46 protein-coding genes and 1 tRNA gene (1 of these 47 running past the window's edge) are annotated in these 57,671 nt (G+C 47.0%); 16 read left to right on the top strand and 31 right to left on the bottom strand.

What is annotated here, in order from left to right:
- The 5 genes from QW087_05030 to gyrB all read right to left on the bottom strand — a co-directional run.
- Positions 1 to 3,352: the 5' portion of a CARDB domain-containing protein gene (locus QW087_05030; GenBank protein ID MEM2944084.1), read on the bottom strand. The gene continues 2,780 nt to the left of window position 1, outside the view; the window shows 3,352 of its 6,132 coding nt (coding positions 1-3,352); it begins with the start codon at positions 3,350 to 3,352; the stop codon falls past the left edge of the window.
- A gap of 521 nt (positions 3,353 to 3,873) precedes the next feature.
- Positions 3,874 to 5,127: a hypothetical protein gene (locus QW087_05025; protein ID MEM2944083.1), complete on the bottom strand. Its 1,254-nt coding sequence runs from the start codon at positions 5,125 to 5,127 to the stop codon at positions 3,874 to 3,876.
- Positions 5,128 to 5,185: 58 nt separating this feature from the next.
- Positions 5,186 to 5,902, bottom strand: a complete 717-nt coding sequence (locus QW087_05020) for an ATPase domain-containing protein (protein ID MEM2944082.1) — start codon at positions 5,900 to 5,902, stop codon at positions 5,186 to 5,188.
- A gap of 254 nt (positions 5,903 to 6,156) precedes the next feature.
- Positions 6,157 to 9,894: a DNA gyrase subunit A gene (gene gyrA / locus QW087_05015; GenBank protein ID MEM2944081.1), complete on the bottom strand. Its 3,738-nt coding sequence runs from the start codon at positions 9,892 to 9,894 to the stop codon at positions 6,157 to 6,159.
- 9 nt (positions 9,895 to 9,903) lie between these two features.
- Positions 9,904 to 11,799 carry a DNA topoisomerase (ATP-hydrolyzing) subunit B gene (gyrB, locus tag QW087_05010; protein ID MEM2944080.1) on the bottom strand — a complete coding sequence of 632 codons (1,896 nt, stop codon included), beginning with the start codon at positions 11,797 to 11,799 and terminating at the stop codon, positions 9,904 to 9,906.
- Positions 11,800 to 12,214: 415 nt separating this feature from the next.
- Between gyrB and thiC the strand changes: the two genes are divergently transcribed.
- Positions 12,215 to 13,495, top strand: a complete 1,281-nt coding sequence (thiC, locus tag QW087_05005) for a phosphomethylpyrimidine synthase ThiC (GenBank protein ID MEM2944079.1) — start codon at positions 12,215 to 12,217, stop codon at positions 13,493 to 13,495.
- A 108-nt stretch (positions 13,496 to 13,603) separates the two neighbouring features.
- On the opposite strand, the gene QW087_05000 is transcribed toward thiC, so the two are convergent.
- Positions 13,604 to 13,694: transfer RNA gene (locus QW087_05000), tRNA-Thr, on the bottom strand.
- Positions 13,695 to 14,155: 461 nt separating this feature from the next.
- Between QW087_05000 and QW087_04995 the strand changes: the two genes are divergently transcribed.
- The gene (locus tag QW087_04995; GenBank protein MEM2944078.1) at positions 14,156 to 16,291 is read left to right on the top strand and encodes a DnaA/Hda family protein; all 2,136 of its coding nucleotides are present in this window, start codon (positions 14,156 to 14,158) and stop codon (positions 16,289 to 16,291) included.
- Between the two features lie 32 nt (positions 16,292 to 16,323).
- On the opposite strand, the gene QW087_04990 is transcribed toward QW087_04995, so the two are convergent.
- Positions 16,324 to 17,364 (bottom strand): zinc ribbon domain-containing protein, encoded by a 1,041-nt coding sequence (locus tag QW087_04990; GenBank protein MEM2944077.1) that lies wholly within the window; start codon positions 17,362 to 17,364, stop codon positions 16,324 to 16,326.
- 211 nt (positions 17,365 to 17,575) lie between these two features.
- Positions 17,576 to 18,385 carry a TIM barrel protein gene (locus QW087_04985; GenBank protein MEM2944076.1) on the bottom strand — a complete coding sequence of 270 codons (810 nt, stop codon included), beginning with the start codon at positions 18,383 to 18,385 and terminating at the stop codon, positions 17,576 to 17,578.
- A 154-nt stretch (positions 18,386 to 18,539) separates the two neighbouring features.
- Here QW087_04985 and QW087_04980 point away from each other — a divergent pair, with 154 nt between their 5' ends.
- The 3 genes from QW087_04980 to QW087_04970 are packed head-to-tail and all read left to right on the top strand — an operon-like array spanning position 18,540 to position 20,636.
- On the top strand, positions 18,540 to 19,022 hold the full coding sequence (locus QW087_04980; GenBank protein ID MEM2944075.1) for an adenosine-specific kinase: 483 nt from the start codon (positions 18,540 to 18,542) through the stop codon (positions 19,020 to 19,022).
- A complete protein-coding gene (locus tag QW087_04975; protein MEM2944074.1) occupies positions 18,967 to 19,794 on the top strand; it encodes a class I SAM-dependent methyltransferase in 828 nt (275 codons plus the stop codon). The genes QW087_04980 and QW087_04975 overlap by 56 nt, the downstream gene beginning before the upstream one ends.
- On the top strand, positions 19,794 to 20,636 hold the full coding sequence (locus QW087_04970; protein MEM2944073.1) for a DNA glycosylase: 843 nt from the start codon (positions 19,794 to 19,796) through the stop codon (positions 20,634 to 20,636). The genes QW087_04975 and QW087_04970 overlap by 1 nt, the downstream gene beginning before the upstream one ends.
- Here QW087_04970 and QW087_04965 read toward each other — a convergent pair.
- Positions 20,599 to 20,973, bottom strand: a complete 375-nt coding sequence (locus QW087_04965) for a helix-turn-helix domain-containing protein (GenBank protein MEM2944072.1) — start codon at positions 20,971 to 20,973, stop codon at positions 20,599 to 20,601. The genes QW087_04970 and QW087_04965 overlap by 38 nt on opposite strands.
- A 492-nt stretch (positions 20,974 to 21,465) precedes the next feature.
- On the opposite strand from QW087_04965, the gene QW087_04960 reads away from it, so the two are divergent.
- Positions 21,466 to 22,263 carry a sulfide-dependent adenosine diphosphate thiazole synthase gene (locus QW087_04960; protein ID MEM2944071.1) on the top strand — a complete coding sequence of 266 codons (798 nt, stop codon included), beginning with the start codon at positions 21,466 to 21,468 and terminating at the stop codon, positions 22,261 to 22,263.
- 2 nt (positions 22,264 to 22,265) lie between these two features.
- Here QW087_04960 and QW087_04955 read toward each other — a convergent pair whose 3' ends face one another.
- Positions 22,266 to 27,641, bottom strand: coding sequence for an ATP-dependent helicase (locus QW087_04955; GenBank protein ID MEM2944070.1), 5,376 nt, complete (start codon positions 27,639 to 27,641; stop codon positions 22,266 to 22,268).
- Positions 27,642 to 27,832: 191 nt separating this feature from the next.
- On the opposite strand from QW087_04955, the gene QW087_04950 reads away from it, so the two are divergent.
- Positions 27,833 to 28,891: a carboxypeptidase-like regulatory domain-containing protein gene (locus QW087_04950; protein MEM2944069.1), complete on the top strand. Its 1,059-nt coding sequence runs from the start codon at positions 27,833 to 27,835 to the stop codon at positions 28,889 to 28,891.
- 71 nt (positions 28,892 to 28,962) lie between these two features.
- On the opposite strand, the gene QW087_04945 is transcribed toward QW087_04950, so the two are convergent.
- Both QW087_04945 and QW087_04940 read right to left on the bottom strand, forming a co-directional pair.
- Positions 28,963 to 29,568 carry a FumA C-terminus/TtdB family hydratase beta subunit gene (locus QW087_04945; GenBank protein MEM2944068.1) on the bottom strand — a complete coding sequence of 202 codons (606 nt, stop codon included), beginning with the start codon at positions 29,566 to 29,568 and terminating at the stop codon, positions 28,963 to 28,965.
- Positions 29,565 to 30,434: a fumarate hydratase gene (locus QW087_04940; protein ID MEM2944067.1), complete on the bottom strand. Its 870-nt coding sequence runs from the start codon at positions 30,432 to 30,434 to the stop codon at positions 29,565 to 29,567. The genes QW087_04945 and QW087_04940 overlap by 4 nt, the downstream gene beginning before the upstream one ends.
- 103 nt (positions 30,435 to 30,537) lie before the next feature.
- Here QW087_04940 and QW087_04935 point away from each other — a divergent pair, with 103 nt between their 5' ends.
- The 3 genes from QW087_04935 to QW087_04925 are packed head-to-tail and all read left to right on the top strand — an operon-like array spanning position 30,538 to position 33,082.
- Positions 30,538 to 31,473 (top strand): ABC transporter ATP-binding protein, encoded by a 936-nt coding sequence (locus QW087_04935; GenBank protein ID MEM2944066.1) that lies wholly within the window; start codon positions 30,538 to 30,540, stop codon positions 31,471 to 31,473.
- A 5-nt stretch (positions 31,474 to 31,478) separates the two neighbouring features.
- Entirely contained in the window at positions 31,479 to 32,309 is an 831-nt protein-coding gene (locus tag QW087_04930; protein ID MEM2944065.1) for an ABC transporter permease, read from the top strand.
- Positions 32,310 to 32,326: 17 nt separating this feature from the next.
- Positions 32,327 to 33,082 (top strand): molybdopterin-binding protein, encoded by a 756-nt coding sequence (locus QW087_04925; GenBank protein ID MEM2944064.1) that lies wholly within the window; start codon positions 32,327 to 32,329, stop codon positions 33,080 to 33,082.
- Positions 33,083 to 33,084: 2 nt separating this feature from the next.
- On the opposite strand, the gene QW087_04920 is transcribed toward QW087_04925, so the two are convergent.
- From QW087_04920 to QW087_04890, 7 genes are all read right to left on the bottom strand, one after another.
- Positions 33,085 to 34,158: an NMD3-related protein gene (locus QW087_04920; protein ID MEM2944063.1), complete on the bottom strand. Its 1,074-nt coding sequence runs from the start codon at positions 34,156 to 34,158 to the stop codon at positions 33,085 to 33,087.
- A 1-nt stretch (position 34,159) separates the two neighbouring features.
- Positions 34,160 to 34,453 (bottom strand): DUF424 family protein, encoded by a 294-nt coding sequence (locus QW087_04915; GenBank protein MEM2944062.1) that lies wholly within the window; start codon positions 34,451 to 34,453, stop codon positions 34,160 to 34,162.
- Complete coding sequence (locus tag QW087_04910) at positions 34,454 to 37,087, bottom strand: ATP-binding protein (GenBank protein ID MEM2944061.1); 2,634 nt, start codon at positions 37,085 to 37,087, stop codon at positions 34,454 to 34,456. It abuts the gene before it with no gap.
- A gap of 154 nt (positions 37,088 to 37,241) precedes the next feature.
- Positions 37,242 to 37,847, bottom strand: a complete 606-nt coding sequence (locus QW087_04905; GenBank protein MEM2944060.1) for a DUF367 family protein — start codon at positions 37,845 to 37,847, stop codon at positions 37,242 to 37,244.
- Between the two features lie 295 nt (positions 37,848 to 38,142).
- Complete coding sequence (locus QW087_04900; protein MEM2944059.1) at positions 38,143 to 39,084, bottom strand: permease; 942 nt, start codon at positions 39,082 to 39,084, stop codon at positions 38,143 to 38,145.
- A 185-nt stretch (positions 39,085 to 39,269) separates the two neighbouring features.
- On the bottom strand, positions 39,270 to 39,644 hold the full coding sequence (locus QW087_04895) for a PadR family transcriptional regulator (protein MEM2944058.1): 375 nt from the start codon (positions 39,642 to 39,644) through the stop codon (positions 39,270 to 39,272).
- A gap of 136 nt (positions 39,645 to 39,780) precedes the next feature.
- Positions 39,781 to 40,983, bottom strand: coding sequence for an MFS transporter (locus QW087_04890; protein MEM2944057.1), 1,203 nt, complete (start codon positions 40,981 to 40,983; stop codon positions 39,781 to 39,783).
- Positions 40,984 to 41,413: 430 nt separating this feature from the next.
- Here QW087_04890 and QW087_04885 point away from each other — a divergent pair, with 430 nt between their 5' ends.
- Positions 41,414 to 41,914 (top strand): RDD family protein, encoded by a 501-nt coding sequence (locus QW087_04885; protein MEM2944056.1) that lies wholly within the window; start codon positions 41,414 to 41,416, stop codon positions 41,912 to 41,914.
- Positions 41,915 to 43,119: 1,205 nt separating this feature from the next.
- Here the strand turns inward: QW087_04885 and QW087_04880 are convergent.
- The 9 genes from QW087_04880 to QW087_04840 form a co-directional block, all read right to left on the bottom strand.
- Complete coding sequence (locus QW087_04880) at positions 43,120 to 43,599, bottom strand: type IV pilin N-terminal domain-containing protein (protein MEM2944055.1); 480 nt, start codon at positions 43,597 to 43,599, stop codon at positions 43,120 to 43,122.
- Between the two features lie 355 nt (positions 43,600 to 43,954).
- Positions 43,955 to 44,545 carry a hypothetical protein gene (locus tag QW087_04875; GenBank protein MEM2944054.1) on the bottom strand — a complete coding sequence of 197 codons (591 nt, stop codon included), beginning with the start codon at positions 44,543 to 44,545 and terminating at the stop codon, positions 43,955 to 43,957.
- Positions 44,542 to 45,363, bottom strand: a complete 822-nt coding sequence (locus QW087_04870) for an ATPase domain-containing protein (protein MEM2944053.1) — start codon at positions 45,361 to 45,363, stop codon at positions 44,542 to 44,544. The genes QW087_04875 and QW087_04870 overlap by 4 nt, the downstream gene beginning before the upstream one ends.
- 142 nt (positions 45,364 to 45,505) lie before the next feature.
- Complete coding sequence (locus QW087_04865; protein ID MEM2944052.1) at positions 45,506 to 46,279, bottom strand: ABC transporter ATP-binding protein; 774 nt, start codon at positions 46,277 to 46,279, stop codon at positions 45,506 to 45,508.
- An 8-nt stretch (positions 46,280 to 46,287) separates the two neighbouring features.
- Positions 46,288 to 47,340 carry an iron chelate uptake ABC transporter family permease subunit gene (locus tag QW087_04860; protein MEM2944051.1) on the bottom strand — a complete coding sequence of 351 codons (1,053 nt, stop codon included), beginning with the start codon at positions 47,338 to 47,340 and terminating at the stop codon, positions 46,288 to 46,290.
- Positions 47,341 to 48,048, bottom strand: coding sequence for a radical SAM protein (locus QW087_04855; protein ID MEM2944050.1), 708 nt, complete (start codon positions 48,046 to 48,048; stop codon positions 47,341 to 47,343). It abuts the gene before it with no gap.
- A gap of 13 nt (positions 48,049 to 48,061) precedes the next feature.
- Positions 48,062 to 49,000, bottom strand: a complete 939-nt coding sequence (locus tag QW087_04850; protein ID MEM2944049.1) for a helical backbone metal receptor — start codon at positions 48,998 to 49,000, stop codon at positions 48,062 to 48,064.
- Positions 49,001 to 49,059: 59 nt separating this feature from the next.
- On the bottom strand, positions 49,060 to 49,284 hold the full coding sequence (locus QW087_04845; protein MEM2944048.1) for a hypothetical protein: 225 nt from the start codon (positions 49,282 to 49,284) through the stop codon (positions 49,060 to 49,062).
- Positions 49,285 to 49,408: 124 nt separating this feature from the next.
- The gene (locus QW087_04840; GenBank protein ID MEM2944047.1) at positions 49,409 to 49,663 is read right to left on the bottom strand and encodes a hypothetical protein; all 255 of its coding nucleotides are present in this window, start codon (positions 49,661 to 49,663) and stop codon (positions 49,409 to 49,411) included.
- 279 nt (positions 49,664 to 49,942) lie between these two features.
- Here QW087_04840 and hxlA point away from each other — a divergent pair, with 279 nt between their 5' ends.
- Both hxlA and QW087_04830 read left to right on the top strand, forming a co-directional pair.
- A complete protein-coding gene (gene hxlA / locus QW087_04835; GenBank protein MEM2944046.1) occupies positions 49,943 to 51,238 on the top strand; it encodes a 3-hexulose-6-phosphate synthase in 1,296 nt (431 codons plus the stop codon).
- Positions 51,220 to 51,912, top strand: coding sequence for a PHP domain-containing protein (locus QW087_04830; protein MEM2944045.1), 693 nt, complete (start codon positions 51,220 to 51,222; stop codon positions 51,910 to 51,912). The genes hxlA and QW087_04830 overlap by 19 nt, the downstream gene beginning before the upstream one ends.
- Before the next feature lie 199 nt (positions 51,913 to 52,111).
- On the opposite strand, the gene QW087_04825 is transcribed toward QW087_04830, so the two are convergent.
- The 3 genes from QW087_04825 to QW087_04815 form a co-directional block, all read right to left on the bottom strand.
- Entirely contained in the window at positions 52,112 to 53,017 is a 906-nt protein-coding gene (locus QW087_04825) for a zinc metalloprotease HtpX (GenBank protein ID MEM2944044.1), read from the bottom strand.
- Between the two features lie 153 nt (positions 53,018 to 53,170).
- Positions 53,171 to 53,782, bottom strand: a complete 612-nt coding sequence (locus QW087_04820) for a hypothetical protein (protein ID MEM2944043.1) — start codon at positions 53,780 to 53,782, stop codon at positions 53,171 to 53,173.
- A gap of 131 nt (positions 53,783 to 53,913) precedes the next feature.
- Positions 53,914 to 54,039 (bottom strand): hypothetical protein, encoded by a 126-nt coding sequence (locus QW087_04815; GenBank protein MEM2944042.1) that lies wholly within the window; start codon positions 54,037 to 54,039, stop codon positions 53,914 to 53,916.
- 73 nt (positions 54,040 to 54,112) lie between these two features.
- Here QW087_04815 and priS point away from each other — a divergent pair, with 73 nt between their 5' ends.
- From priS to rpl18a, 3 genes are all read left to right on the top strand, one after another.
- On the top strand, positions 54,113 to 55,330 hold the full coding sequence (gene priS, locus QW087_04810) for a DNA primase catalytic subunit PriS (GenBank protein ID MEM2944041.1): 1,218 nt from the start codon (positions 54,113 to 54,115) through the stop codon (positions 55,328 to 55,330).
- A gap of 183 nt (positions 55,331 to 55,513) precedes the next feature.
- On the top strand, positions 55,514 to 56,344 hold the full coding sequence (locus tag QW087_04805; protein ID MEM2944040.1) for a hypothetical protein: 831 nt from the start codon (positions 55,514 to 55,516) through the stop codon (positions 56,342 to 56,344).
- A 918-nt stretch (positions 56,345 to 57,262) separates the two neighbouring features.
- Positions 57,263 to 57,496, top strand: a complete 234-nt coding sequence (gene rpl18a / locus QW087_04800) for a 50S ribosomal protein L18Ae (protein ID MEM2944039.1) — start codon at positions 57,263 to 57,265, stop codon at positions 57,494 to 57,496.
- Positions 57,497 to 57,671 lie beyond the last annotated feature (175 nt).

Genomic DNA, 57,671 nt, shown 5'->3' with positions numbered 1-57,671 from the left:
ACGCCTTTGAATTTCCGCCCAGTGACGCCAATGGCTTGGTGAAGGTTGAGTTCACTGCGGTAATCACTGCATTGGAAGATGATGGGGCAATAATTTCGCAATGGGCCGTTGATGCTATGATTTGTATCTCCGCGTTATCATCAGCCATAACGGAAAGCGTAGGTCCTATTATAGAAGCATTAAGTTTTAGAGTTGCGTGATCGAACAAGTATGTCTTGATGTTCTGATTAGAGTTAAGGGTAGATGAATCTACTAATAGCGATCCGTTGTCCTGAATAACTATCAGGAATTCGTCCACCATCCTTTGATATATCGTAAATGTAGCTGAATCAACAATGAGTGTTCCATTATCTTTGATGATGATATTTCCAGAGAAGTAGTAAGTACCAGGCAAGATCATGAAAACGTCGTCATCGTCGACAACAAGATCGTTCGGGCCGGCTGACAGCTCGACTTGAACATTCTTACTTGCGATGTTATTATTGTAGGAGTATTCGAGTATTCTCTGGGCTTTATTAACGTAGACGTAAACTGGATAATTGCCAATTTGAGTGGGGATAAAGGTGAAGTGTGTTACGTTTGATCCTCCAGAAGGCACATCTATATATGTGGTACCCAGCAACCTTCCGCCCGTCAGCGGGTTTCCAGCATAGAAATCAACGGAAACGTTTGAGGCGTCTTTCTTTCCTGCGGTGTTGTGTATTGTCGCATTGATGAATGCCAACTGTCCAGTATAAAGCTCAGCAGGCTCAATACTTATATCCCCATCACTGATGCTAAGTTCCGGCAGTAGTGCCAAAACAAATAGCGTCTTGGACATATGATTATTGACTTTACTCAATTCTGGTACCTTTCCAGCTTTGTCAACTTCAACAGTAATTGTGTGGGTACCCGATCTTGTGTCACGCCAAACAATTTCCACATCTTGATAAGCTCCCGGCGACAAAGTCGATATTGTAGCGTTTCCAATCGATGTTGTGACCCCCGCGTAGAAATCATAGAAATCAACCAGGATGTTAGATACGGCGGTTGCCCCGAAATTCGATATCTTTGCCGTGATCGTCACTACATCGTACTCGTAGATCGTCAAAGGGTTATATGTTAAGGATTCAACAAGCAGATCTGGTTTGTCGACGGAAAGATCTTCCATTCGTATTATTTTATTAACTACCTGATCCTCTTCAGCAATAGCTGGATATGCGGAAAAATTAAACCCACACGACGCATAATATACGAAACCTGTTACGTTCCTATATACGAGTTTTGCAGAGTAGCCACCAACGAGTTGATGCGCGTTTGGAAGGGTGCTCTCATTAACAACTTCCCATAAAAGCGGAATAAGAACTTCACCAAACTGCCCGGTCTTGTTAAGTGTTGTTTCATTTCTCCCGAGATATGTGAGCAATTGGTTCGGCGGAATTGATTGTATTCCATCAGGTGTAATGTAATACGCTGAGATATTCGTACCAGAGATTGTTACAGTAACATTTGCATTAGCAACTGGTAGCGACTGAGAATCTAAGACTGTGAGATTGAGCCATCTATAGATATATATGGATGGCCTCATTACGATCTCTATCCAGATGGTCTCGATATATGCTAAATCACCACCATCATTTACAAATCTGATTTGTAGATCTGACATTTCTTCGCATGTTTTTATCCCTGCGCCAAGGAGATCGAAGGAATCTTCAGTTTCAATAGTAGTGCGAATCGGTCTTATACTGGTATTGAAATAATTCACACCGTCCAATGAATATTGAACGTAATTGCTAGGGCTAAATCCTGATGTTGTCATATATTTTACATGCAACACCACATCAGAAAGATCACCCGAAAGTGCGCTCGCATTAAATCCAGATATGTGCATTGTAGCTCCGTTTACAACTGAATAATAGTTATTATCATCAGCCATTAGATTTGCCAGCGGTTGGCCAGTATCGTCATCCCCTCCTCTGGCATATGGAAGTACGGTCAGCGTATTGTCTTCTGTTAGATATGCTGATGCTCCCACCGTTCCTTGCTCCATATCCGCGTAAACTCCGTAAAGATAAGCAACCGAAGAATCCCGGACAATCAGCTGATTATGCTCCGATGGATCGTCTGAAAAATCGACTGATAAATAAGTGTTGATTGCCGTCAACTTTGTCGAGCCCACAAGGGTGATGTTTCTATAGCTAGGCAGTGGGATCTCAATTCCGACCCAGATACGGTTGAAGTAAACATTCCTATCGAGGCTATCGTCGTTTTCAAAAGTAATGTTTATCTTGCTTAAATCCGTAGAAGACATGTCTGGAAGTGTAGCATATGCTGTGACTTCTTCGTTTATTGAAGGATTATATGGTTCAGCTGTATCTGATGGCTGAATTCCCGATGATGATGATGCACCATTCCTGAAAGACCATTCAATTACATTACTTCCATCGTAACCAGGGTCCGTCTTATATTTCACATAAAGAGTTACTGTAACACCATCTCCCTTGTCAAATGCCAAGCCACCTAGATTAATACCATCTGTTGCCAGGATTTCACCTGGGGCTACAGCAAATAGATTGCTATCGTCAAACAACAAATCAGATAGTTCTCCGATTGCCGTATTGCTAGTCCCAATCGCGTTGACATTTCTCGTCAGATTGTAAACAACTGTAACTTTGGATCCGTCGTCCCATGCAAATTGATATTGATGATCATACGATGTTGGGATTGCTACCCCTTCCAGGAGATCCTCAATCTCACAATCGTAAAAGTATACTTCAGAAGAAATAAGAGCGATTGTCGCAAAATCATCATAAAATTGAACAGGGAATTGCGTCTGATCACAGTAAGCAATAATATCCGATGCTGAGTGCCCAGAGGTCCTCGAATTTCTCATTATAAGTGTCGAGTTATCGATGAGAATGTGGCCAGGGAATTTTAGCGTGGAATCAATCACTTCCAAAATTCCGTTGTTCCTCACCACGACTCCTAGACTGGGGAAAGCGTTGATTTGATAGAGATTTGTGGTAAGAATCGAATTGTTCAATATGAGTTTTCCACCGTCTTCAATAACCAAAGTATAAACATGATCATCGGAGGTTCCCGCAACGCCGTCAGGACCAGTGTCTTGGTTGAAAACTATGCCACCGTTTACAACATTAACTATCCCGCCTGACCGAATGATGAGGTTTCCTCTCATGTTACATATTGTGCCATTTATCTCCCAGTAGGCATTAGGATAATCTTCGCCGATTATGACATCCCCACTTGGTGATGATGCTCGAACTCCTTCCGGCAAAGCGAAAAGAAATAGCCCAGCCAGAGAGGAAAAAACAAAGCTCCAGACGATCAGCATGCTTATGGATTTAACTACCAAATTTGACCGTAACATTGTCCCACCAAATATATTTCCGCCAGATGATGTTAGATATTAGTGATTATAAATACATATCTTTTCAGGTAATATAAAATGATAAGAAGCAATGATCAATAAGCATTATTGGAGATTGATGAATCATTGATTTTGGAGGAGTATGGGAACTTACATTCGAATTGTATAAAATATACTCATTTCTCTGAGTTACTGGGCTATATTCATAAAACACATGGCATCGTAGAAATTTTTTTTCATGATAGCAAATTGCTGCATCAATCCAGCATTAGACCGAAAAAATTGAACGCCGTGAACAACGAAATTGTTTTACTAAATACCAGATCAAACCAATAAAACAGAAACATCTTTTTCTTATTTCTGTCACTTTCACAATTCTTAAATGAAATACTTTCCCTCATGTATAGCCAACAATAAAAATGAAAAATAGGATAAGTGCAATCTATTCACGGTGGCCTGCAATAAATTACTTCAATGCAATAAGGCAACTTCCTGCATCAGAGAGATCATTTCTTTCTTATAATTTTTTTGATTGATATAGGACGTTTAACTACCGTTTCTTTCTCTGCCTCGCCTTCCGGCTTCTCCTCAGTCTTTTCGGAAGCTGCTGATACTGGCGTCTCCGCCATGGGCTTTTCTCCAGGCACCTTTTCAGTTTCTTCTGCCTGTACGGACACTTCCCCCGCCCTCTCCTTTTGCTTCAATAAATATCCACATGCATAGCACTTTTCCGCATCAACATCAACTATTGTACGACAATTTGGGCAGAATGTCTCCCGGTATTCTGGACGAGACAGAGGTTGCTCCTCCTTGATCGGCACTTCTTCTGCCACCACGCTGCCTTTCTCTCCCAAAACAGCCCTTTCCTCAGAAACATACTCTGACTTGATTTCCCCGCTAGAAGCGGGCTTCTCTTCACCTGATACAGAAGCTGTGGGCGCCATAGTTCCAGTCTCTTTCACGGTCGCCGTTTCTGAAACTGGGACGTCAGAAATCGATACACCATGAGACGGTTCAACTGCGGACTCCGGTGCAAGTTCCTCGCCTGTTGGTAGCCCAGAAAGCAATTCCTCCCTCCTCACGAGAACTCTCTCGCGCGCACTGAGGGCTTCTTCACGGTCGTTCAATATCTTTTCCCATTCAACAAGTCTCTTTTGTTCATTGATGAGAATCGACTTGCTCTCTTCGAGCAACTCCTGCTGTTCCTGGAATGTCTTGATCTTCGCAAGCAATTCCTCGCGCCTTCCAGAAATCTCTTCAAGAACCCTCTTCAATTCCTGTTCACCAGCAAGGACTTTTTCTTCAATAGCGAGCACCTTTTCCGCTGCATTCTTGATACGCTCTTCATATCCCTTTGCCTCTTCTCTCAACTTCAAAATCTGGGTTTCCTGTTCAGTAATTTCCTTCTGGCGTTTCTCAATTATGAGTCGGGCGTTATGCAGCTCCTCTTCTCTTATTCTTAGTTCCTTTTCAAGCGCCTCCATTTCCTTCTCAGCTTTTCTCGCCGCCTGCTCCCTAGGGATCAACTTGGATTCCCAGTCTCTTAGTTCATGTTCTTTCTTGCTCAGAGCTTCAGCGTACTCGTCGAGCTGCTTTTTGCGCTCTTTTAGCTCAGATTCCCTTGCATCGAGCTCTTCCTTACGTTTCTTCATTTCCGCATCTTGAGTTTTTATCTTTTCTTTGAATTCTTCAATAACCTGCCATATTGGAATACTGTCCTGCGACGACACAACAACTCCTCCTGTCAAATCACCTTCCATTCACCTATAGCTATCGCGATATTATGATATTAACCACAATTACTTCGCCAAACATCACCTACACCAGCGTGGGGCCCAATACCATCAGCCCATTTGTTCCTATTTCAATCGTATGTTTTTCCATGCTGTGCTCACATGCTCTCATCTTTTCCACTCTGACATACCTCGCTAATTTTCCACGTGTGCGATCAATTCCAAGCTCGATGATACCATCGGCCAAAAATAGCTCGTTACCAACAAACTCAACGGATTCCCCCTGAGTCTTCTCCATTATAATGAATGAAATGAGATTGAGATCACGGAGCGTTTTGAAGAAATAGAACATTTTCTTCCGCATACCTTTCGTTTCGTCCATAAGAGAATACAGTGCGCCAAGTGAGTCCAGTGCAAAGATAGTAAATTTCTCCTGGTGCTTCTTTCTATAATACGAAATGACTTGCTCAACAAAATGCAGGTAGTCCGTCGGCGCCTCCGACTCGATCACCTCATCTAGATCTCTGAGATCGGTAAAATCGGAAATCTCGAGTTTTGGAGCGATCTCTATTCCTAGGCTTCTCATATTCTTGAGGTGACTGTCCGCAGTCTCTTCCAATGTAACATATAGACCGCATTCATCTGTTTTCTCAAGATAAGCAGATATGAGAGAATAAGTAAAACTCGTCTTGAGAGATCCAGGCGGCCCAGTTACCAGCACTACCTTCGGCGCGTCAATATCGGTCCTGAATATTTTCTCAAGCCCCTGAATTGAATTTCTGAACATAATGCGCACCAGCACCTGGGGAATCCATTGATATGACCATTAATAAAACTTTTTCACATCGTTTCTCAACATTTAGCAGGTAAGACTGAAGAAGAGGACGAAATCGCGCAAAATTATCAAATGACTCATTCTGAGAGACTAAAATCAAGAAATATTGGCTATTGAAATTAATGTTTGGGTTTAATGTTTTGTTTATCTCTCGTTTATTTTAACTAATAGATTTCTCGTCATAAGTCTGCAATCGCATCGAGTTGAATATGTATCTATTACTATTCTCCTGGCTCATCCTCTTCCTCGAAAAGATCTTCTGGTGATTCTTTTGGAATCATATCTTTATCTTCCGTTATCTGGGCCATCTCGACCATTTTTTCTTCCTTCTCACCTATGAGTCGAGCCACCGCAGTAACCCTATCGCCTTCCCGAAGCTTCATGATCTTGACGCCCATCGTGGCCCTTCCCATTACTCTAATATCAGAGACCGGAATTCTAATGACCATCCCCTGTGTACTCGTGATGATGAGCTCGTCATTTTCCGCAACATCGAGCACTGAGACGACCTTGCCATTTCTCTCGCCAGTTTTGATCGTAATTACGCCCTTCCCGCCCCTCCTCGTCTTCCTGTACTCTGGAACGGGGGAGAGTTTTCCGTATCCATTCTCAGTAACGGATAAGAGCATCGAGTTTGCTGATACTGCGGCCATGCTGACGACTTCATCACCTGGATTAAGCCTAATTCCAATGACTCCTCTTGCCGCCCTTCCCATCGGTCTCACCTCTGTCTCGCTAAACCGCACCGCTTGCCCGCCTTTTGTAGCAATGATTATCTCTTTCGTGCCGTCGGTGAGCCTCGTATCGACGAGCTCATCACCTTCCGTAAGGCCCAATGCGATTATTCCTGACGACCTCACATGGGAATATGCCGTAAGTGGTGTCTTCTTGATGAAGCCTTTCTTCGTTGAAAAAACGAGGAAATGGTTTTCATCAAATTCTTTAACAGCAATGGTATCCAGTATTTTTTCACCCTCAGCCATTGCAGGGAGCAAATTGACGATAGGTTTTCCTTTGGATTGACGGCTTCCCACCGGCACCTGATATGCCTTGAGCCAGTAGACTTTTCCTAAATTCGTAAAGAACATCAGATAATTGTGCGTTGATGTAACAAAGAGGTTAGTCACGTAATCCTCCTCTTTTGTTTCCATTCCTATGAGACCGACGCCGCCCCTTCTTTGCTGCTTGTAAGTATCTAAAGGCACCCTCTTTATATAGCCATCATGCGTAACAATGATGACCATTTCTTCATCGGGAATAAGATCCTCTAGGTCTATTTCCTGCACATCGTGAACGATCTCAGTTTTTCGCTCGTCCCCGTGTTTTTCTCTGATCTCGAGCATTTCATTCTTGATGATTTCCAAGATCTTTTTCTCATCCGCGAGAATGCCCTCCAATTCCCTCACTCTATTTTCGATTTCAAAGAATTCCTTCTTAAGATTTTCAATTTCAAGACCTGTCAAGCGCTGGAGTTTGATATCAAGAATAGCCTTTGCCTGCTCTTCAGTAATCAATAATCGATTGATAAGCCCGACCCTTGCCTCCTCGGGAGTCTTCGAAGCTCGAATCAGCATAATGGTATCATCCAGCGCGTCAACCGCCTTCATCAAACCCTGCAAAATGTGTTCTCGCTTCTTTGCCTCCTCCAACTCGAACTTCGTTCTCCTCGTGACAACATTTTTTCTGTAATCAATAAAATGCTGCAAAGTTTCCTTAAGTGTCAGTATCTTTGGTTCGTTGTTGACGAGGGCGAGGTTTATGACTCCGAACGTAACCTCCATCTGAGTATGAGAGAACAGCTGATTAAGTACGATATTCTCCATCACATCCTTTCGAAGTTCGATAACAACCCTCATGCCTTCGCGGTCTGATTCGTCTCTAAGATCAACAATGCCATCGATTTTCTTGTCCCTAACGAGCTCTGCGATCGCTTCGATCAAGTTAGACTTATTGACCTGGTAGGGGATTTCTGTAACAACTATTCTCTTCCTGTTCTCAAATTCCTCAATCTGAGTTCTTGCTCTCACCCTCAACTTGCCTTTTCCGGTGGAATAAGCCTCCAAAATCCCACTTATACCATAAATGATGCCGCCGGTTGGAAAATCTGGCCCTTTGATGAATTCCATCAACTCAGATGTTTCCATGCTCGGATTGTCTATTAAATTGACGATAGCATCGACCACCTCCCTCAAATTGTGAGGTGGGATGTTTGTGGCCATGCCTACAGCTATTCCAGATGATCCATTGACAATGAGATTAGGAAATTTCCCGGGTAGAACTGCTGGTTCCTTCAAACTTCCATCAAAGTTATCGACAAAATCGACGGTGTCCTTTTCTATATCAACCAGGAGCTCCTCGGCAATGGGAGATAGACGGCATTCAGTATATCTCATCGCGGCAGCTGAGTCTCCATCTACGCTGCCGAAGTTTCCCTGGCCATCGACCAGAGGATATCGCATTGAAAAGTCTTGGGCCATTCTCACGAGAGCATCATAAACAGCCATATCTCCATGAGGATGATACTTACCAAGGCAGTTATGGGAAACTACGCCATTAGCTAAAAACTCGTGCGATCCCTCAACCTCAATATCATACGTCATTTCGGCCGGAGCGGTCTCGATGCAGAGTACCCGGATGAAGGTGATATCGTCTGGCAAAGGCTCATCAGAATTCCAGAAGGCCGTGGCTTCTGCAACAACGTCTGAATCCTTGCAATACATTATAGGCAGACCTTGCACCTGATTGATATATTCGTCGACATAGCACTCCTTCGGGCAGCTAAAATTCTGAGCTGGATGGGGGACCCTTGAGTGATCGTCATAAGGTGGCTCAGGCTCCAAGAGCCGTTTCATTAGATCTGCGTGCGTGCCACTAATCTCAATGGTACAGGATGATTCTGATTCAACCGTGGTAGCTCTGAAGTACCCCATTTGATCAAGACGGTCGCCTTCATTTTCACCAGCTGGTGACATAATTATTTTAGAAATCACTCCCAAATGATGCAGGATTAGCTGGATGTCAGCGGCCTGCCTCTTTGACTTGAAAGGAATTCTAATCTTTCCATCGGAAAATGATGCAGAAGAATTGATTACCCCCAATACGAGAGATTCCAAGACGGATCTAGGTGACCTGAAAAATTCCTCGGCAAGGCTTGAGCGGGAATTCACTACTTTTGAGATTCTTAAAAGCAGTTCCTCAAACATCTCAATATGCCCCAGTGATTTGACTGCAGGTGAGCTGCAAAGTGCGGAAATTTTTTTCCTGATAATGAGGGGCGCGGCAGTGTATATCCTTCCTGATCGAGAGGCTAGAGATTCCACGATCTCACGCACAGAGGCAACATAAGATTCGGAGTACTGACCTACCACCAGCAAACAGCCGTACAAATAGGCAAATAACTCGTCGATGGTGACTAAATTTCCATTGGATATTTCCATCTGGGGATATTCGAGACCGCAAGGATACACACATCGAGATACAAGCATGTCCCCAACCCGCAATTCTTCTGCAGCTTTCCAAAAGATCCCACTCGATGGCTCATAGACTTTCAAGAGCTGTTTTGGCGTGCATAAGAGTTCCATACCATTTTCAAATCTGATTCTTACGAGCGGTCTCGGGGGCATCTCATACAATTCCAGAACACGCCCAAATCCAGACTGTGTAAAGACGATATCCCCTCTTTCTACTTCTTCGATCGGAACAAGCCCCCGAAATGTCAGTACCTTTGTCCCCGCGGCAAAACATTCGCCAACCACACGAGCGCTTTTCTTATGAGGTTTATTTGAGTACAGACCCATGTCATACATCGCATAGAGGATTCTCCTCTGGACCGGTTTTAGACCGTCTCTGACATCCGGTAGAGCTCTCCCAACGATAACACTCATTGCATAGTCGATGTAGGACTTTTTCATCTCCGTTTCAATAGGTCGCTGAATTATTCGTACGGTCTTTTCTTCCATCAAAACACCCTACACGTCAAGGTTTTCGACTTCTTTCGCATGTGCACTGATAAATTCCCTTCTGGGCAAAACAGCATCGCCCATCAAGATGTTAAAAAGAATGTCAGCCCTCCTTGCATCCTCGATTGTCACTTTCTTCATGACCCTTGTATCGGGATTCATCGTCGTCTCCCAGAGCTGTTTCGGATTCATTTCACCAAGACCCTTGTATCTCTGAATGGAGACTCCTTTTCCCAGGCGTTCAACAGCGCTTATCCTTTCTTTCTCAGTATAAGCGTAAATCTCCGTGTTACCCTTTGCAATCCTATAAAGCGGCGGCTGCGCGATATACACATAGCCGTTTTCTATGAGCGGTCTCATGTATCTAAAGAAAAGCGTGAGCAAAAGGGTGCGTATGTGCGCACCGTCAACATCAGCATCGGTCATTATAATGATCTTGTGGTAACGGGTTTTGCTGATGTCAAAATCCTCTTTGATGCCAGTACCAAGAGCTGTGATCAGATTTCTTACTTCGGCATTTTTTAGTATTTTATCCATACGCGCCTTTTCAACATTGAGAATCTTCCCTCTCAATGGAAGAACAGCTTGGAATTCCCTATTTCTTCCCTGCTTGGCACTTCCACCAGCGGAGTCCCCTTCAACTATGAACAGCTCCGATTTTGCAGGATCCTTTTCAGTGCAATCTGCTAGCTTACCAGGAAGGCTTGCAGATTCAAGAAATCCCTTTCTACGCGTCAGTTCCCTTGCCTTTCTCGCCGCTTCCCTCGCCTGCGCTGCAAGTATTGCCCTTCTTATGCAGGCTTCAGCGACTTTGGGATTTTCTTCCAGATACTGGTAAAGTCTTTCATATACAAATGAATCAACAATTCCGCGGATCTCACTGTTTCCCAATTTTGTCTTTGTTTGGCCTTCAAACTGCGGCTCCGGCATTTTGACACTCAGTATAGCTGTAAGGCCTTCCCTCACATCATCTCCGCTCAAGCTCTCATCGCTTTCCTTAAGAAATCCGTACTTCCTCGCGTAATCATTCATCGTCCTCGTTAGTGCTGATCTAAATCCAATGAGGTGAGTTCCGCCTTCAATCGTGTTGATATTGTTGACAAAGGTGTGTATATTCTCCGAGTAAGCATCAGTATATTGAAGGGCCACTTCGATCAAAATATCACTGCGTTCGCCTGCGATGTAAATTGGCTTTTCGTGAAGTACGTTCTTCGTTCTGTTTATATGCTGAACAAATTCTATGATCCCTCCCTCGTAATGGTACTTCTCCTCTCTTCCAGTCCTTTCATCTTTGAATAAAATGATGACGTTTTTGTTCAAAAAAGCGAGATCCATTAATCTGCTAGCCAAAATATCCGCATCGAAATTGACATCTTCAAAGATCTCAGGATCTGGCTTAAAAGTGATTATCGTGCCCGTACTGCTCGCCTCGCCGATGATGCGTAACTTATCTACCACGACGCCTCTCTCAAATCGAGCAAAATGCTCTTTTCCTTCCCTCTTTACCCTGACTTCTAACCACTCAGAAAGACTGTTGACAACAGATAGTCCCACACCGTGTAGACCACCTGAGACTTTGTAGCTTTTCCTGTCAAATTTCCCGCCTGCGTGGAGTGTTGTCATCACAATCTCGACAGCCGGTCGTTCGTACTTTGGAAGAATGCCCGTCGGAATGCCACGGCCATCATCCTCTACAGTGACGCTACCATCCCCGTTGATAGTCACAGCAATTTTCGTGCAAAAACCAGCCATCGCTTCATCGATGCTATTGTCAACGACCTCGAAAACGAGATGATGGAGTCCTCTGCTGTCAGTGCTTCCGATATACATCCCAGGCCTTTTTCTCACCGCCTGCAGTCCTTCAAGGACTTGTATTTTGTCTTCGTTATAGCTCGAGTCTTCCATCGATCTCGACCCCTCTGATTTTTTGGTTTCTCTTTTAGCATTTCAAATAAATGAGTGTGCAGTGCAAAGGGATGATCTACACCCCCATCCCTTCTCTAACATTATTTCCTAATGTGTTCATACTATTAATATTCTTCTAGATATCTGGCTATTTAAATTGAAGAGCAGAGTTTCACGCACTAGAGATGCAATTTCATAATGATGATTGCGACTGTTGCAGTTAGACTTTGCAAGGCCTTTCGCCATGATTTTCGGCTTAGCTTATTGCAGCGCCTTTCCGGTGATCATAAAGGTATTTCCGACGATACACTCTTCTCGAAGTGCTACAAGATTACGCAAGAATAATATTGTAGCATCGGAAATTAGAAGAATCGAGACACAAACGCTAAAAGCGAATAATTGGTTGGAGCCGGCAATGGTAACAATTAAGGATGCAAAAAAGGGGCTCACGGATGAAATCATCGCAGTGGCTAAGCAAGAGGGCGTTGATCCAGAGTTCATAAGAAGGGGTATTATTAGAGGGCGCATCGTCATTCCATCAAATCCAATACACTCTCCAAAACCGTGTGGGATCGGAGAGGGGCTTGCAGTAAAGGTCAATGTCAACGTAGGCACATCAAGAGACATGCCTTCGATCGAAAACGAACTGGAAAAAGTAAGAATTGCAATCAACTACGGTACCGATACTATCATGGACTTGAGCACCGGCGGAGATATCGATCTGGTAAGAAGGAAAATTCTAAAAGAAGTGAGAATACCCGTCGGAACTGTTCCGATTTACCAGACTGGCCTGAAAGCCGCCCGGGAAAGCGCAGTCGTGGACATGGATGAGGATGACATATTCAACGGCATTATCAGACATGCAAAAGATGGCGTTGATTTCATGACCATACACTGCGGCGTGACCAAGGAAAGCGTCGAGCATCTGCGACGTTCCAGGAGAATCACAGATGTTGTCTCGAGAGGCGGATCGTTCCTAGTCGCATGGATTCTCCATAATGAAAAGGAGAATCCTCTATACGAGAACTTTGACTATCTACTTGAACTGGCATCCGAATACGAATTTACAATCAGTCTCGGAGATGGACTTAGACCAGGATGCATCCATGACGCAACGGATGTTCCACAATTACAGGAGCTCATCATACTTGGAGATCTCGTGAGGAGAGCAAAAGAGAAAGAGGTCCAAGTGATTGTTGAAGGGCCAGGCCATGTCCCATTAAATCAAATCGAAGCCAACGTACGCGTGGAAAAGACTGTGTGTGATGGAGCCCCCTTTTATGTGCTCGGTCCGCTGGTTACAGATATCGCGCCAGGCTATGATCATATATCTGGTGCAATTGGCGGAGCGTTGGCAGCATATCACGGCGCTGATTTTCTCTGTTATGTCACGCCAGCTGAGCACCTTTCGCTTCCAAGCAAAGAAGATGTAAAAGAGGGATTGATTGCCGCGAAGCTTGCGGCCCACGCTGCAGACGTGGCAAGAGGAAAAGGATTGGAATGGGACCTAAGGATGTCAAAAGCAAGGAAGGCGCTCGACTGGGATGCGATGTTCAAAGAAGCGATCGATCCTGAAAAGGCGAGGCTATACAGGGCGAGGGGGATAACGGAGGCTAGCGAGGGGTGCTCTATGTGTGGCGATGTATGCGCCATCAAGATTCTGAGGGAATACTTGAAGAAGGACGGGGTTTGCTGAGATCCTGATGAAATGCATGATTGCCTTCTATTCATTCACGAGATTTGCTTGGCGAGTCTTTGTAGTAGGCAGCAGGTATTTTTGAACGCCCTTCGATTCCAAGGCAGATGGAGCCACCGGAGGGATTTGAACCCCCGACCTACGGTTTACGAAACCGTCGCTCTTTAGCGATCAAAGATTTCCGCTAAGCTACGGTGGCATCACTCGGCCACACAAATCTTCACGCTGATTTAAAATTTTCTTACAAATCAAAAGCGTGAAGAAAGGCTGATGTCATGGACTCCAGATATTTGATGCTGAAAATCTGAATTCTTCCCTCGCCGAAGGGGTCGGATAGCAGGATCAAACTAGTTTGTTGTCGATTCCTCAAGGCCATAAAGCCACATACTAGAGAGTTGGGATTGCTCCCGCCTGAAAAGTCTTTTCAAGGTTTCGCATGCATGTGTGGGCATGCGAATTTATATCAACATAGAAATAGCGAAAGAATGCATAGAAGAAGTTGTTGGGGGAGGAGGGCACGATCGCCCGCTCCTATATTGCCATAATCGATAGCGGTCAATTTATGTGAAGTTCTCCACGAAAGATTAAATATTGGCTACAGAAAGGATTTAACGGAAAATCATGATAATGTAATCGGTATAATTGATAAAAAGAGATGGGATGCCTGAAGGACACATCATCGAAGAAAGAAAGGGTGGATATGGCGTCTTAGCAGATATTATAGAAATCTGTAAAGCGAGATGCGTATCTGGATACATTGAAGTTTTATATGAAGATGACCGTATTGCTTCTCATGGTACAATACTCACAAACAAAGGTCTTCCAATCGGCGCCTTCTACAGATTCATCATCGAGAAGGATCGAATTATCACCACGGAGAGTTATTCCGGAGCGAGGGCTTTCGATTTCATTTTGGAAGACTCAGAATCCCCAACTGCCACGCTAATTATACATGCAGACGTTGACCCAGCATTGGTTGAGCAGAAGGCTTCAGGAGCTCGAATTGCGTACGAGAGTCTCATAATGAAGTGGAAATCCCGATCACCGTTGATGAGCATCGACCTTGGTGTTCTGGCAAATGACGATAGCATAGCGGCAAGAAAAATTAAAACGTGGGCACAAGAAGGCTACGATGTCTCTCGCGTTCTTGACATTTATCTGAGCGACCCTGAGAAAGCGACGCTAGTTATCGATCATTACGAAAAGAATATCGATAGGGCAAGAGCGTTACTTGAGCGTTTGAGGGTTGTAAAGGGTGAAGGAATAGAGAGGGAATTACGATCGATTTCTAAGAAAGCGAAAGATCCTGATAGGGTCGCTGATGCAGAAATGGAGTTTGAATTCCTCGTTAAACGCTTGGAAACTTCTGAAAAGGAGAAATTAGCCGAGAGACAAATTCGTCTTGACGTTGAGAGGAAAAAACAAAATGAGAGGATCGATAGAGTATACGATCTCATCATTCAATATCACAAAATGAAGTCATCAGGTGCAGCTAGCACAGCAAGATGCCCAAGATGCGGAGAACCTCTCGATCGCGATGGGCTCTGTTTGAAATGCGGCGAGACTGTCATTCAAAAGCCCCGATATGGACGCCCGATAAACCCTCAGCTCACCTTCTCTCGCTTTGTAGTTGGTCATTCTAACAGGTTTGCTGAAGCTGCAGCGAGGGGGGTAGCTAATAGCCCCGGCACCATGTACAACCCGCTGTTCATTTATGGAAGGTCAGGAATGGGTAAGACCCATTTGCTTCATGCGATTGCAAATGAGATTCTTTCGAAGTCAAACAAGTTTATTGTTCTTTATACATCGATGGAAAAATTCGAGGGGGAGCTCATTGAGGCTCTTGCAACGAGTGCAATTGATGACTTCAGAAGGCACTATGCGGGCGCGGACGTACTGCTGATCGATGATGTCCAATTCCTTGCCGGTAGGGAGAGAATGCAAGAAGAGCTCTTTCACGTACTCAGCGAGCTCATCGAGAATAGGAAGCAGGTAGTTCTTGCATGCGACAGGCCTCCGAAGGATATCCCCTCGATTTCAGATAGACTGATTACTCGATTCGAATCGGGGCTCATCGCAGATATACAGCAGCCTGAATATGAGACAAGGGTTGCGATTCTTGAAAGGAAGATCAGAGAGGAGGGCTTATCGGTTCCGAAAGAAGTGCTTGAATTCATCGCTGACGTTTGTAGGAACAACATCAGGCAGCTCCATGGAGGCCTCAACAGAGTTGTCGCGTTCTCATCGCTTATGAATGTCAACATCGATTTTAACTTGGCAAGGGAAGTTCTAAGCAGCGAGGCTGCTGGGCTGCGCATCAGCCAAACGAGATTTGATTTAAAAGGGGGCCACAGCTATCTCCTTGAAGAATCCAGGCCAGAGGGTGCTTACAGAGCATTCGTGTCAAAACTCCAGGAGGGCTACAGTGGGATGGCGATAACGCGGGGACATCCTAGAAACCTCATGGAGAGGATGGGAGAACTCAGGGCAACTCTCTACTGGCTTACCGATCGGGAGTCAACAACAGCCCAAACTCTCCCGCCTTCGCTGGAGAGAATCATGCTTGTAATTGAAGAATTCATTCATTCGAACGAAAAAAGCATCATCCTCCTCGATGATATCCAATACCTGATAAGCTACACAACATTTGAAGGCGTCATCAGGTTTATCAGGAGCGTTGTTGACGAGATTTCAGAGACCCAGTCAATATTCCTCGTTTCGGTGAGCGAAGAGAGCCTCAGGATTCAGGACCGATCTATTCTCGAGCGAGAAATGGAAGTGATAAAGCTTTCATGAGGTTTCATTTCAACCCCTAACTTCATTCTAGATCAGGAGATTCTCTTCAGCTCCGCCTTAAATTCGATGAGCCTTTCAAGGGCTTCCTCCAGATTCCTTTTCTTAAAAGCAACAGCTGCTTCCTTCAGAATCTTTATGAGAGAAGTTACCTCCTTCCCTTCTGCCTTCGCTTCTAAAAGCACTTCCTTGCACTTCTTCAATTCATCTTTGAGCGTGTCGGGCAGAAGTTTCAGTATGGTTTCTCTTCCCTTCTTTGCGAGAACGCCCATCATTGTCCAGTCACCGTGCTTTCCAGCGTCCTTTGCTTCATTGAGAAGCCTCCTCGCTTCTCTGACATCGATGTAAAGGTGTTCTGAGTCCCTAATCAACTTCTCAAGACTTTCGCATAACTCACTAGCTTCGACGTAACGTCCTGTGATCCTGCGAGCCGTATCCATGCCGATTCTGATCTCCATAAGAGCTCCCCTTAGATCATCCTGAGCTTTTTTCACCCTGATGCTCTCCAGCGACTGGAAAATTTCTTTGGGATCAGAGCCCGTTTTCTGTGTAATTTCTGCGAGTCTCTCAAGCCGCTCTATATCAGTTAGAATTCTTTCCTCAATGGCCTCTCTTGCCTTTTCGAGGCTCTCCCGCACGAATGCCACTGCAGATTCTATGTTCCTCTGCTTTCCAGCCCTCACAGCCTTGTCAATAAAGATCTTTGCAACGCTCGCATCTATGTTAAATTCGCTTGCTATTGAAAGAAGCGACTTGACCTCCTCAACGAGCGCAGGAAATTGCCTACGCAGCTCGTTCTCACGTTCTTTCGCAGCCATCAAGGGCGCTTCGGCACCTTCACCCTCCAAAACACTAGCCTCTTCCGTAGATTGAAGTCTCGCATTGCACTTTGGGCATGTTTCCAGATCTGCCGAAACGACCGCCCCACAATTGGGACATTCAACCTCCAAAACTTCCTCGATCACGAATTCGACACCACATTTCGGGCACTTTGTCACCTCACCAACAATATGCGTGCCACATTCAGGACAATCGAATTCTATCTGTTCTTCCCCTTCGGAGCGGTCTGGCTTCACTCAATCACCAGCTATCGGTTGATAATCTTCTTCAAAATATTTAGCTATAATTATGTTTTGAAGCATGAATTAGCAAAATCTCAGAGATTATCTCCAGAGTCCATCTCTTTAATTTGCAGAGCGCTGGTTCTCGTGTCTTCCCATGACCATAGAGTCATTGGCACGTAAAGATTGTGCTGATTTGTTCGATTCGCCAATCGAAATTCTCTTGCTATCCCGATTTAAGCAGAATATTCTTCATTTTGACAGCGTCCTGATCGAGCAATGGGGTTTCGCTTATGATCGTGATATCATAAGACCTTTTTTTAAGACTGTCTGCAAGCAGCTCAAAATTCGGGGATTTTGCTTCCAAAGGTAAATGCCTTCTCTCTCCAGCATCAGTGAATTCGACGGAGCTAAAATGTATGTGAAGGTGTCTTGGATAAATTCTTTCTGAAAATTCGATGATTTTTTCAAAATCCTCTTGTGACTTAAGCCCACCGTTGCTCCTCGCATGGAGGTGTGCGAAATCGAGCACGGGGCAAGTACCGGGGACCTTTTTCACAACATCTGAAATCTCATCGAGCGTGCCCCAGTATCCTTTTCTTCCCATCGTCTCCAGTCCCAGAACTACCCCCTCTCCACTTCTGCCGAGCTCTTTCCGGCACTTCATGATCCCTCTTATCACCGCGTTGGTCGCCTCCTCGGGTGTTTTCGAGGCGTAAGTACCCGCGTGGATGACGACTATCCATGCACCCATTGCCACCGCTGCCCTTGCTGATTTTAAAACCCATTCTACGCTCTTTTTAACGGTTTCTTCATTTGCAGAGTTGAAATTCACATAGTAGGGAGCGTGCACGCTTAACAGAATTCCCAACTCCTTAGCTTTCTCGCCGATCAACTTCGCCTTTTCCTCAGATATCATAACCTGCCTTACGAATTGGACTTCAAGGGCATTCAAGCCAAGATCGTGTATTTTTCCTAGGGCGTCGATTGGCCCTTTGCTTCCCTCAGGATAACCGGCGGGCCCAAAATAATACACATTTGGAGAAAATGCCGACGGAAATAATTAACACTTCCATTAACGCTTCCTCGAGGCGGCAAGATATGACAAATAGACAACTCCACTGCTAGACCAGCACCAAAACCTGAAAACATATTTATCCGAGTAGATGTTTTTTTCATACTGGGGTATTATGCGAATCGAGACCGTTCTTATCGAAAAACCTCACGATGCAAATGTCATCGTCGGGCAGTCGCATTTCATAAAGACAACCGAAGATTTGTACGAGGCGCTCGTGACTTCATGCCCGCAGATCAAATTCGGAGTTGCATTTTGCGAGGCTTCACAGGATCGGCTGGTGCGGGTGGATGGAAACGATGAGGAACTAAGGAAATGCGCCAGTGAAAACGCCATGAAGATAGGCGCGGGCCACTCATTCATTATCGTGATGCGCAATGCCTATCCGATCAATGTGATGAAGAGCATTAAAGACGTCCAGGAGGTGTGCTCGATTTTTTGCGCAACCGCCAACGATGTTGAGGTTGTCGTAGCAGAATCTGATAGAGGCCGGGGGATACTCGGGGTGATCGATGGAAAGCCTCCCGTAGGAGTCGAGGACGATGAAAAAGAAAAAGAGAGGAGAGATTTCCTCAGGAAAATCGGTTACAAACGATAACACCAGATTTGGATTGGCAGATGAATACGAGCCCATAGCGAAATACTACGATATCTGGGCTGAAGATCTGAAGGAAGATATCGATTTTTACATCCAATTGGCAGAAACAGCAGGCTCCCCGATACTGGTATGCATGTGTGGAACAGGCCGAATCCTCATTCCGCTTGCGGAAAAAGGCTATGAAGTCACTGGCATCGATAAGAGTTCTGCTATGCTTGACCGTTGCAGCGCAAAAATCGAGCTCCTTCGTGAAGAGGTTCAGGGTAGAATCGACATTTTGCAAGCCGACATTTGCGATTTCAATGTCCCCGAACGATTCAATTTTGCCATTATACCGCACAACTCGTTCATGCATATTCTCGAAACTGAAGACCAGGAAAAAGCTCTGAAAAATATCTGGAAACATCTAACGGCAGATGGACTTTTAGCGATTTCTCTCGCGAATCCTAAATTTGAAAGAAATAACGGTATTGTACATCATACCGGAACAAAGACGATCCCTGGTGGCGAAATAATTTCTCGATTTGAATCAAGAGAATACGATGCTTCTAGTCAGAGGCTCACGATTCATCTGTTCTATGACATTTCGAGGCAAGACAGAAACCTGAGACGTGTAACATCAGCATATACAATGCGATGCATGTCCTACAGAGAAACTATGGAGCTCCTGAGACGATGCATGTTTGATGTTGTTGAGGTGTACGGAGACTACGCGTTCTCACCGTTTAAGAAGGATTGCGAAATTATGGTATTTCTCGCAAGGAAGATCTAATGACTGTTCGACCAATCAATTTAGATTATACTTTAGGCTGCGGGCAAGTTTTTCGATGGAAGAAATTGGGTAGGAGTTGGATCGGCGTTATCGGCTCTGAGATCGTGAGACTAGAGCAAGTAGGTGATACATACACAGCAAACGGTAATGTAACGGAGGGGGAGCTAGACAAATATTTCAGGCATGATGATAGGATCGAGACGATCTACGCGGATATCGCAAAGGACAATTACATATCAAAACTTGTATCAGATTATAGCGGGTTGCGCCTCATAAGACAGGATCCGTGGGAATGCTCAGCATCGTTCATACTTGCCACTTACGCAAACATCCCGCGAATTGAGAAAATGATTGAGAATCTATGCAGGACGTGCGGTAGGAGAATCGCAGAAGGTTACTACACCTTTCCTACACCCGAAGAGATCATAAGAAATGATGGTTACGTCAGAATGTGTGGTTTAGGATTCCGCTACCAGCGCTTACTAGCCTTCGCCGAGCGCGTAATTTCCAATGAATTAAATTTCGACGAGCTACGGGAGATCGAATATGAAGAGTGTGTCCGAAAATTGATGAGATTTGAGGGCATCGGCAATAAGGTCGCCGATTGCATAGCGCTTTTTTCGCTTGACCATTTGGAAGCATTTCCCATCGATGTGAGAATCGCGCGTGCGGTGAAGAAGAACTATGGCATCGAAGGGAGTTATAGGAAAGTTAGCAAATTCTGTAGAAAGTATTTCGGGGAGTATGCTGGTTACGCACAGGAGTTCATTTACATTTCAGAGGCAAGAAGCAGGGGCGAGGGCATCATTCCATCTGAGGACACACGCATTTCGGTGCCTTAACCCCAGTGTAGCTCTCATAAATGGAGACCAGCATTCCACTCTTTTTCACCATTTCACATATCCTGCAGGTCTCCGTCACAATGTCAGATCCATTGATCATCCTCATCGCGGCTCGCTCAATTTCCTTTTTAAATTCTTCATACCGTTCGCTTGATTCGATTTCTCTGTTAGTTCCGCGCTTGGATTTAAGATACTGCGAAATAGCCGCGTCCGTCACTCCAAATCTTCTTGCGACATCAGCTTGAGTCATTCCGTGCTTCTCGACAAGTTCTCTAGCCAGTTCCCTCCGGATCGAGGGTAGAACATACCAGACTATCAGTTCACAGGGGATCTTCATATCGACCCTTGATAATTTAACGATATTTAAGATTTATAATTTATCCTTCAGCTCAATCGTAGTAATTTAGATTACAATGAGTCAGTTTGCCTGAAGGAAAACGGAGTAATGCAGTCCTTAACGAACTTGGTCAAATCGATCAGCATTTTGAACTGATTCCAGAATCCATTGGAATGTGCTCTTATGTTTCCTTAACACTAAGCCAGCCATCGCATGGTGCCATTGGAGAATCGGTCGCCGAGCGATCCCCCGGTCCTCGACACCTGCTATGCGGCATATATATCATTTGTCGTAAGGAATACCAATCATCATGTCTTGAGAAGTTCCAATCAATGATTATCGATTTTGGAACTTTCAGTGTGATGATCTTCTCCCACTTATTGCCCCGCTTTTCGAGGGCTCCTCGCGAAATTATGCAAAAGTATTTTTAGAAAGTCTAGGTCATTAACGGACGGTAAATAAGCTTATAATGCAAACGATTGTTAATGAAATATGAAACATGAAAGGGGTCGTCATATGGCCATTGATGAAGTCGTAATCACTCGGAAAATCGTCGAGCGTTTTTCGCAAGAATTCGTAAAGAGCTTGGATGTCGATGTTATAATCGCCGGAGCTGGCCCTGCCGCCCTTACGGCTGCAAGGTACCTTGCCAAGGGAGGGAAGAAGGTTGTGATCTTTGAGAGGCGCCTTTCTCCAGGCGGAGGGATGTGGGGCGGAGGCATGCTGTTTCCAGTCATCGTTGTCCAAGAAGAATCGAAGATGCTCCTCGAGGAAATTGGCGTCAGACTCAGAGATGAGGGCGGGGGATACTATACAGCAGATTCCGTCGAGTCTTCAGCAAAACTGATCGCGTCAGCGCTCGATGCGGGGGCGAGGCTGTTCAACGGCATCACTGTTGAAGACGTCATGATCAGAGATTCCAGAATTACAGGAGTGGTCATTAACTGGAGCGCCATAGATATCGCAGGCTTGCACGTCGATCCCGTCAGCGTGAAGTCAAAATACGTAATCGATGCAACTGGTCACGCTGCGGAGGTATGCAGAATCGTGCAGGAAAAGGCCGGTAGGTTGAGAACCCCGTCAGGAAGAATTGAAGGAGAGAAGAGCATGTGGGCAGAAGTGGGGGAAAAAATGACCGTGGAAAACACCGTAGAGGTGTTTCCGAATCTCTACGTCGCTGGCATGGCCTGCAATGCTGTGATGGGTGCCCCAAGGATGGGGCCGATATTTGGAGGCATGCTTCTCTCGGGCAAGAAAGTGGCTGAACTCATCCTTTCAAGAAAAGATTGAAATCAGACTTCGCCAGGATGGGTCTTCTCATAGAACTCCTGTATTTCCCAATCCGGCACCTTTTCTTCTTTGCTTTTTCTCAATGTATAATTATGCATTCTGATGAACGCCCTGAGAATTCTCTTAGCCTCCTGGTTTCCAGAAAATTCATCGAGGTAAAGATTGGAGCCGGCCCGGTGAGCCCTGAAACTGCCTACGATTCTTGGACCTTTGAAAATTGCATCCCCGCGCCGCACTATCTTCCCCTTGAGCCAGGTCTGTAAATAAAAGAAGAGGTTGTCATCGGAGGTGAGTACAAATCCCTCCTCGGATTCCACCTTTTTCATCGGCACATCTTTCGCCAGCATCCAGTAGAGCATCTCATCATTTTCTACAAAGTATCCTTTCACCAGAACCCCCTCATTTTCGAGCACCGAGAGCAACCTGCGCAGCTCTCTCATCGGTATGAAGTGATTCAAAATTCTCGCAAGATTCTCCGCACTGACAATCCCAAAATTCTCAAACATCCGCGTGAGAAGTTGAATTCGAGCTTCTTCGACGGTTAAATCTATTTCCGGAGTGACTGAGACCTTCTTTCTTCCGTCGAAATAGACTGCTGTGCTATCGACGAGTTTCTTCAAGGCCTCATAGGTACGGCCATATCCAAATGGCGATATCGAAAAGAGTTCATTCTTTGAGATTGAGCCGCGGTCTCCAATGATACGCAAAATAAGTTTCATATCTTCGCTGAGAACGACATCTTTCGCCTTCCTGCAGAGAGAGGCGAATTCCAGTGTTGTATAAGAAATGAAGGGCGGTAATATATGGGCTCTAATAAGAAGCCCCTGCTCAAAGAGTCTTTTCAAAGGTACCCTCACTCTGCACCTCAGGTATGCAGAGGTATCGGACCTGAGAGCACCGATTTTCTTTACGCACGCCATCACGTTGTCAAAGTTCGACTGATAGAGTATTGACTGTTTTAAGAATAGGTACTGCAAGATATCTTCCCAGGGGTACACAAGAGGCAGAAAATTCCCCTTAACCAGTGCGTTTCCTATTCTGTGGTATCCTGCTTTACTGAATTCTTCCAGCAGATCTGCCGAAATTCCATTGGGTTCCAAGCCGAAGATTTCCTTCACTCTGACGATGTCGATGCCCATTTGTTTGTAAAAGTCCATCACTTCGTCGATCGAAGTAAGAATCTCGCTAATGAGACTTTGATCCCCGGTATCGATCTCTCTAATTTCAACACATCCACTCATTTTCCACATTTCGAGGGCTCCAACGAGGGTTCCATCGCGTACTAGAGGGTAAATCCACCTATCGCCATACTTTGACTCGACCTCAGACCATAAGTGCTGTACTGATGGATCATGAAGGGATCTCACGCGAATCCTTCTTTCCCCCCGCGAAATGTGTTCAAGCGCTTCGATTTCACTAGTATAAATCAGCATCTCAGTTTGCGTGTCTCCGACAACAATTCTCGAAATGTCTTCGCCTTCAACGGCTTTTGATATGTCCTCTTCTGAAAATCCGGTGAAACCCGCGATCGCCCTCATCGGTACTGGTCCATAAGCCCTGATGAATTTTCTGACGATTTCATGGATGGCGTTGCCCTCGTGGGCTGGAACGTTGAGCGGTACATAGACGTTTTCCCTCGAAAATACTTCACTCTCGTCGTAACCCCTGACAATATAGAGGTTTCTATCAAGCCTGTCGATAATTGTCTTCAGTTGATCCTTTGTCATGTTTAGCTTTTTTGCTAATTGTCTTAGACTGATTCCTTCGTGACTCTCTATTGCCCTCAGAACCTCAAGGTCTCTCTGTCCCAGCGGTTGATGCCTGTACGCTGCAACAAAGAGAGGAGCATCCTCCGCTAGAACATACCTCACATGGCCCCTGTGAAATCTGCCCATCAATATCTTCCCAGACTTCCTGAGCCGTTCCCATTCTGCTAATGAAAAGCCAGGTACGCGGTGATAGACATCGAGTGGACTGCCGACACCACCAAGAAACTTGAGACACGATTCGATGGTTTCAAATGGTCCATCTAGTTTTTTCTGGCGGTATGATTCTACAGTCCCAGAGTCAAAAGCATTCAGATTTTCGCTCCTCAGCCTCAGGTAGTCAATGCGCAGCATATACTGCGGTTTTTCCGATACGATGAACTTCCCTTTTACAAGAATGCCCTCATTGACCATTGACTCAGCGACGTCGATAATAATTTCGTCAGGCATATTGAGCGCGTACGCAATTTCCTCGGCCGTTGCAGGCCCATTTGAACCTACGAATTTGCTGGTGGCAATACGGAGTGCTTCCTCACGATCCACCTTTCTGCACACTCTCCGCTTGAAAAACCACTGGCCTCCCCTTCGAGCAGTCCTTCCAACGATCTGTACCGACTCAAGAATATGAAGAATGTGCCCGGCCTCTTCAGAGCTGAGTCCTAGTTCCTGCGCGATCTGCATCTGAGTTCTTTCAGAGTCTAATAGTTCCAAGACCCTTCTTTCGAGCTCTCCGAGCCGCCGCTCTCTTTCGAATACCGTTGCGTAGATATCAAGATCCTCGATAACAACAAAATATGTATCGTCGATGTAGACTGTTGCAATCCTTCCCTCCTCCATCAATTCGATAGCCCATCTATCGACAACCTTCCTTTCTTTGGATGTGAAGGGGTAAATGCTGCGTGTTCTCTCTTTAAATATTCTCATTGGCCCTGCCATCTTGAGTAGACGCACGATGTCTTCTTTCCTCTCAATTGTCCCGAGTTTCCTTCTGAAATAAGCGTTCACCTGGTCTGCTTCGAATTCAAACTCAGAAACTTCCGAAACAAGAACCTTTGACAAAATTCTCCTGTGCAGCTCCTTAAGCAACAGACTCCTGTCTTCCATTAACACAATGTCGGAGATACCAGCGAGAATAATTCCGTGAGCAAAGGGCGTAGGCGCAGAAGAATAGTCGATTACGCGCACATTCATTTCGCCTCTTTCAATCATCGACAAAACCAGTTTCGCATTCTGCAAATCCATGACGTCGTATAGTATCTCTCGATAAGTTTCCTCAATAATGGGCATGTTTTCAATGCTGCTCAGGGCATCGAGTAAGAAGCTTGAGCGTAATTGCTGCCTATTAACTGATACCTCCCTACCTTTGTAATTCCGCAAGATCATAAAGCTTCGTGCAGCCGTGTGCCGGAACCTCTGTTTGAAAATCTCTGAGTCCCTGACTGCCCGTCTTAAAACATCTTCCAGGTCGGCATGATTGACAAGCCTTTCAATATTCTTTAGTTCGACAGGCTTCGGCGAGCTGAGTAGAAAGGCATCATCACTGATCGACACACTCACATTGCAGCCGAGTCTCTTCGTTATCTGGAATGCGTACGCCCTCGAAAGGGCATCGTTAACTCGTCTTCCAAACGGAAAATGAAAAATGATGCAGTAGTTCCCCGCCATGTCCCTGTATCCCTCGACAGCAAGAATTCTGTCGTTCGGAATGAAACCGCAGGAGGCAAACTGCTCTTTGAAATAGCTGAGTATTGAATTTGCCGAGCCACAGTCGATGTTGAAATCTGTGACTAACCAGTGGACTATCTTTTCATCATCCTCCGCCATGAGCTTCTCAGCCATTTCCCTACGAAAGCGTGCGATCTCCATCGAAAGATCAAAGCTGCGGGGAAGCATTTCGCCTGTCCAGGAAGGAACCGTGGGCTTCCTGCCGCTTGCTGTTCTTACGAAGACCTTCATACCTCTCGTCTTGATGTATTCATATGTGCGCCCTCCAAGCACAAATATGTCCTTAGGAGAAAGTCTTTCGACGAACTTCTCCGAAAGATCGCCAACAGGAGCTCCTTTCTCAGTGTATACGGTGTAATTCGCCTCCTCGGGAATAGTCCCTAAATTGAGAGCGTAAATCATTCTCGCACCGCGCTTCCTTCCAAAACGGCCCTCAGCTTCGTCGTACCAGATTTTTGAATAAACGCCTTCGAAGGCGTCCTTGCTTCCGAGGTACCGCAGGACGTCGAAAAATCTCTCGTCCGGGAGATTCCTGTAGCAGTAAGATCTCCGTATGATTTCAAGCGCTTCGAACACTTCCCACCGTTTCTCGATCGACATACCCACCACAGTCTGAGCGAGGACGTCTAGGCAGTTCTCAGGTATGGTGACCCTATCGATCTGGTTTCTCTTGACAGCCCTTGAAAGGACCGCACACTCAACGAGGTCATCGTTGTCAAATACGATGATCCTTCCTTTGGACGTCTGCCCATAGGCGTGGCCGCTCCTTCCAATTCTCTGCAGAGCCTTTGCTACCGACTTGGGTGAGCCTATTTGGCACACGAGATCGATTGATCCGATGTCAATGCCGAGTTCGAGGGATGTAGAGGAAACAACGCACTTCAGCTCGCCTTTCTTTAATCTTCCCTCGACATCGAGCCTCGTCAATTTGCTGAGGCTGCCGTGGTGTGCTTCGATCGCCTCAGCTCCCCTCTCTTTTAGCTTGTATACGATACTTTCGGTGCCTGATCGCGTGTTGGTGAAGATCAATGTGGTTGTATGCTTTTCCACAAGATCCTTTAAAAGATCATACATTTTCGAGTTTACAATCTCATAGGGGAGGGCAGTCATGTCCTCGGTCGGGCAGAGAACCTTAAGATCCAAATTCTTTTGGCTCCGGACCTCGACCACTTTGATGTCTCTCATTCTTCCCTTTTCAAAGCCGACGAGAAAACTCGCTATTTCCTCAATTGGGGCAAGAGTGGCAGAAAGACCTACCCTCACAAATGGTCTCTCGCAATAGGCCTGTAGCCTCTCGAGTGTGAGTGAAAGCATAGCACCTCTCTTCGAATCGCAAATTTCGTGCACCTCGTCAACGATTACATATTCTACTCTCGAGAATCTCTCCCGAAATTTTGGCGCAGCAAGGACGAGAGCAAGCGACTCTGGTGTTGTGATAAAGATATGCGGCGGTTTTCTCAGCATCTTCTGCCTCTCGTAGGACGAGGTGTCACCAGACCGCACACCCACGCGGATTTCTGGAAACTTCATACCCTTTCCTTCTGCAAGTGCGCGCATTTCCCTAAGTGGTTCTTCCAGATTACGATTGATGTCGTTTGCCAAAGCCTTTAGCGGAGAGACATAGACCGCATATACGCGATCTTCAAGTTTGTCATTTTTTGAATATTTTAGAAGCTCATTTATTATCGACAGAAACGCTGTCAAAGTTTTACCAGAACCAGTTGGTGAGGAAACGAGCACACTTTGCCTGCTGTGAATCAGCGGGATGGCATATGCCTGCGGCTCTGTCAATTTCGTGAATTTTGAACTAAACCATTCACGAATGAGCGGGTCCATCAGACTTAGAACCTCATCTTTTGTGTAACAACGTGTGACTCGTTCTATCATTCGGATTTCTCTCCAGGAAGGAAATCATAATTCATTGATCATCCTTATATTACTACTTTGCGAGGTTATGCTGGCAACGTACTTTGTCCACAATGCGCCATTTGCATCGCTAGGTCCACTCGGTTATACTGCATCTCGCTTTAGAGATTCGCAATTAATTTATTCATGTCAGCTCATAATCCGCAAACGACATGAAAATTTGCCGAGGCGCACTGCTCATTGCGTCTATAGTTTCACTTTTGGTGCTTGCGTTTTCTACTCCTGCTATGGCGCAAGAGGGCGATGTATTTTTCATCATCGGACGCGTTCTCGACGATAAAGGAATGCCCCTCGCCAGCGTCAACATCACGGCTACAAATACAACAACTGGAACGATCTTTTCCTCTTATTCCAATTCTTCTGGCGCATATAACATATCACTTCCCGCTGGTGTTTATAATATCTCAGCATCGCTCGAAAACTACAGGGCAAATATCACCTATCTGAACGTGGTTGTTGGGTTTTCTACAGTTTTGACGCTGAACTTTACCATGTCAGAAATCCTTGGGTGCTTGAGCGGACACGTGACGAATGGAACGGCGCCAGTAGTTGGTGCGATTGTCTACTTGAAGAACGAACAATACAACTATTCTGGCACTTCTATAAGCCCCCTTGGTGAATACACAATCACTGGTATAGCCCCGGGTGTGTATGTTGCCTACGCTGAGAAACAAGGTTATTGGACGAACTACTCGAACAAACCTATTTTTATCGTGAGAGGTGTGAAAACAATCCTCAATTTCACGCTGCTTGAACAGCCCGCCAAAATTTTCGGAACTGTGTATATGGGCGACGTTCCGATTCCAGGTGTTCAAGTCATAGTTCAAGCGCAGTCATTTTCGACCGCCACTATGACCGATTCAAATGGAAATTATACCATAACGGGCGTTCCAGCAGGCAGCTATACAGTGACTTTCAGGAAAGCTGGTTACCAGGAAAAAATCATTCAAATTTCGCTCTCGCCCTTTGAAAACAAGCGCCTAGACTTTTTCCTTGAGAAGGAAGCAATCGAGGAAAGCACCGGGTTTATTCCAGGATTCGATTTACCGCATTCGTTGATGGTGGTTGCGCTCGCTGTCGCAATCGTCATTCTCATCATCTCACTATTTGTCAAATATAAAGTTGCACGGAATCCTGGATTGCTTGCTGAAGAGGAGGTAAAGGAGGAAAAGAAGGAGACTGAGGAAAAGGAAGTAAAACCTTCAAAGTAATGAAAATCGCAACGGCATCGGCTCTTCGCACGGCAGTAGAACCTTTTCTCACAAAATCTTTATGGGAGGTTCTAAGATCGAAATCCCAGAATCTTCCTCGCTTTTACAATATTTTCCACTACAGTCCTCTCAACGTCATCATATAGACTTTTTCCGTGCGCATCGATGGCAACGACGAGCGGGCCAAAATCTCTTACTTCAAATGCCCACATCGCTTCTGCCATGCCGAGATCGAGCCATGCAACATCAACGACCCTCGCGATCTTATTCGCGGTTGTGACCGCCGCGCCACCAGTAATTGCGAAATAAACGCATCCGCATCGCTGCATTGCCTCGACAGTTTCCACCGACATGCCTCCCTTGCCTATGATCGCCCTTATCCCTGTATGACATATGAAGGTCGGTTCCAGTGAGTTCATTCTAGCGCTCGTCGTGGGACCGGCGGCGAGGACCTTCCATTCGATTCCATCCCTCCCGACTTTCCTGACAATGGGACCGCAATGATAAAGAGCTGCGTTCTTTAAATCGAACGGGAGCTGTGCTCCCTCTTCAATAATCTTAAGCGCTCTCGTATGTGCCGCATCCCGGGCGGTGTAAACGATCCCGTTGAGATAGGCGATGTCTCCAATACAAAGCGATCGAACAGTTTCCTCGCTAAGGGGTGTCTCAAGATTCACTGAAATCCCTCCAGACTATATTCAACGATTCCATCGCCATAGATTCTCGCAAATGCCTTTCTCGCAGCCCAGCACTGGATGTTGACTCCGACAGGGAGGCTCGCCGTGTGGCAATGCGCCATTCTGATCTTAACGCCTAGCGCGGTTGTACGTCCTCCGAGCCCCATAGGTCCTATACCCGTTTGGTTGAGTGCTGCGAGAATATTCTCCTCAAGGGATGCCAGCATACCATCAGAGTTTTTCTTATTGAGCGGCAGGAGGAGCGCTTCCTTAGCAAGTGTCATCGCGACATCCGAGGATCCGCCTATCCCTATACCAACGATAATTGGCGGACATGGTTTTCCACCTGCGCTCACCACTGTATCGAGCACGAATGATTTGATGCCATCGAGACCGTCTGATGGATTGAGCATTTTCAGTGCGCTCATATTTTCTGCACCCGCTCCCTTCGGGAGGACGGCGATCTCGATAAAACCGTCTTCTCCTGGCGAAAAATGTACGTAGGGCATATTTACACCAGCATTATTACCCGAATTCCTCCGCGTGATAGGGTGAACTGCATTGGGACGCAAAGGAATTTCATCAGTGGCCCGCAGCACCCCCGCCCTGATTCCCTCCATGATCTCCCTGCAACAATCCCCTTTGACGAAGAATATAGGTATGCCAGTGTCTTGGCACATGGGAATCAAACATTTTGACGCCTCGCTGATGTTGTCGAGGATTGTGTTTAGCTGGATCCGCGCGATCTCCGAGGTCTCATAATTAAAGGCGTTCTTGATCGCTTCTACGACGTCCCGAGGAAGGTCGATCGAAGATTTTTTGAGAAGATTGAACGCGACGTCCTCAATCAATTGTCTTGATATCATCAGATCGAATAAATCGTGTCGATCGGAATAATACTTTGTTTTAAGGAGAAAACATTAATATCGATACCTCTGTGTTCCAAGGGATCGTAGCGCGGTCGTTCATATGGCAGAGCCTATTGTGATTGAGGAGCTGACGAAGGAATTCAACAGCTTTAGGGCGGTCGATTCACTCAACCTCACTGTAAAGAAGCAGTCATTCCTCGGATTCCTAGGACCTAATGGAGCAGGAAAGACGACGACGATAAAAATTCTGACAAATTTGCTTTCTGCGACATCTGGTCGCGCTTATTTGAATGGAATCAATGTTCTCGAGGATCCCAAAGCCGCTCTAGCTGACATAGGGGCAGTGGTCGAGACGCCCGAGTTTTATCCCTATCTGACACCTGTGGAAACTCTCAGCTATCTTGGCACCCTGAGGGGGATGCCAAGACAAGACATCAATAGACGAATAAAGGAAGTCTTGGAGACCGTCAAACTTTCAGAATGGGCCGATAAAAAGATCGGCAAGTTTTCGAAGGGCATGAAGCAGCGTCTCGCAATCGCTCAAGCACTACTTCACGAGCCGAGCGTCCTCATACTCGATGAGCCGACGTCCGGTCTCGATCCCAGGGGAATGGTCGAGGTGAGGAACATCCTCAAAGATCTGAAGAACAGCAAGTTTACGGTATTCATGAGTTCACACCTCCTCAACGAGGTTCAAGAAGTCTGTGAGAGCGTCGCACTCATCAATAGGGGAAAGCTCCTCCTCCATGACAGCGTGTCGTCGCTCGTGAATAAGACCAGGGTAAGGGACATAGAGGTGCGGGTCCTCAAGCCGCTAGAGGGATATTATGTCGAGAGAATTTCCCATTTCGACGGTGTCATTTCGACAAACTCTATAGGCGAGAGGATGCTCAAGATCACATTCGATGGGGATGAGGAAAGACAAGCGAAGCTTCTGGCGGACATGTATTCGTTAGGCCTTAAGATCGTGAGTTTCAGGGAAATGGGAATACCCCTTGAATCCCTTTACATGTCCCTCATCGAAGATTCGAGGTGAGGTGTTTGGCAAATAATTCCAGTATACCATCAGATTTTAACCAGATGATGACAGTAGCGCGCTATGAATTGCTGAAATACTTGAGGAGCCGGAGGCTTCTCGGCTTGTTCGCTCTGGAATTCCTCATGATTGCCCTTATCATGATCGTGCCGCCGGCGCTTGGCCGAGATTATCCTGAAGATCCAGCAGAATTTTCAAAGGTCTTCATCCAGTGGGTGTGGTTCTTGATCGTCATAGGCGTCACGCTTCTGGCGAGCGATTCTCTCGTATCGGAATTTCAAAGCCGCACAGGCTACCTCCTCTTCCCAAACCCTATAAAAAAGAGGATTATTTTTGCCGGGAAATTTCTCGCGTCGGTGGCGATCATTTTTGTGGCGCTATCGATCTTCTATGGAATATCGTCAATTCTTGTATTCGCAGTGGACGGTGGTTTGTCGAACTTGACGGCATCTTCATTTGGCCTCGCATTACTTTTCGGCATTGCGGCGACTTCGGTGGCATACCTGGTGAGCTCTGTCATGAAGGGTTCAACAGGTGCGCTCGTCATGACCTTTGCTTTATTCTTGCTCATCTTCTCCATTGTCGATGGAATACTGACCTTCGCGAAGGTCAAACCGAATTTCTCGATCAGCTTTGCCGCTGGCGCCATTGAATACATAATGGAAACACCTTATCCAACGGATTTCATACGCCAAATTCCAATCGGCAACGATGTGCTTGAAATCGCATATTATTATCCAGAAGTTACAACAGCTGTGATTGTCGCTATCGTGTACATCATTGCGGCTCTTGCGGCTGCGATGGTGATCTTCTCGCGGAGGGAGATGGCTGCCTGAAATTAGGGGGTGCGGAGTTGAAGATTGAAATTGTCCACATCGGCGACGAGCTCCTTACCGGTGAGATAAACCCTTACCCCGCACAGATGATCCAGATGATCAAGCAGAAAGGCGCGTCCGTGAATATGATCACGATCATGCGCGATGATAAGGCAGAAATCGTTGATGTTTTGAAATCCGCTGAGAGTCGGGGCGTCGACGTCATCATCCTCACGGGAGGACTTGGTCCTACCCTCGACGACTTGACCCGATACGCCGTTGCAGAGTTTCTCGGCACAGATCTCGAAGTCCACGAGGAGGCGGTCGAGTGGCTGAGCGAGGCTGTAAAGAGAATGTACGGCAAGAGGCCGGTCCTTAATGAGGAGGCGCTTAGGATGGCAACGATTCCAAAGGGGGCCATTGCGCTTAAAAATCTCACGGGCGCCGCCTGCGGCATCGAGGCAAGAAAGGGCAAAATGACAATCTTCTGCCTCCCTGGCTTTCCCAAGGAAATGATCCCTATGTTCGAAGCATACATCCTGCCTAGGATCGAGCCTGAAAGAGTATATACTGTGGAAATCAGAGCCTGGCGTGGTGAGACGACGATGGAGCCGCTGTTCAATCAGATAGTGAGAAAATACAATGTGCAGATTGCCTCGCTTCCAGACGAGCAGTGGCGTGAAAGGGGGAACAGGGTTATAGTGAAGGGGGATAACAAGGAAACCGTGGAAAAGGCAGCTGAAGAGCTCAAAGAGCTCATCGAGAAGTCGCGTGATGCATTCATTGAAGATTGATTTCATTCATCAGAAGCATTTGATTTTCCCAAACCACCAGCTCCCCGGTTACGGGGTACAAGATATATCTGATCGTCCAGCACGAGAATTCTTGCTGTCTTCTCCCTTCTTCTGTAGCCCGATGGTTTCTTAATGACAACGGGTTTCAGCGACCAGGGGTCGAGGATCTCCAGTTCTTTCTCCTCCTCTCTTAACACTACTGCATCCTCAATGTCCTCTTTCCTAGCGAGGACCCTTGCTGACTCGAGTTCGCTGCCTGACAGAACAACAGATTCATGCGTTTCAAGGCGTGCTAGCCTCACCCCTTGAGGACTTATCCCCTGAACGCAGTAAAGGACGCCCTTGTGGCGTATCACGTCTCCCGCACGATAGGAGGGCAGCCTAACGAGATAAGTGAGTCGCCTGACATCCCTTCCGTCCTTCCTTCCAACGGTCTTAGGGGATTCCTTGAATTCGGCGCCGTATATCCTTGAGATCTCCCTTGATACGGCCTTGCCCAATGAAGATGATGAAAGGTAAACATCGAATCCTCCCTGCTCTTCCTCAACTTTCGAAATAAACGCATCCCGGCTCCTATTCGATGCCTTCTCTACGAGCGTTTCAATTTCCGACAGCATGGCTTCCATCTCTTCCTTCGGAAACTCCCTTTCTCTCGTTCTCACCTGTATGATCGATTCGTAATACGATCCTTTGATCCTACTGCACCGCTGGCATAGTCCCTTCTTGATGCGGACAACTGTCGAAAGTCTTTCTCTCTTCTCAAGATTTCCCATTCTAACCTCAGCTTCGATTTCGAGGCCATAATTCCTTTCATCCTTCTGCACGATTTTGACGCTGCTATCGCTCAAGAGCGCTCCTCTGCGGATGGAGATCGACTGAACTGCGAGCTCACAGGCAGCTTCTTCGATCGATCCATATGCACGCCATGACCTATCTAAAAGAAAGTCATCACATAGCGTACACTGGACCAAGTCCACGTGATCAGGGATCTTGGTAAACTGCGTTTTCTCGAGGAAGCACGATGCGCATAGGTTTTCGTATAAAGGGCCTTCGCGGCCGCAGTTGACGCAAAACATTCTAGATTCTCACCATTTGTGCGTGGGGTACACCAGCAATCCTCAACACGCAGTCCTCATTGATAAAGTTATGCCTAATTGCTATGCCAACAGTGACCTCGCCAACGAGATTTGCGATGGTTGCCATTGAGAGCCTGTTAACAAGCGTTTCCTCGTCTGCATCGTCACCTTCGTAGAATCCTCTTGAAACTTCTAGATGCAGCTCACCCTCACGAAAGACTTTTCCAATCAGATCCTTGTCGCAGGCGGCCACCACGATTTCCCTCCCGCTCCTATGAACGCGCAAGGTAATCAATTAAAACTCCTCCGATACCAACTTGTAATAACCTGGCGAAGGAGAATACACTTCACCTACAGAACTGAGTCGCTTCAGCAGCATCCTCACACGGTCCTCGGAAATCCCCTCTGCGTCCGCTGCTTGAACTAGTGCCTCCACCGATACGCCCTTGGCTGGGTCTGCAAGGTCTGCGATGAGTTTCTTCAGCACGCTGATTTGTTCGCGCTGCGATTTGCTCACACCGGTTGTGATGATGTCGATATCCAGCCTTCCGGCTTCTCCGGCAATCTTTCTCAAGTAGTATTCGACGATCCTCACAGCACGCCTCGCGTCATCGGCCGTCACTAGGTAACTCAGCCTCGCCCGCGCACTCGCCTCGGATAACCGGACGAATGCTTCGAGCTGCCTAGCAGTGATCGGGACGGAGGACCCCTCGCCCTCACCTTGCTTTCTTATTTGGAGATAATAATCGTGGATGATTCTCATTGCCTCATCAGTAAGCACGGGGACTATGCGCTTCGAATATGCAATGTATTTTCTGAAGAACTCCCTGGAAAACACCGGAACGAGCTCTTGGCTATCCTTCGCAATAGCGTCCAACTGAATGCCGGCGATCTCGGTTGGGTCGCTGTACTTTCTGATCTGACCCCATCGGTGCGCTTTGAGTATGTGATCGGCGATTCTTGCATCGAGCTCCGCGTCCGGCCTGTCCGTCATGGCAAAAATGAGGTCAAATCTCGAAAGCAGAGCTGGTGGTAAGTTTATCTGGTCTGCGATGTAATTATGCTCTTCGAACCTGCCGTATTTCGGATTTGCCGCACCCAGTATGGCGCACCTGCACTGCAACCTTGCCGTGATGCCTGCCTTGGCTACAGTTACCGTCTGGCTTTCCATCGCTTCGTGCATTGCGCTCCTATCGTGCTCCTCCATCTTGTCCAGCTCATCGATTGCTGCAATCCCCTTGTCAGCCAGAACGAGGGCCCCTGCCTCAAGCGTCCACCTGCCTTCCCCAAATTCGTCTTTAACGGCGGCTGCTGTAAGCCCCGCTGCCGATGAGCCTTTTCCAGACGCATAAATCCCGCGAGGAGCGAGTTCAGACATGTACCGTAATAATTGGCTATTGTGCGAAAGGATGCCGTTTGCGATGAAATTATGAGTACCCTCCACTTCAATATCGTAAACCCAGTCGTCTTCCGCAGGAAGCTTTTCAATCGACGCTATCCTGTCCCACATGAGTCCGCGAGCATATCCTATGGTGTCATCTGGTCCTGCTCTTCCGCATCCCTCAGCCACAGCAATGTAATGCCCCACAGAAAGCTTGTCTATTCTTCTCGGCTGTATCCGCGGGCCGTTTTGGACAAACAGCGGATGCGTCGGCGTTGCGATGATCGTCCTGCCGCATTCAGTTGTCAAGCGGAATAGGTAATCTGGTGCACGCCGCTTCCACGCCCTTATGGCTTTTCCCTTTTCAACAATGCCACGGTGCGAGAAGGTCAGGATGTCCAGATTTATATCCGCATAGAAACCGTCGTCGACTTTTTCGATCTTACCACATGCCAGCGCCTCTTCGACTATTTCGCCAATCCTGCGCCTTGAGCCGTCCGCAAGTGTCACTTCGGCATCGCAAGTGACGCACTTGGCAACACCAGGGTCACCGACAAGCAGGATATGAATGTCGCCGCGAATCCTCGTCCCGTCCTCGAGCTGCTTCGGGACTCCGCCAAAGAGTTGCAGAGCGATCGCTTCCTTCTCTATCTCGTAACCGTAAATCGCAGGCGAGATCGATCGCACAATCTTCTCAAAGATGTCGGGACTCTTCGCCTGCCTAATGATTTCCTGCTCATCCTCTTCGCTGATTACGATTTCCTCGTACTCATGCTGCTGGAATTCCACCGAAATGATGTCTAAATTGATATCAAAAAGCGTCGACTTGATTTGAGTCCCCTTCTGCACCGAGCGAAGCACACCGTTGAGAATTACGCGGTCCCCAGGAGCGACCTTGCCGGCGATATCGTCTTCTAGGTATCCAATGAGCCTTTCTGGCTGAGCGCCCCCTCTTAATCCCTCGGGGCTCTCCTGAATCTCAATCTTTTGCGTATCAACATAATGGGAGTCCTCAGTCAGCAATTTGAACCTTGTAGAGCCTGCGGCACGCCCGCATCCACCTTGTTCCTTATGGCACTCGAGTGGTTCCTTAAAATAAAGACCCTCTTGCGGCTCTTTGATGATGGCATTGCACCGCATACATTGGAAGAGAGCGTTCGTGATTCTGGGTCTGACTTCGGTGGCCTTCCTCACGAGACCCTCAACGGAAATGAGCTTGCCAAGATGCTTACTGCGTAACTTTCTAATTTCAATCCTGCTGTCCCTAGGCAGTCCAGTGATCCGCAAATGAATATCGACACCTTCTCTTCCTGGCGGCACAAGTTTTCTCATCGCCTGCTCTCCAGCCCATAGCGATTTGTAAGGATGCTGGAGAAGATAATCTGCAACATCGGGGTCGAACTGGTCAATATCCGAGTAAGGAATAAGAAGGCTCCTCACCTCAGGGAAAAGATCAGAAGCTTCGAGAATCTTGATTCTGTACGCTGATGTTTCAAAAAACTCTTCCCATCTGGCGATGAGATCCTCGTTCGAGTATTCAACTGGCAAGAGATCGATGCCTCCTGGCGTGAAACGCGGCAAAGGCCGTAAGAATCTGATGTATATAACGGCTCCGAGTAAATGAATTTTGAGCGGTTGCAGAATTTGATCGCCTACAAAATACTTTCATCTTTCCGCTTTCGAAGAAAATTGATGTGCTATATCACGGCAGAGATCCGCAGTAATCCTTTTGAATGTCTACGACCTCAGCACTTGTCTTAGCTTGTGCATAGCGATCCAGCAATTCTTTATTAAGGTTGATGAACTGCTCGCCCCACGAAAATTTTGACAGGATGCTCCTTGCCTGATCAAAAAAACCAAGGATGTGCAATGCTGCTGCCAGAGCTTCCGCGCTGCTCAGCTTCGTAGGTTTCCCCCAATTGACAGGGTTCGCGGCCAGTAGATAAGGAAGCGCTCGGTGCTCCACACTCTTCTCGATTTTGGGAAACAGATCGATGTGTTCCCAGGAAATATCCATGACAACAATCCCCCTTCTCAAAGCTCTGTCCCTATCCTCAGCGGAAAGTGCTTTTTCTGCCATCGGATCGAGCACGATGCTCCCTCTTGGGATTTCACGGAGCAGCTTTATCGGCTTAGCCAGCCCCAGTCTTGACATTTTTTTGGCAGTGCACTTCTTCGGATCGCACTGGCCGCCCTCGTAAACGTAAACTGGTATCATGTGCGACGGTAACTTAGGATTTAAAGAAATAAAGGTTTGGCATTGTTGCAACTGACTGTACCCAAATACTTCCATTTCGAGGGGGATCATGCAACTGCTCCACCGTGACGATAACTTACTCCAGCGAAATCGTTCCATAACACTTTCATTCGATAACAGCGCGATGCAAGCGCAAGCCATTGATATTCATAATATTACATGTTCAGTGCACTCACTCACACCCAGATTTGCTAATATATAGGTGATTAAAAAAATCAAATTTGGCGTTTGCTTTTCAAGCCTCCTCAAATAAGTGGAGAAGTCGATGAGTCATTATCATTTTCAATATTCTAGCATCCCCGCGGACACATCAATTCAACGCTTACGAGATATCAATGCTTCCTTTTCACTTCATGATCATGATAAGAAAATCCGAAAGATAACCAGCTGCAATCGCGACCCCAATAACGACGGCGATGAATGCGATCAATAACTTCCTCTTGAAAATTCCGGCCAGCATCATCAACTCTGGAATGCTCGCGCCGGCACCTCCGATGATGAGTGCTATTGCCGTGCCGACGCTCATGCCCTTTTCAACGAGCACGAAGCCTATCGGAATGATCGTCTCAGCCCTGATGTACATGGGCACGCCGATGACTGCAGCCACTGGAATTGAAAAGGGATTTCCGGGACCGGCGTACTGAACGATGAAGTCCTGCGGCACGAAGCCGTAGATGAAAGCACCGATACCAGCGCCGACAAGCAGATATGGAAACATGTGCAGGAAGAGCGACCACGCGAAGCTCCCTGCTCTCCTCAGCCTTGGACCGTGCCTCTGCCAGAAGGTTGAATTCCCCCCTGTTGCAACGATCTCCCTCTCCTCCTTTCCCACCACAGTCACAGATTTCAAGTGCTTCTCAAATCCCACGGCATCGAGCAATAAGCCAACGCCGACGGCAAATGTGAAGCTGACAAGAGCATAGATCAATGTAATGGTGGTGCCGAGGAGCAGAAGCAGGAGACCGATGATGATGGGATTGAGCAGAGGAGATGCGATGAGAAACGACATAGCTATGGCAAACGGCACGCCCGCGTCGATCAGGCCTACAAATATGGGAATTGTCGAGCAGGAGCAAAATGGCGTGAGCGCCCCGAAAAACGCACCAAAAACGCTTCCAACCGCTTTTCTCTTGCCTGCGCCAAGAGCTTTCTTGATCTTCTCTTCAGGAACATATTCCTGCATGATCCCAACAAGGAATGTGATCCCGAGAAAGAGCAGGGTTAGCTCGAGCATGATGATGACAAAGAACTCCCCAGCTTGCGCTAAACTGCCTATCATTTCGCTCATTTGTTATCCCTTCTATCCTATGGAAACTGGAATGATTTCCCAAGGCTATTTTTCAGCCTTTTCTGCTTCTTCCTTCGGAACGATCTTTACACCGCAACAGCCCTTTCTTGACTTCGATAGCTTTTCTTTGATGCCTTTCTTTTCTTCTGACACGAACCAACCCTCCTTTTTTGTACATTTCCAGACTATGCCGTCTGATCGGGCGTATCGCGCTTCATCTCATCCACAGCCTTCTGCAGGTATGGAATAACCTCTTTCCATGTAGAAAGCGCGCACTCGTATGCCCTCCTTCCCCTGTCCGTGAGCGCGTAGACTTTTCGCTCCCTCCCATCAACCGTTTCGCTTTCGACCGACGCGTATCCCTCTTTTACAAGTTCTCTGAGAATTGGATAAATGCCTCCATAAGTGGGCGTGCAACAGCCTTCCGTGAAAGCTCTGAGCTTCTCCAGAATTACATAGCCGTGCGACGGCTGTTGATAGAGACACCTCAGTACGAGGAATTTCGTGAGGGCCATGTTCATCATGGATTTCCAGTAATTACCATCTGCAAGGTCTGGCATGCAGTTTCTCCATATTATGATGTTCTATATGATATATGAAGATCTCCTATATATAATGTTTCTCTACTCTTTGAAAACTTTCGATCAGATATGACGTCCAAACACGGAGATGCTCGCTGTCTCCACTGGCATTGCTCTAAGCCCCTTGCTTGGGGCGACATCGAACGACCGGATAGAAGATTACTAACGACAGTATCTGAGTTGCAAGCACGAGCAGATAAATCCAGAAAATCGAGATTTCGTAAAGAATGCCGATGATCGTGCTGCCAACGAACCACGATGCACCGTACGCAGTGTTGAAAACGCCGTATGAAAACCCCCTTCTCCTCAAAGGGGAAATATCTGCGATCGCTGCCCTCATGATCGTTTCCTGTACCCCCATCACGGCACCCCACAACACGGTACCGAAGAGTATCGCAATGTAAGAAGTCGTGAATGCTAGGAACGGAATGGGGATTGTCAGAAGAGGAATGAGGGCGACGGTGCACAATCCAATTTTATCATAAAATCTACCGACAAGCAGCGCAACGGCCGCATCAATACCCATGGCGACCGCGTAGAAAAGCGGAATCTCGGCATCGGGCACGACTGACTCGATCTTCATGTGATATGAAATTATCTGAAAATGCGCGAAGCCGAGTACGGAGAGAGCGATAAAAATCGTGTAGAGCCAGAAAGTTCTCGGCAAGCTGTTCCTTCCGTCGTCGGAATCGTTCTTTTCTTCGGATTCGAGCTTCGAGGGGATCGGCGCCTTGCGCATTGCGATGAAGAGAACGATTATCATGAGGATGAGCGGAATTGCCATCAGGGCAAATCCCTGCTCATAACTCCCTTTGAGGATGAACACGACTGTGAAAATCAGAGGGCCTATGATAGCACCTACCTGGTCGAGGGCTTCATGAATTCCAAACCCCCACCCCCTCCCCACCTCTTTCGTGGCATGAGACAGAATTGCGTCCCTTGAAGGAGTTCTGATAGCCTTTCCCATTCTCTCAGTTACTATCAGAATTGCTGCAATCTCCCATCGGCCTGCCACGGCAAGCAGGGGGATTGAAACGAGAAGGCCATAGCCGAGGAACGTCATCACCCAGTATCTTTCTGTTCGATCGGCAAGGTATCCCGACAGAAGCCTCACCGCGTATCCAATGAATTCGCCGATGCCCGATACGAAACCGACAACCGCTGCGCTCGCCCCTAGAACCGCAAGGTAAGGCCCGGTAATACTCCTCGCTCCTTCGTAGATGATGTCGCCTAGCAGGCTCACGAGCCCCAGCAATACAATGACCTGCATTGCGAGCGTCAGCCTGCCCTTTCGTCTTCCGTCCATTTGCAGCGACATGACGATTCAAATCTATACTTTTTGTTGCGATGATTTCATAGGGGAATGCCATAGCTCATCGTTCGAAGAGCGTTAAATTTAACTTATGCGTCTCTTTATTGAGAGAGCGCCACGATGATGATAAACCCAGCACAGAAATGTGAAGAGAGACGGGCGAGCTGAGTGGCAACGATTTTCATCTTTCATTGAAGATGCGCAATTTGCGGTTATGGATCCGCAAGGAAGCATGCCTGGCCGACGTGCTTTCGATGAAGAACGGATTTTTCCTGGGTCCAGTAAATGAAGAAATACAGCTCTTGAATCTCACAATATTCCACTTGACTTCGCAGTTTGGCTCGTTGAACTCATTTGCGTGATGGTACCGCAGAACAAATCGCCTTCAGCAAAGTATTTAATCAAAAACAAGTAATGATGATATCAGGTGGATGGGATGCCGACAGGATACGATCTTTTGGAGCACAGCAGTGCTTTGAGAAGACATTGGCTTCGTAGAATTGTTGCCGCGGTTATCGATGCCCTCATACTGTTCATACCGATCAGGATAGCCCTTTCTCATGTTGTCGTTCCCTACAAAGACATTTTCGCTGGTGTGCTTGCTGGAGTGGCATGGTTTGTATACAGCGGCGTTCTTGAAGGTGTTTATGCAAAGACCATAGGCAAAAAGTTGCTGAGCCTCAAAGTCATACCTGTGAAAGATGGGGAAGAGCTTTCCTTAAGTAAGACTTTCATCAGAAGCGTACCTAAGATCTTCTGGTACATATTCCTCCCTCTCGATGTCTTGGTGGGGCTTGCAATTGAAGGAGATCCGAGGCAGAGGTGGAGCGATACCGTCGCAGGCACATCGGTAATTGTGTTTTCACCAGAAGTGAAAAAAATCATGAATGTGGCGAGTAAGCAGAAGCGCCTCATAGGATGGCTAAGAGCAAAATAAGCCCTTGATTGCAAGATTACAATAAACTATCTTAAATTCGGTACAACCGCAATACGTAGCCCATCCCCACACTATCAGAAATCCAGTTTAATGAGCTGATCATTATAAGGTGTAATTACTTTCTAATGCTGTTAGGAAGAGCTATTGCTGGCTTCGGGATTGTTGAATAAAAAAATTTAGCATATTATTATAATGAAACGATCATAATAAATCAAATTTATATACATATGGTAACTGAGGAGTATTATGCTTTTTTTCACGAACTTTCCATAAGAAATAAACTTGCATCGGTATTATTCGCGAATGATTAAAGCCAGTATTATCGAGCAAATTACACCAGATTTACAAAACTAATTATTGTTATTCATTTCATCGGATGGAATTTTTGATGACCATGGCTTCCTTCAATTTTGTGACAAGAGAGCATTCAGTCCAGACTGCTCGAGATAGATTGAATAATCAAATCTCCATCTGCGGCGAGCAAGAATCGCTTGCCTACAGGAGAGCCGCCACGAGAAATGTGTGAGATTACTATACATTTAGTACGCATGTCGTAAAAGAATCAAGGAACATGCTAGCATCCAAATAGTTCTAAGTCAAGTTGATTATTTATAGAATATTATGCAAATGTGCTCATTTTTATTCGCATTAGGATTTCAGTTATTATTTGGTACAAGCATCAGATGAATAGCTATTGATTTTTTCATCAGGATATCAAGGCAATAGCACTTCAATTCCCTAAAGATTGTAAAGCAAGGTACCATAATGCTTATCGATAGGGTTCAGATTTGAAATCTAGAATTCGTCATCACTTAAACGATGTGAATAATTTTCGATCATTGTGATAGTAGACTGGCTGATATAGCAAATTCGATTAATCCCTTCCGAACTAAAGAAAGTTGGTTTCAATCCCCGTTTTAGTATATCGCCCATTGCAACCTCATCCCGTAAATTTAAATCGGATGTTGTTGCATAATATTGGGAAACATTATAAAACATTTCACGATTAATATTAATAATCAACAATATTGAATAAAACGATAATGACGCGCTAAGAAATATTTGTAGTTCATTCTTAACTCATGAACTTTTCACAAGATAAAGCCAAACAGCAGCTTTCTAGATCTTGTCAGTTTAAAGAGATCTTCAAAAAAAAATTAAAATTATTGAAAGGCGTTGAAATAATTTGTTGAACTGCACCGCCATCAGGTCGCAGTGAAGGTCACAGTTCCAATGGCGTCTTCCTTCGTGCCGTACAGTATGCTTATCGTGTAGGTATGATCTGCCTGGGTTTTAATAACGAAGTAATCACCAGCTCCGACCTTCGCACCAGTTCCAAGATCGATTAATTCTACCGAGTAAGCAACAGCGGGCGCGATTCCTGATACAGTCCCACCTGACAGTAATTCTGATGTATCTGAAGCAGTGTTATTAACGACTGCGAGCTTGCAATCAGACCAGAATACCTCTCGGTCAATTGAGATTACACTGATTTTGTAAGTGTTTTCCGCGGTTTTCTCATAATTTAGCGCTGCAATTGGTGGATTCGAAGACGGCCCTCCGAATCCCATCACCATGACGTACAGCACAGCGGCCAATACAACAGTAATGGCCACCATGAGGATCGTCGCGATGACTGGGGAAACTGCTTCAGAATCCCTTCTCATTTTCCAAATCCTTTTCATTCTTTTGTCCTCCTATCGTAGGCCAAGCCTACGTTGGTAGATATTTTTGTATCGTTGATTATAAAACTTTCTATTTAGATATCAATTCAGATTGCACGAAATCGACTGATGGCGAACTACTGATAATATAAAATTCGACTATTGTCGAAATGAAGAACCTTTTGGAATTCATGAATGAAGCGTTAATAATATTACGAAGCTGTCATCAGATTGAAGAACTGTACATGGGTCCCCTCGTTTTGCGAAATTTCTCGAAATCGCTCGAGGATTCAGCTTCGATCAATGCATAATCACAACTCGACTTCCTCAAAAAAAGATCTGTAGCGGATATAAGGCGATCGCCACAAAACATCTATCACGAAAAATCTACATATTCGTCTACGAGCAGCGAGAGCGTTTCCCTCGCTTCGTCCTTCGTCTGCTCTTTGATAAACATGAGCACAGAGTGCGCTCCTTTCGACCTCAGCATGTTCAGCAGCACTTGCAAAAACTCCGAAAGGATACCTAAACCGTTGTGCGCCTCTAGCGCGTTAATAGAATCGATGATGACGAGGGGATTTTTCGCTGTATTCTTCCGCATGAAATAATCAACCTTCAGAATGATGTTCTCTAACATCGTTGGTCTTTCGATGTAATCGATCGCTCCCGACGGAGCTGCTTCTCCGAAAATCATCCTGGTCACGCAATCGATAAAGCGGATCCTTGCGGTATCAACGCTCAACGCTTCCAATGCGTTGATCATGGTGGAAGATGGCAGGGATGCAAGAAGGTAGATGCACTCCAAATTTTTCGTCTTTGCGAAATTGTCAATCAGCTCAGCAATGAGGTCGAAATACTTATCCATAGGAACTTCCAAGGCGAGTGCTGAAGCAGGAGCTAAAGATTTCAACTTATTCTTTAAATCATGTTGAGAAGCGCTCTCCTTATCCTTTTTTTCCGCGCTCATCTGCTGCCGCCTCTCAGTAGCGGAGTGGCCAAGACCCCGCAGCTTGTCAAATCAATGACGTACCTCGATCTTGAATGGTCGACTCCCCTCATCTTGATCACCTGCATTGTCCTCAGCAAATCTCCTCGCCTCTCGAAATCGCCCATAAGTATCACTCCATCCGCCACCGCTAGCTCGCTTCCCTTCAACTCATCAGCGGTGACCATTGCAGTACATTTTGCCTCAAAGAGAATTGAGCTCAGCCTCGAGAGTACCTTAGGGCCTATTGGCACGCCGTTGCTCTGCCCAGAAAAACTGCTGAACGAATCGATAACGAGCCTGCTCGCATTGATTTTCCTTATTTTATCCCCTATTAAATCAGCCAGCCTCATCCCTTTTTCCAAGGAATCAAGGATCAACGCATCACCGATGGAGCTTTCAAAAGCATCGATGTGCAGAATGTTCAACCTACCATCTTCTAGCATCTTCCTGTCAAAGAAGTCGAAACGATCGATGCTCGATAGAATCTTTTCCACAGGCGAGACAGTCGATACGAAAATTCCCTTTTCGCTAGCGATTGCCCCTCTGATAAGAAATTCTAATGACAATGTAGTCTTCCCCGTGCCAGAGGCGCCGATCACAAGCACGACATGTCCGACCGGGACTCCTCCTCCAAGAATTCTGTCGAGGCACTCAATACCGGTCGCGCACAACTTCCTTTCCTTCTGCAATGACTGCATTTGCTGGACAATATTCGATTGCCCTATTATAGCATTTTCTAAGGAACCCCATGAAAGTAAATCAGATACATGTTGATCTCGCAAGAATTCGATTCTCATGGCGTATCCGCCACATGCTTTAAAAGTAACTTTGGCGCTAGATCAGACGGTCCAGCTAAGAGAAGATGGTGATTTACTGGAGATCATGTGAATTGTAGCTAATACCTCGCCAATAAATAACGATGATAACGTTCCCTTCGGTTCATCCGTTAGGCGAGAGGAGGATCACGTTGTAAGATCTCGTCTTCTCGTGGTAAATGACCTCAACGTCCACATGGAAAACTTCCTTGAGTCGCCGCGGCGTCAGCACCTCACCAACGCTACCGACAGAGTGGACCTTACCGTCGCTCAGCATAATGAGCTTGTCACAGTACCTTGCCGCTAAGTTGAGGTCGTGAGAGACGAGGATTGTCATCAACCTCTTCTCCTTCGTGATACTTCTCACGAGATCAAGGAGCTCGAGCTGGTGGTTCACATCGAGGTGAAGCGTCGGCTCGTCAAGAAGCAACACCTCAGGCTCCTGGGCCAACGCCCTGGCGATGATCACCCTCTGCAGTTCGCCGCCGCTCAGCTCGTCGACCACTCTCTCCGCCAAATGCAACGTGTTTGTGAGTGTCATCGCCCTCTTTACCACTTCAAAATCTTCCGGCTTCTCGCCCCCCATGACGTCCAAATGAGGGAACCTGCCCATGAGGATGACGTCAAAGACTGTAAACGGAAAGACCGTGGTTCGCTGCGGCACCACGCCGATCTTCTTCGCGATCTCCACCCTATCCATTTTCGAAAGGTCGGCGCCGTCAAGCATGACCGTTCCCGCCTTCGGCTTGAGCGACCGGTTGATGCACCTGAGGAGCGTTGTCTTTCCTGAGCCGTTTGGTCCTATGATGCCAGTAATCTCCCCCTCTCCCGCCTCGAAAGTCACGCTTTCGAGCGCATTGACGCTGTTGTACGAAAAACTCACATCCTTGATTTTCAAGAGCACCTTCACCACCCCGTGATTCTCTTTCTCCTGCGGAGGAGGTAGAGGAAGAAGGGGACGCCAAGGAGCGCGGTGATCACGCCCACCGGCAGTTCCGTAGGCTCTATGATCGTACGTGCAAATGTATCTACCGAGATAAGGAATATCGCGCCGACGATGCACGATGCGGGCAGAAGTAATCGGTGGTCGGGGCCGACGACAATGCGCATGATGTGGGGAATGATCAAACCAACAAATCCAATGATGCCGCACACCGAGACGGCAGCGGCCGTAACGAGGGAGGAGAGAACGAGTATGATCTTTTTGAATGTCTCCACCTCAAGGCCCAAATTCGTCGCCGTCTCCTCGCCCATGAGGATGAGGTTGAGGTGCCTGCTGAACGCTGAGGTGGCCACGATGCCCAATAATATCAAAGGCGCGGCGATCGCCACCTTATCCCAGTCGCTTGTCCAAAATCCACCCATGAGCCAAAATACGATCGTGCTCAATTTCTCGCCTGCAATGTACTGCATGAACGAGACCAGCGCTGAGAAAAGCGACCCGACGGCGATGCCGGTGAGCAGCAGCGTTTCTACAGGCGTCCTCCCCTGTACCTTCGCCACCTCGTAAACGAGGAAAATCGTTGCAAGGGCGAAGACAAACGCCAAGAGCGGTATCGAATAAATGCCCAGAGCCATCCCGATGCCCAAAACCATAGCAAGAGACGCACCAAATGCAGCGCCCGACGAAATGCCAAGGATGTAAGGGCTTGCCATGGGATTTCGGAAGAGCGCCTGCATAGCGGCGCCAGCAACAGAGAGAGCTGCACCAACAAGCCCGCTGAGGATCACGCGGGGCAGGCGCACCTCCAGGACGATTTTCCTGTAGAGCTCGTCGCTGGGTCCAGGAGAATTGGTGCCGAAGAGAATCTCAATAACGGTAAAGGGCGATATTTTCACCGGCCCTACGCACATAACCAGAATGACGAGAACGAAAAGCACTGCAATTAATGATATAATAATAATAAGCCTCTTGACTTTCTTCTGCGCGTAAAGCTCGTCGATGCTCCTCGTGTTCAATTAAGCCACCACAGCACTCTTGAAGCGCGGGTCTGTTGATCTCAAATCCAGCAGCCTTTCGCGGGTAAGGCAGGAAAAGGTGACGTTTGATAAGTACTTTCTTGCAACTCTTGCAGCCGCCTGCACCTCCTCCGCCAGCGGGTTTCTCCACTGGGATCCTGGAACCGGAACGTACCCAACGATGTGGTAGGGAATTTCTGGATCAATGGCGGAAATGAATTTCGCGATCCTTTCAATCTCATCGCAATCGATGTAACCAGGGATGTAAACACTGCTCGCATCGACCTTGATGCCTCTTTCGTACATCCTCATAAAATTATCAAGCACGCGTGCGTTCGAAGCACCAGTGTATTCGCGGTGAATCTCATCGGTGATGGCTTTAATGCTTACCGAGACAGCATCGATGTGCCTCGGCGGCATGTTCGATCCATTCGAATGCCCTATTTTTGTATAGGCGCGGAGCTCTTCGTGACAGAAGCGCGCCAGCTCCGGCAAATCTGGATTTGTCGTCGGCTCACCGCCGAGGAAGTGTACCCGAGTCGGATTGAGCTCCAGCAAAACCTTCTTCACGCGTTCCAGCGGGATCTTCTTCTCGTTTGGAATCGACAGAATGCTGTAGCAGCATCCCTTACAACTGAAATTGCAACCCCAGTTGTAAAGGCTCACTCGCCCATATTCGCGGGAGAAGGTGATTCTGTAGATCGCCATACGAGATGCACCATCAGTCAAAGAGTCCGGGATGGAACCACTTGGCAAGTTGCTCGAGTCCGAGAACCAATCGTGGGCTCGCCGTCAGCCACCCGCTCTCGATCTTATATACTTCATCATTCTGCACTGCACTGATCGTCGCCCAGCCACTCCTGCTCTTGACCGCTTCGATGGAGGCGCCGTAGCTCACGATGACGATGATGTCTGGATTTTTTTCTAGAATGTATTCGTTACTGAGCAGCGGATACCTTGCGCTTTCGTTGGCGGCAATGTTTATTCCTCCTGCCATCGTTATAAGTTCATGTGTAAATGTTCCTGGCCCGACGGTTTTCAGAGGCGTTCCCAGCTCATAATAAACGAGTGGTTTCTCGTCGTCAGAGAGCGCTGAAACTTTATCTACAACTGCCTGGATTCTCTCATTCATTTCCGCAATCACATCCTCAGCTTCGGCTGCTTTGCCGACAAGCGAGCCGATTGTTCTCACAAGGATTGTTACATTTTCAACGGACTGCGGATTGACCGTGATCACTGGTATTCCCAGATCTCCGATCTTTTTGTTCACCTCGGTGTTGTACCACCAAGCAAAGACGATATCTGGATTTAAACTCACGATGGTTTCCATGCTCGGATTCGATGCTTTGCCAACGTTCGTTTTGTTTGAAACTACCGACGGATATTCTTCGAGCTCGCCTGGCGCATTCTCGAAGCTCTCATTGCCGGCATTTGCATAATTAATGCTGTCCTGGTCAACGCCAACAAGCTTATCCCCTGCTCCGAGCGCTACGATAATTTCCGTACAGGCAGCGGAAAGCGATACGATTCGATTAGCCCCTTCGTATACTGGCGTCTCGGGTGTTGATGATTTTGCTAGATAATATCCCCCAGCAAACGCCAGGATGACGATTGCAGCGATGACAATTGTATATGTTGCTTTCACGTAATTCTTATTCATAAATGCCCCCCGATTCAAACAGTGCGTAACACTATTATCCGATAAGTAACACGATACTATTAAAATCTTCTCAGAATCGAATCGAGATTGCAGTAAACACCAATATCTTCGGATGGACACGGCTTGCACCTAGCATAGAAGATCGCAACAAGTACCACATGCGGCGCGTAGATTGATGCCTTCTGTTCATGATTCCTCTCGACTTCTTTTTCATGTTTTCCGCGCTTTGATCCCGTCAGCTGGCAAAATTCTCGACGAAGTCGAAAGGCACGATGGGATCTCAACTCACTTGAATTTCAGTCGTTCCATGCGCTATGACCGAGGCCGGCCAGCTTGCATTCGAGTAATGAAAGAAACATCAATCGGCTACCTCAAGCAGTCTGCTACGATGCTTCGGGCCCAAAGTTATTATATTGGATTGTGTATTAGTAACACGAAATAACGAATCGTAATAACGAATCGAATCTCCGCCTCAGGTCGCCAGAAAACGCTGGAAACCGGTACGACCAGTACTGCTGAATACCATCTATCTGCTAATGCCTCTGAACTCCCTCTAGACCACATGGACTCCGCATCTCTCGCTTCATAGGTTTGAGGTATCCTCCTATCCCCCTTGAATAAAGAACAGTGCGGAGTCCTGCGGTCAACTAATTTTTCCCTCACGCTACGAAGATTCACAGAAAGGGTTCAATAGAATTTCAGGAATCGAATTCCAGCAACGCTTAGCCGCGTGGCGGGAAGAATTAGGATTTGCAAAACCTCGATCCCCCTGAAATCCTCTTCTTTCCGAGCACTTCGCTCTTCTTCGATCTTTTAGATGCTCGCATAAATGCGCACCCGCACATACGTCTTTGCAGGTACCAAGAACGCTTGTTTGCTAGAAGCGTTTCCACGGCAACCGTTCAAAGAATTAATTAGAGGAAATGCGCCTATCGAATGGCGATGAAACCAGTTCTTCAAGTTGCGCTGGATATGATGCATCTCAAAAGAGCGATTGAGATAGGAAAGGAGGCAGTCGAAGGGGGCGCTGATTGGGTAGAGGCGGGCACCCCCCTGATCAAGAGCGAGGGGGCCGAATGCCTCAGGGCACTCAAGAAAGAATTTCCAGACCGTGTGCTCGTTGCAGATATGAAGACGATGGATGTCGGGGGATTCGAAGTGGAGATTGCAGCGAAAGCGGGCGCCGACGTCGTAACGGTGATGGGTCTCTCCGATGACGGGACCATTTCCGAGGCTGTTCTCACTGGCCGGAAGTACGGGACGCAAATCATGGTCGACCTCATGAATGTCGCAGATAAGGCGGAGAGGGCAAAGGAAGTCGAGGCGCTCGGTGCCTCGTATGTGTGCCTCCATGTGGGAATCGATGAACAAATGCGTGGAGGTAAATCACCGATTGATGTTGTAAAGGCTGTTGCGAGAGCCACATCCCTCCCCGTTGCCGTCGCTGGTGGCATCACTTCAGAAACTGCCGCGTTGTACATGAAGGCTGGCGCATCGATCATCATTGTCGGTGGGGGGATCATAAAGGCCGAGAACGTGAAAGAGGCCGCGAGGAAAATCAAGGAGGCGATCGAGAAGGGCGTGGTGGTTGCCTCAGAGCTCTCAAGAAAATACACCTCGGAAGAGCTCTTTGAAGCATTTTCGCGCGTTTCCACGCCGAATATCGCAGACGCGGCGCACAAGAGGGGGGTTATGAAGGGCATTGTTCCGAGAATCAAACACGGTAGAAAGATGGTAGGACGTGCACTCACAGTCCAGACGTCAAAGGGCGACTGGGCTAAGCCTGTTGAGGCCATCGACCGCGCCCAGAAAGGCGACGTGATTGTCGTGGACGCCGGTGGAAGCGACATCGCCGTGTGGGGCGAGCTCGCTTCGTGGAGCTGCAAACTAAAGGGCGTGGCAGGCATCGTTGTTGACGGGGCCGTGAGGGACGTCGACGCGATCGTCGAAATGGAGTTCCCGTGCTTTTCTCGATACGTCACTCCAGAAGCTGGAGAGCCTAAAGGGTTCGGTGGTATAGGCCTCGAAATTGTGTGCGGGGGGCAGGTGGTGAGGACTGGCGACTGGATCGTAGGGGATGAAAGTGGAGTCGTCGTCATCCCGCAGGAGCTCGCCGTTGAAATTGCAAATCGAGCAGTTGATGTGCATGAGAGGGAGAACAGGATAAGGGAGGAGATCAAGAAGGGGAGGACACTCTCGAGCGTGCAGGAGTTGGAGAAGTGGGAAAAGGTACAGTGATCAATCTCCACACCCACACCACATTTTCTGACGGCTTATTCGACATCGAGACGATAGTCTTCGAGGGTGCAAGAAACGGTCTTACACATGTAGCTATAACTGACCACTTTGAGACAACGAAGGTACGAAGCCTGAAACTGAGAGATTTCGAAAAGTACGTCGATGCGATCGAAACCATCAGAAGAAAATATGAGGGGACAATAGAGGTCTTGGCGGGTATAGAGATAGATACGAACCCCTACAGATGCGACTTCGTCAGCATACCAAGAAGGATCTTCGAGAGTCTTGACATCGCACTATTCGAGTATGTTGGCAACATTCCAGCAGGAGGCGCCAGCATCGAAACCGTTGGCGATTTCGCATCGAATCTCCCTGTCCAATGCGGGCTCGCTCATCCCGATTTTGAAGTTGCCTTCTCAAGCCGCGATCCTCATGAGCTCGCTAAAAAGCTCGGCGAGTACAATTTTTTCGTCGAGATCAACACTGCCAGAATTTATAGAAGAGATGGAGTTCCATATTATGAAAGAGCGGCGGACCTCATCTCGGAACTCAGGAGCTCTGTGAAGTTTTCGATCGGTACCGACGTGCATAGAACGATCTCCGAGATTTTCAACGTGAAAAATGCATATGAGTTCGCAAGAAGGCTCGGAATCTCTGATCGTCTCATCTATTAAGGAGGCCACAGCACCATGTCAGGAGAGGTCGTTCTATCGATGAGAACAAGTGATACGGCCTTGTTCTACATGCTTAAGAACCGCATGGAGATGCGAGAATCGCGCACAACATATTTGATGCCCGCAAAAACAATTGAAAATCGACTTGTTCAAATAGATATAAATTATATAAAAAATGAAAAGGAATTTCTCAGACCCCTCAGAAGGGCATTCCCATCTTGCTCGCCATCTGCTTGAGGCGCTTTATCCTCTCAGGAATTGGCGGGTGCGTCGAGAAGAGGCGAGAAAACCCACTGGAGCCAAATGGATTGACGATCCATATAGAAGATGATGCGGGGTTGCCGAACTCAATTGGCTTCCGCTTGTTGTAGGCATCCAATTTCTCAAGAGCCCTCGCGAGGCTCATCGGCCTACCGATGATCAGCGCTCCCTCCTCATCAGCGAGGTACTCACGGCTTCTCGATATCGCGAGCTGAATGAGGAGAGCTGCGATCGGCGCCGTTATGGCAACGATGAGCGCTATTACCGCAGCGGACGAGTCCCTCCGCTGCCCTCCTCCGAATATCATGCTGTACCAGAAAGACCTTGCGGCGAAGGATATCGCACCTGCCAGCGTTGCGGCAATGCTCATGACGAGGATGTCCCTGTCCTTGATGTGTGCGAACTCATGAGCAATAACACCTTCGAGCTCGTCGTCATTGAGAGTCTTGAGGATTCCTTCAGTAGCAGCCACGACCGCGTTGTTCGGATTGCGGCCAGTTGCAAATGCGTTTGGAGTTTCACTCGGTATGATAGCGACTTTCGGCATTGGCATGTCGGCTTTAAAGGCCACATTCTTCACAATTCTGTACAATCTCGGCGCTTCCTTCTCCGTCACAATCTTTGCTCTATATGAGAGAAGGACTATCTTTGAAGAGAAGAAATAAGCAAAGAGATTGATGACGGCGGCTATGGCAAGAAAGAATATTGCTCCAGCAATCCAGTTCCCTACGAAGAGGCTACCGATGGCCCAACCTATGACGATGAATAAGCCGAACATGAATGCGAAAAGCAACGCAGTGCGTACATAAGCGCCCATTGTCTCACCTGTCATCGCATCAATCATGTAACTTCTATTTATTTCTATCCCTCAATCTCCCGATATCTGGATTGATCGAATTACTCGGCGAGATTTGCCCCAAACATATTGGGTCGTTACATCAAGACCGAGCTGTGGCACCGCACATGTTTTCGAGGGTAGAATGTAACTTGAAAGAAATCACGAAGCTACGTAAACAACCTTTCGACCCCGCTGCTCCGCCTTGATCCTGCCCTTTTCTACAAGCTCGTCGATCATATGAGAGAGCATGTCTTCATCGATGCCGACAATTCTGAGTAGGTCGTTAAATGTTTGACCCCCTTCTACTCTAGCACTCTCAACAATCTTACTCTTCGTTTTCTCTATAAGCTCGCGCTCTTGAATTTCTCTCAATTCCTTTTCTCTCTGAGCGGCTATACGGTCGATTTCGGCTCGCACGAGTTCCACAGCTCTAGCCCTGAACTTCTCGACATCGATTTCAAGGAGGTTCAACAGCTCGTCAACATTAATGCCAAGTACACGCCACAATTCCATCCTTTCTCTGTAATTTGTCGCCTTGGCTTGGGGTGCCTCGGCAGGTCGGGTCATGGACGGAACATAAATGACACCCGCATTCCTTAAAGACTGGTGGAGCTGCACCAGCTTTTCGTTAAATTCACTTTCGCTCGCAACAGAAATCTCAAAAACCGGTGCTCCTTCAATCTTCCTGAAGCCTGCTTCCTCGAAAATCATTTGGATTTCGGCAGGTGCTTTACCTTCGCTACTGTACTCTACCTTGATGAACGCTTTCATCCGTATCGAGCAAAAGCATATCTTTCAAGTATAATAAATATTAATGTAAGTTTATTAGCCAATAGTCGTCGAAGAACCGACCCCAATGATTCTATTTTCCTTTTTATTGGCAACGCATGCACATAAATGAATCAAACGCTGACATTCTCGATAGAAAGTGCTGATATTCGACGAGGCGTGAAGAGCACAAGTAGAGTGCCAGTGAAGAACTTCAAAAGCAGCGCTCTTCTGATCAACTCGCAGATAAAGTAATCCACAAGAGTAGCAGCGACGGAGGGGGTCCGACAAGAATCTTATTAAGAATTGGTAATTTTATTCTCAAGAAGCACCATGAAATCAGATCACGCCGCTAGCTCAAATGACACGGAATTCATAATAAACCAGTTCAAAAAGTACTATCTCGAATCTCCTCCTCCGCCACCAGACAGGTTCGGGCGGCGTGAATTCGGCTTCATGTTTTTTGAGAAGGAATTTGTCCAGAGGCATATCGCCTTTTCGAAATTGAATGATCTTCACTCATTCCTTGTTTCGCGCGTTCCGGCTCATGTTTACTATTCTTCTGCGTATTACGAATTCCCTTCTGCACCCACTATGGAAGCGAAGAAATGGTTGGGAGCGGACCTCGTTTTCGACCTCGATGCTGATCACCTGAAAGGTGCCGAAAACCTAGCTTACGGTGATATGCTCGCGGCGGTGAAGAGGGAGATTATCAGGCTCCTTGACGACTTCCTCATGGGCGATCTAGGATTTTCGTCCGATAGCATCCGAATCGTCTTCTCAGGCGGTAGGGGTTACCATGTCCATGTACACGATGAGCGTGTTATTGGCCTCAAAAGCCACGAGCGCAGGGAAATCGTAGACTACATCACAGGCACCGATTTGGATGTCGAGTGGGTGTTTCCAACAGAGGTCTTTGAGAAGAGGCAGTTCAAACACATCACAAAGGTGGGAATTTCGAGGAAAATCCCACCCCTGGGTTCTGTCGCATGGCGCAAACGCTTCCGAATCGGTCTCGAATCACTGCTAGATGAGATCAGAGATTTGAGCATACAAGAGATGAAGGAACGGTACGATGCGCTGAAGTCGTATCCTGATAAGCTCATTGAGAAGATGATCGAAGATCTCTCAGATGATGATTGGACAGCAGCAAGGAGGATTTTTGAAAAGAATACGCTTGAGGTTTTCTCGTCTGACAAAATAAGAGAGCTCTTCGTGAATTTTGCCTTCAATACGCTCAAGTCAAGAATGGCTGGGCACGTTGATGAGCCGGTCACAAGCGATATCAAAAGACTTATCCGATTGCCTTTTTCGCTGCATGGAAAAACTGGTCTTGTTGTTGTTGGAATGGACAGGGATGGGCTCGATAAATTTGAGCCGTTGCGGGATGCTGTTCCCAAAATTTTTGCAGATGATCCCGTGAGAATCCATGTGCATCGCAGAGTTGACATCAGATTGAAGAACGAGAGGTTCGTACTTGAAGGCGACACAGAAGTGCCAACCTTTGCTGCATTGTTTTTGATCTGCAGAAAGGAGGCGACGCTGGCATAAGTTGAGGCAAAGCCGACTGCACCGCATTTCCGAGCACGCGCAAGTACTTATTCAATTTGTAGCACCTAGTCATGTCGATCGGCCAACTCAAAGGCTGGAGCGTTGGGACCGCCTCCAAAGCCAGTCAGAGCAACCCAACGAAAAATATATATTCGTTCCAGATCATGCTTCGTATCGAATCTAATGGAGGGCGGACGCGAGGCATTGGAGGGCGGATGGCGCTTAACGCGCATTCGCCGGGTTAAGTTCTATTTATACATCACACAGGTCATTTTTGCCATTGTGGTTGTTTTTCTGCTCATCTTTAATGCTGAGGCTTTTTCTTTAAAGCCTTTCTATTTGCCTATCAACTCGTTCATATATTTCCTTCTTTTAATGGGCGTGATCATTGGCGCCGAAAGCTTCTATTTCAGAAGCTTGGAAATCAGGCTTGTGAAATCGATGAGCTCAAAAGCCTACATGGCAAAGCGCTTCATAAGGAGAAGCGTGCTCATCATCGTGATTTGCGTTGCCGTCATTGCCGTGCTCAGGGTGCCATTTATTTTCAACGCTATTGAAGGTGCATTGAGCACGAGCGGAACAGTATCGAGCACTCTAGAATTCATGAATAAAGACAACCTTGGTTTGATATCAGTCAACAGGATCACGATCGAAAGCCAGGGGAATGCTGCCAATGTTTACGTCGTGAGTTCTGAGTATTACCCCGCTTACGCCTCTGACATGAACTTCATAAAGCTGCACCGCATCAATTACCTTGAATGGACAGTCAATTCAACCAATCCAGAAATCACTTTCGACTTTCCAGATGCGACATACGGCACGTACTACATCGTTGTAGAGCATCTTGACAGTGATCAGACGCCACTCTCCTATACGCTGCACAAGAACGTCTCACACGTTTTTCTTGACTACGTTCCCTTCTTTGCGCTCCTCTTTATCGTGGTATATGGCGTGGCCATCGCTTATTTCGTGCTGATACGGAGGAAATACGCCCAGGAATCCATCTACAAATGATTGTCAATTAGTGACACGAAGGGCAGCAGTATTTTTGGAGCACAATCTATATACGACGAAGATTTCAGAATTCTTCCCAATCTGAGCGCGATGCCCAGATCTCCTTCTCTACGCACGTCCTATTAAGGGCATGATTTCCGCGCTGCCTCATTCAACCCAAAACGGTTGTGCTGGTCAGTGATTCGAACTCTTCGATACAAGATGAATCACTCGCTCGTCATCCAGTATCATATTACGGCAGAGAAGCCTCTAAGCATTGGTATTCAAAGAAAATGACAAGGGCATATAATGGCATATATAGAATAAATTGTAAGGACGTCGATCGCCCCGACTTGCCATTTCAAGTCGCAAGAAAGTAGGATGCAGACTTTTGGCGCCATTCCCTTTTCAACAGCGTTCGCGAACACCCTTAGTTACATTATGCAGTCCCTCGCAGTCGCTTTGGTTGGAAAATCTCCTTGATACCCTTCGAGTTCTTTTGAAAGGGTAGCAAAAGGCAATCCACATCCGCTCTCGCTAGAGTTGAATTTCATCGGGCTCGCAAAGAATGGCGTTAGCATCGACGATCAAAACCCATTCTGTTAACCTCAAGATGGTGGGCGCAAATGCTTCCGATACTAGGGAGTTTCTGCGGTCGCATCCGTCGCTGATAGGCATGCCGTTCGCATTTTTTCGAAAAGGAAATCTGCAGTGAGCAGGAGTTCTGTTGGAGATTTTAAAGGAAGGGGTATGCACACATATTCTACGCCCCAACGGATGCACATGAGTCCGCAACGATCCCGAATTACCGACATCGATTGGAATTTCTCGCTAGGAGAGTACCCAGTGAACTTACATATCGTGTTTTTCTCTTTATTAAGAGGATTATTTAACCAAAATATTTATTCGAGTGAAACATTTCCACACACCGGAGATTCCATGAAAGCGTTCAGGGTGATAGGTACTTTCAAAGTTGGCCCCAAACGCAAGCAGTACTTCAGCATCGAAGTGGCGGCGAAGGATAAAGATGGTGCGATCCACACGGTGTTCTGCAATCTTGGAAGCCGACACAGATTGCCAAGAAGAGCAATCCAGCTGAGTGAGATCAGGGAGCTGAGCCCTGATGAGATTGAGAACTCAGTGGTGAAATATCTTGTGGGAGTGACGGAATGAGCGAAAGAGAATTACAGGAATCGCTTGCACTCCTCGAGCTTTACAGAGCACAGATCGAGGGGCTCGTGGAGCAGCAGCAGATCGTCCAGGCATCAATCGAGGAACACCTCAGGGCGAAGTCCACGCTAACTGGTGTGTCAAAAGCAGAAGAAGGTGCCGAAGTCCTCGTTCCCGT

The sequence above is a fragment of the Methanomassiliicoccales archaeon genome, from assembly GCA_038850735.1.
GTDB lineage: Archaea > Thermoplasmatota > Thermoplasmata > Methanomassiliicoccales > JACIVX01 > JACIVX01.
This window is presented reverse-complemented; position numbering and strand designations above follow the sequence as displayed.

Coding starts and splice junctions, on each gene's coding strand:
- QW087_04950 (MEM2944069.1), top strand. CDS start 27,833: ATGAAAATTTGCCGAGGCGCACTGCTCATTGCGTCTATAGTTTCACTT.
- QW087_04980 (MEM2944075.1), top strand. CDS start 18,540: ATGCGAATCGAGACCGTTCTTATCGAAAAACCTCACGATGCAAATGTC.
- thiC (MEM2944079.1), top strand. CDS start 12,215: ATGGTAACAATTAAGGATGCAAAAAAGGGGCTCACGGATGAAATCATC.
- QW087_04965 (MEM2944072.1), bottom strand. CDS start 20,973: ATGAAGATCCCCTGTGAACTGATAGTCTGGTATGTTCTACCCTCGATC.
- QW087_04885 (MEM2944056.1), top strand. CDS start 41,414: ATGCCGACAGGATACGATCTTTTGGAGCACAGCAGTGCTTTGAGAAGA.
- rpl18a (MEM2944039.1), top strand. CDS start 57,263: ATGAAAGCGTTCAGGGTGATAGGTACTTTCAAAGTTGGCCCCAAACGC.
- QW087_04995 (MEM2944078.1), top strand. CDS start 14,156: ATGCCTGAAGGACACATCATCGAAGAAAGAAAGGGTGGATATGGCGTC.
- QW087_04850 (MEM2944049.1), bottom strand. CDS start 49,000: ATGAATAAGAATTACGTGAAAGCAACATATACAATTGTCATCGCTGCA.
- QW087_04805 (MEM2944040.1), top strand. CDS start 55,514: ATGGAGGGCGGACGCGAGGCATTGGAGGGCGGATGGCGCTTAACGCGC.
- QW087_04940 (MEM2944067.1), bottom strand. CDS start 30,434: ATGATATCAAGACAATTGATTGAGGACGTCGCGTTCAATCTTCTCAAA.
- priS (MEM2944041.1), top strand. CDS start 54,113: ATGAAATCAGATCACGCCGCTAGCTCAAATGACACGGAATTCATAATA.
- QW087_04935 (MEM2944066.1), top strand. CDS start 30,538: ATGGCAGAGCCTATTGTGATTGAGGAGCTGACGAAGGAATTCAACAGC.
- QW087_04875 (MEM2944054.1), bottom strand. CDS start 44,545: ATGAGCGCGGAAAAAAAGGATAAGGAGAGCGCTTCTCAACATGATTTA.
- gyrB (MEM2944080.1), bottom strand. CDS start 11,799: ATGGAAGACTCGAGCTATAACGAAGACAAAATACAAGTCCTTGAAGGA.
- QW087_04920 (MEM2944063.1), bottom strand. CDS start 34,158: ATGTTTTGCGTCAACTGCGGCCGCGAAGGCCCTTTATACGAAAACCTA.
- QW087_04820 (MEM2944043.1), bottom strand. CDS start 53,782: ATGAAAGCGTTCATCAAGGTAGAGTACAGTAGCGAAGGTAAAGCACCT.
- QW087_04895 (MEM2944058.1), bottom strand. CDS start 39,644: ATGCCAGACCTTGCAGATGGTAATTACTGGAAATCCATGATGAACATG.
- QW087_04955 (MEM2944070.1), bottom strand. CDS start 27,641: ATGATAGAACGAGTCACACGTTGTTACACAAAAGATGAGGTTCTAAGT.
- gyrA (MEM2944081.1), bottom strand. CDS start 9,894: ATGGAAGAAAAGACCGTACGAATAATTCAGCGACCTATTGAAACGGAG.
- QW087_04975 (MEM2944074.1), top strand. CDS start 18,967: ATGAAAAAGAAAAAGAGAGGAGAGATTTCCTCAGGAAAATCGGTTACA.
- QW087_04870 (MEM2944053.1), bottom strand. CDS start 45,363: ATGAGAATCGAATTCTTGCGAGATCAACATGTATCTGATTTACTTTCA.
- QW087_04880 (MEM2944055.1), bottom strand. CDS start 43,599: ATGAAAAGGATTTGGAAAATGAGAAGGGATTCTGAAGCAGTTTCCCCA.
- QW087_04960 (MEM2944071.1), top strand. CDS start 21,466: ATGAAACATGAAAGGGGTCGTCATATGGCCATTGATGAAGTCGTAATC.
- QW087_04855 (MEM2944050.1), bottom strand. CDS start 48,048: ATGGCGATCTACAGAATCACCTTCTCCCGCGAATATGGGCGAGTGAGC.
- QW087_04890 (MEM2944057.1), bottom strand. CDS start 40,983: ATGTCGCTGCAAATGGACGGAAGACGAAAGGGCAGGCTGACGCTCGCA.
- hxlA (MEM2944046.1), top strand. CDS start 49,943: ATGAAACCAGTTCTTCAAGTTGCGCTGGATATGATGCATCTCAAAAGA.
- QW087_04905 (MEM2944060.1), bottom strand. CDS start 37,847: ATGATCCCCCTCGAAATGGAAGTATTTGGGTACAGTCAGTTGCAACAA.
- QW087_04825 (MEM2944044.1), bottom strand. CDS start 53,017: ATGATTGATGCGATGACAGGTGAGACAATGGGCGCTTATGTACGCACT.
- QW087_05025 (MEM2944083.1), bottom strand. CDS start 5,127: ATGGAAGGTGATTTGACAGGAGGAGTTGTTGTGTCGTCGCAGGACAGT.
- QW087_04900 (MEM2944059.1), bottom strand. CDS start 39,084: ATGAGCGAAATGATAGGCAGTTTAGCGCAAGCTGGGGAGTTCTTTGTC.
- QW087_04970 (MEM2944073.1), top strand. CDS start 19,794: ATGACTGTTCGACCAATCAATTTAGATTATACTTTAGGCTGCGGGCAA.